The organism is Citrobacter sp. XY323, from assembly GCF_025106035.1.
GTDB classification, from domain to species: Bacteria; Pseudomonadota; Gammaproteobacteria; order Enterobacterales; family Enterobacteriaceae; genus Citrobacter; species Citrobacter braakii.
Genome location: NZ_JANYUK010000016.1, coordinates 57,672 through 115,342 on the forward strand (window position 1 = coordinate 57,672; position 57,671 = coordinate 115,342).

At 53.4% G+C, this 57,671-nt stretch carries 53 protein-coding genes and 1 pseudogene (2 of these 54 cut by a window edge); 24 read left to right on the forward strand and 30 right to left on the reverse strand.

Annotated elements, in window-relative coordinates:
- Positions 1 to 809, forward strand: the 3' portion of a protein-coding gene (locus tag N0B36_RS20660) for an EAL domain-containing protein (protein ID WP_047499546.1). Its footprint begins 778 nt before the window's first position; only the last 809 of its 1,587 coding nucleotides appear in the window; its start codon lies beyond the left edge, outside the window; the stop codon is at positions 807 to 809.
- A gap of 2 nt (positions 810 to 811) precedes the next feature.
- Here N0B36_RS20660 and soxS read toward each other — a convergent pair whose 3' ends face one another.
- Complete coding sequence (soxS, locus tag N0B36_RS20665; RefSeq protein ID WP_016155362.1) at positions 812 to 1,135, reverse strand: superoxide response transcriptional regulator SoxS; 324 nt, start codon at positions 1,133 to 1,135, stop codon at positions 812 to 814.
- A gap of 86 nt (positions 1,136 to 1,221) precedes the next feature.
- Here soxS and soxR point away from each other — a divergent pair, with 86 nt between their 5' ends.
- The 3 genes from soxR (at position 1,222) to N0B36_RS20680 (ending at position 5,438) form a co-directional block, all read left to right on the forward strand.
- The gene (soxR, locus tag N0B36_RS20670; protein ID WP_016155363.1) at positions 1,222 to 1,680 is read left to right on the forward strand and encodes a redox-sensitive transcriptional activator SoxR; all 459 of its coding nucleotides are present in this window, start codon (positions 1,222 to 1,224) and stop codon (positions 1,678 to 1,680) included.
- Between the two features lie 604 nt (positions 1,681 to 2,284).
- On the forward strand, positions 2,285 to 3,634 hold the full coding sequence (ghxP, locus tag N0B36_RS20675; RefSeq protein WP_016155449.1) for a guanine/hypoxanthine transporter GhxP: 1,350 nt from the start codon (positions 2,285 to 2,287) through the stop codon (positions 3,632 to 3,634).
- Between the two features lie 157 nt (positions 3,635 to 3,791).
- A complete protein-coding gene (locus N0B36_RS20680; protein WP_016155450.1) occupies positions 3,792 to 5,438 on the forward strand; it encodes a Na+/H+ antiporter in 1,647 nt (548 codons plus the stop codon).
- A gap of 84 nt (positions 5,439 to 5,522) precedes the next feature.
- Here the strand turns inward: N0B36_RS20680 and N0B36_RS20685 are convergent, their stop codons facing one another.
- A complete protein-coding gene (locus N0B36_RS20685; RefSeq protein ID WP_047357727.1) occupies positions 5,523 to 6,413 on the reverse strand; it encodes a LysR family transcriptional regulator in 891 nt (296 codons plus the stop codon).
- 101 nt (positions 6,414 to 6,514) lie between these two features.
- Here N0B36_RS20685 and N0B36_RS20690 point away from each other — a divergent pair, with 101 nt between their 5' ends.
- Together N0B36_RS20690 and N0B36_RS20695 are read left to right on the forward strand one after the other, a co-directional pair.
- Positions 6,515 to 6,925, forward strand: coding sequence for a CidA/LrgA family protein (locus N0B36_RS20690; protein ID WP_016155367.1), 411 nt, complete (start codon positions 6,515 to 6,517; stop codon positions 6,923 to 6,925).
- Positions 6,918 to 7,607: an LrgB family protein gene (locus N0B36_RS20695; protein WP_151224611.1), complete on the forward strand. Its 690-nt coding sequence runs from the start codon at positions 6,918 to 6,920 to the stop codon at positions 7,605 to 7,607. Before N0B36_RS20690 ends, N0B36_RS20695 begins: the two co-directional genes overlap by 8 nt.
- A 14-nt stretch (positions 7,608 to 7,621) precedes the next feature.
- On the opposite strand, the gene N0B36_RS20700 is transcribed toward N0B36_RS20695, so the two are convergent.
- Positions 7,622 to 8,911 carry a Gfo/Idh/MocA family protein gene (locus N0B36_RS20700; protein WP_047499548.1) on the reverse strand — a complete coding sequence of 430 codons (1,290 nt, stop codon included), beginning with the start codon at positions 8,909 to 8,911 and terminating at the stop codon, positions 7,622 to 7,624.
- Between the two features lie 243 nt (positions 8,912 to 9,154).
- On the opposite strand from N0B36_RS20700, the gene N0B36_RS20705 reads away from it, so the two are divergent.
- On the forward strand, positions 9,155 to 10,102 hold the full coding sequence (locus N0B36_RS20705; protein ID WP_259688920.1) for a DUF4431 domain-containing protein: 948 nt from the start codon (positions 9,155 to 9,157) through the stop codon (positions 10,100 to 10,102).
- A gap of 244 nt (positions 10,103 to 10,346) precedes the next feature.
- Here the strand turns inward: N0B36_RS20705 and actP are convergent, their stop codons facing one another.
- The 3 genes from actP to acs form a co-directional block, all read right to left on the reverse strand.
- On the reverse strand, positions 10,347 to 11,996 hold the full coding sequence (actP, locus tag N0B36_RS20710) for a cation/acetate symporter ActP (protein ID WP_016155369.1): 1,650 nt from the start codon (positions 11,994 to 11,996) through the stop codon (positions 10,347 to 10,349).
- Complete coding sequence (locus tag N0B36_RS20715) at positions 11,993 to 12,307, reverse strand: DUF485 domain-containing protein (protein ID WP_016155370.1); 315 nt, start codon at positions 12,305 to 12,307, stop codon at positions 11,993 to 11,995. Before N0B36_RS20715 ends, actP begins: the two co-directional genes overlap by 4 nt.
- 236 nt (positions 12,308 to 12,543) lie before the next feature.
- Positions 12,544 to 14,502, reverse strand: a complete 1,959-nt coding sequence (acs, locus tag N0B36_RS20720) for an acetate--CoA ligase (RefSeq protein ID WP_016155371.1) — start codon at positions 14,500 to 14,502, stop codon at positions 12,544 to 12,546.
- A 434-nt stretch (positions 14,503 to 14,936) separates the two neighbouring features.
- Here acs and nrfA point away from each other — a divergent pair, with 434 nt between their 5' ends.
- The 7 genes and pseudogenes from nrfA to gltP all read left to right on the forward strand — a co-directional run bounded on the left by nrfA (position 14,937) and on the right by gltP (position 23,100).
- A complete protein-coding gene (gene nrfA, locus N0B36_RS20725; protein ID WP_016155372.1) occupies positions 14,937 to 16,373 on the forward strand; it encodes an ammonia-forming nitrite reductase cytochrome c552 subunit in 1,437 nt (478 codons plus the stop codon).
- Between the two features lie 44 nt (positions 16,374 to 16,417).
- Positions 16,418 to 16,984 (forward strand): cytochrome c nitrite reductase pentaheme subunit, encoded by a 567-nt coding sequence (gene nrfB, locus N0B36_RS20730; RefSeq protein WP_005132587.1) that lies wholly within the window; start codon positions 16,418 to 16,420, stop codon positions 16,982 to 16,984.
- Entirely contained in the window at positions 16,981 to 17,652 is a 672-nt protein-coding gene (nrfC, locus tag N0B36_RS20735) for a cytochrome c nitrite reductase Fe-S protein (RefSeq protein ID WP_016155373.1), read from the forward strand. The genes nrfB and nrfC overlap by 4 nt, the downstream gene beginning before the upstream one ends.
- A complete protein-coding gene (gene nrfD, locus N0B36_RS20740) occupies positions 17,649 to 18,605 on the forward strand; it encodes a cytochrome c nitrite reductase subunit NrfD (protein ID WP_016155452.1) in 957 nt (318 codons plus the stop codon). The genes nrfC and nrfD overlap by 4 nt, the downstream gene beginning before the upstream one ends.
- A gap of 8 nt (positions 18,606 to 18,613) precedes the next feature.
- Positions 18,614 to 20,825, forward strand: a pseudogene (gene nrfF / locus N0B36_RS20745) (heme lyase NrfEFG subunit NrfF).
- A complete protein-coding gene (nrfG, locus tag N0B36_RS20750; RefSeq protein WP_047416048.1) occupies positions 20,822 to 21,442 on the forward strand; it encodes a heme lyase NrfEFG subunit NrfG in 621 nt (206 codons plus the stop codon). The pseudogene nrfF and the gene nrfG overlap by 4 nt, the downstream one beginning before the upstream one ends.
- A gap of 344 nt (positions 21,443 to 21,786) precedes the next feature.
- Positions 21,787 to 23,100 (forward strand): glutamate/aspartate:proton symporter GltP, encoded by a 1,314-nt coding sequence (gene gltP, locus N0B36_RS20755; protein ID WP_016155378.1) that lies wholly within the window; start codon positions 21,787 to 21,789, stop codon positions 23,098 to 23,100.
- Between the two features lie 50 nt (positions 23,101 to 23,150).
- On the opposite strand, the gene yjcO is transcribed toward gltP, so the two are convergent.
- Together yjcO and fdhF are read right to left on the reverse strand one after the other, a co-directional pair.
- On the reverse strand, positions 23,151 to 23,840 hold the full coding sequence (yjcO, locus tag N0B36_RS20760; RefSeq protein ID WP_016155379.1) for a Sel1 family TPR-like repeat protein YjcO: 690 nt from the start codon (positions 23,838 to 23,840) through the stop codon (positions 23,151 to 23,153).
- 103 nt (positions 23,841 to 23,943) lie between these two features.
- Positions 23,944 to 26,091: a formate dehydrogenase subunit alpha gene (gene fdhF / locus N0B36_RS20765; RefSeq protein WP_103928834.1), complete on the reverse strand. Its 2,148-nt coding sequence runs from the start codon at positions 26,089 to 26,091 to the stop codon at positions 23,944 to 23,946.
- Between the two features lie 288 nt (positions 26,092 to 26,379).
- Between fdhF and N0B36_RS20770 the strand changes: the two genes are divergently transcribed.
- Positions 26,380 to 27,111 (forward strand): response regulator, encoded by a 732-nt coding sequence (locus N0B36_RS20770; RefSeq protein ID WP_019077857.1) that lies wholly within the window; start codon positions 26,380 to 26,382, stop codon positions 27,109 to 27,111.
- Between the two features lie 14 nt (positions 27,112 to 27,125).
- On the opposite strand, the gene N0B36_RS20775 is transcribed toward N0B36_RS20770, so the two are convergent.
- From N0B36_RS20775 to N0B36_RS20785, 3 genes are read right to left on the reverse strand one after another with little or no spacing between them, the layout of a single operon-like run.
- Entirely contained in the window at positions 27,126 to 28,130 is a 1,005-nt protein-coding gene (locus N0B36_RS20775; protein ID WP_259688932.1) for a carbohydrate kinase family protein, read from the reverse strand.
- On the reverse strand, positions 28,127 to 28,987 hold the full coding sequence (locus tag N0B36_RS20780; protein ID WP_016155383.1) for a ketose 1,6-bisphosphate aldolase: 861 nt from the start codon (positions 28,985 to 28,987) through the stop codon (positions 28,127 to 28,129). The genes N0B36_RS20775 and N0B36_RS20780 overlap by 4 nt, the downstream gene beginning before the upstream one ends.
- A 14-nt stretch (positions 28,988 to 29,001) precedes the next feature.
- Positions 29,002 to 29,685, reverse strand: a complete 684-nt coding sequence (locus tag N0B36_RS20785; RefSeq protein WP_019077855.1) for a D-lyxose/D-mannose family sugar isomerase — start codon at positions 29,683 to 29,685, stop codon at positions 29,002 to 29,004.
- A gap of 549 nt (positions 29,686 to 30,234) precedes the next feature.
- Here N0B36_RS20785 and N0B36_RS20790 point away from each other — a divergent pair.
- Genes N0B36_RS20790 through N0B36_RS20815 form a run of 6 tightly spaced genes read left to right on the forward strand, consistent with a single transcriptional unit; the run spans position 30,235 to position 38,132 of the window.
- On the forward strand, positions 30,235 to 32,775 hold the full coding sequence (locus N0B36_RS20790; RefSeq protein ID WP_259688921.1) for a type VI secretion system Vgr family protein: 2,541 nt from the start codon (positions 30,235 to 30,237) through the stop codon (positions 32,773 to 32,775).
- On the forward strand, positions 32,768 to 34,864 hold the full coding sequence (locus tag N0B36_RS20795; protein ID WP_259688922.1) for an alpha/beta hydrolase: 2,097 nt from the start codon (positions 32,768 to 32,770) through the stop codon (positions 34,862 to 34,864). The genes N0B36_RS20790 and N0B36_RS20795 overlap by 8 nt, the downstream gene beginning before the upstream one ends.
- A gap of 9 nt (positions 34,865 to 34,873) precedes the next feature.
- Entirely contained in the window at positions 34,874 to 35,650 is a 777-nt protein-coding gene (locus tag N0B36_RS20800) for a hypothetical protein (RefSeq protein WP_259688923.1), read from the forward strand.
- Positions 35,651 to 35,696: 46 nt separating this feature from the next.
- On the forward strand, positions 35,697 to 36,467 hold the full coding sequence (locus N0B36_RS20805; RefSeq protein WP_259688924.1) for a hypothetical protein: 771 nt from the start codon (positions 35,697 to 35,699) through the stop codon (positions 36,465 to 36,467).
- A 1-nt stretch (position 36,468) separates the two neighbouring features.
- Entirely contained in the window at positions 36,469 to 36,729 is a 261-nt protein-coding gene (locus N0B36_RS20810) for a PAAR domain-containing protein (RefSeq protein ID WP_016155465.1), read from the forward strand.
- Entirely contained in the window at positions 36,726 to 38,132 is a 1,407-nt protein-coding gene (locus tag N0B36_RS20815) for a hypothetical protein (protein ID WP_259688925.1), read from the forward strand. Before N0B36_RS20810 ends, N0B36_RS20815 begins: the two co-directional genes overlap by 4 nt.
- A 73-nt stretch (positions 38,133 to 38,205) precedes the next feature.
- On the opposite strand, the gene N0B36_RS20820 is transcribed toward N0B36_RS20815, so the two are convergent.
- From N0B36_RS20820 to N0B36_RS20830, 3 genes are read right to left on the reverse strand one after another with little or no spacing between them, the layout of a single operon-like run.
- Positions 38,206 to 39,147 carry an ABC transporter substrate-binding protein gene (locus N0B36_RS20820; RefSeq protein WP_019077849.1) on the reverse strand — a complete coding sequence of 314 codons (942 nt, stop codon included), beginning with the start codon at positions 39,145 to 39,147 and terminating at the stop codon, positions 38,206 to 38,208.
- A gap of 29 nt (positions 39,148 to 39,176) precedes the next feature.
- Positions 39,177 to 40,172 carry an ABC transporter permease subunit gene (locus N0B36_RS20825; RefSeq protein ID WP_016155386.1) on the reverse strand — a complete coding sequence of 332 codons (996 nt, stop codon included), beginning with the start codon at positions 40,170 to 40,172 and terminating at the stop codon, positions 39,177 to 39,179.
- Positions 40,165 to 41,688, reverse strand: a complete 1,524-nt coding sequence (locus tag N0B36_RS20830) for a sugar ABC transporter ATP-binding protein (RefSeq protein WP_016155468.1) — start codon at positions 41,686 to 41,688, stop codon at positions 40,165 to 40,167. The genes N0B36_RS20825 and N0B36_RS20830 overlap by 8 nt, the downstream gene beginning before the upstream one ends.
- A gap of 114 nt (positions 41,689 to 41,802) precedes the next feature.
- Between N0B36_RS20830 and N0B36_RS20835 the strand changes: the two genes are divergently transcribed.
- Positions 41,803 to 44,067: a hybrid sensor histidine kinase/response regulator gene (locus N0B36_RS20835; protein ID WP_103767214.1), complete on the forward strand. Its 2,265-nt coding sequence runs from the start codon at positions 41,803 to 41,805 to the stop codon at positions 44,065 to 44,067.
- A 69-nt stretch (positions 44,068 to 44,136) separates the two neighbouring features.
- Positions 44,137 to 44,466: a DDRRRQL repeat protein YjdP gene (yjdP, locus tag N0B36_RS20840; protein ID WP_016155470.1), complete on the forward strand. Its 330-nt coding sequence runs from the start codon at positions 44,137 to 44,139 to the stop codon at positions 44,464 to 44,466.
- Positions 44,467 to 44,535: 69 nt separating this feature from the next.
- Here the strand turns inward: yjdP and phnP are convergent, their stop codons facing one another.
- The 16 genes from phnP to N0B36_RS20920 all read right to left on the reverse strand — a co-directional run bounded on the left by phnP (position 44,536) and on the right by N0B36_RS20920 (position 56,483).
- On the reverse strand, positions 44,536 to 45,294 hold the full coding sequence (phnP, locus tag N0B36_RS20845; protein ID WP_016155390.1) for a phosphonate metabolism protein PhnP: 759 nt from the start codon (positions 45,292 to 45,294) through the stop codon (positions 44,536 to 44,538).
- A gap of 8 nt (positions 45,295 to 45,302) precedes the next feature.
- Positions 45,303 to 45,737, reverse strand: coding sequence for an aminoalkylphosphonate N-acetyltransferase (gene phnO, locus N0B36_RS20850; protein WP_259688926.1), 435 nt, complete (start codon positions 45,735 to 45,737; stop codon positions 45,303 to 45,305).
- Positions 45,724 to 46,278 (reverse strand): ribose 1,5-bisphosphokinase, encoded by a 555-nt coding sequence (gene phnN / locus N0B36_RS20855; RefSeq protein WP_016155392.1) that lies wholly within the window; start codon positions 46,276 to 46,278, stop codon positions 45,724 to 45,726. The genes phnO and phnN overlap by 14 nt, the downstream gene beginning before the upstream one ends.
- A 2-nt stretch (positions 46,279 to 46,280) precedes the next feature.
- Entirely contained in the window at positions 46,281 to 47,417 is a 1,137-nt protein-coding gene (gene phnM, locus N0B36_RS20860) for an alpha-D-ribose 1-methylphosphonate 5-triphosphate diphosphatase (RefSeq protein ID WP_016155473.1), read from the reverse strand.
- Positions 47,414 to 48,100: a phosphonate C-P lyase system protein PhnL gene (gene phnL / locus N0B36_RS20865; protein ID WP_047499592.1), complete on the reverse strand. Its 687-nt coding sequence runs from the start codon at positions 48,098 to 48,100 to the stop codon at positions 47,414 to 47,416. Before phnL ends, phnM begins: the two co-directional genes overlap by 4 nt.
- A 116-nt stretch (positions 48,101 to 48,216) precedes the next feature.
- Positions 48,217 to 48,975: a phosphonate C-P lyase system protein PhnK gene (gene phnK / locus N0B36_RS20870; RefSeq protein WP_003844769.1), complete on the reverse strand. Its 759-nt coding sequence runs from the start codon at positions 48,973 to 48,975 to the stop codon at positions 48,217 to 48,219.
- Positions 48,972 to 49,817 carry an alpha-D-ribose 1-methylphosphonate 5-phosphate C-P-lyase PhnJ gene (gene phnJ / locus N0B36_RS20875; RefSeq protein ID WP_200080424.1) on the reverse strand — a complete coding sequence of 282 codons (846 nt, stop codon included), beginning with the start codon at positions 49,815 to 49,817 and terminating at the stop codon, positions 48,972 to 48,974. The genes phnK and phnJ overlap by 4 nt, the downstream gene beginning before the upstream one ends.
- The gene (locus N0B36_RS20880) at positions 49,810 to 50,877 is read right to left on the reverse strand and encodes a carbon-phosphorus lyase complex subunit PhnI (protein ID WP_049282265.1); all 1,068 of its coding nucleotides are present in this window, start codon (positions 50,875 to 50,877) and stop codon (positions 49,810 to 49,812) included. The genes phnJ and N0B36_RS20880 overlap by 8 nt, the downstream gene beginning before the upstream one ends.
- Positions 50,877 to 51,461, reverse strand: a complete 585-nt coding sequence (gene phnH / locus N0B36_RS20885) for a phosphonate C-P lyase system protein PhnH (protein ID WP_003031824.1) — start codon at positions 51,459 to 51,461, stop codon at positions 50,877 to 50,879. Before phnH ends, N0B36_RS20880 begins: the two co-directional genes overlap by 1 nt.
- On the reverse strand, positions 51,458 to 51,910 hold the full coding sequence (phnG, locus tag N0B36_RS20890) for a phosphonate C-P lyase system protein PhnG (protein ID WP_019077841.1): 453 nt from the start codon (positions 51,908 to 51,910) through the stop codon (positions 51,458 to 51,460). Before phnG ends, phnH begins: the two co-directional genes overlap by 4 nt.
- Positions 51,911 to 52,636 carry a phosphonate metabolism transcriptional regulator PhnF gene (phnF, locus tag N0B36_RS20895; protein WP_047499588.1) on the reverse strand — a complete coding sequence of 242 codons (726 nt, stop codon included), beginning with the start codon at positions 52,634 to 52,636 and terminating at the stop codon, positions 51,911 to 51,913. It lies immediately after the preceding gene.
- 20 nt (positions 52,637 to 52,656) lie between these two features.
- Positions 52,657 to 53,436 carry a phosphonate ABC transporter, permease protein PhnE gene (gene phnE / locus N0B36_RS20900; RefSeq protein WP_016155398.1) on the reverse strand — a complete coding sequence of 260 codons (780 nt, stop codon included), beginning with the start codon at positions 53,434 to 53,436 and terminating at the stop codon, positions 52,657 to 52,659.
- A 105-nt stretch (positions 53,437 to 53,541) separates the two neighbouring features.
- Positions 53,542 to 54,558: a phosphonate ABC transporter substrate-binding protein gene (phnD, locus tag N0B36_RS20905; RefSeq protein WP_016155399.1), complete on the reverse strand. Its 1,017-nt coding sequence runs from the start codon at positions 54,556 to 54,558 to the stop codon at positions 53,542 to 53,544.
- An 80-nt stretch (positions 54,559 to 54,638) separates the two neighbouring features.
- Complete coding sequence (phnC, locus tag N0B36_RS20910) at positions 54,639 to 55,427, reverse strand: phosphonate ABC transporter ATP-binding protein (RefSeq protein ID WP_016155400.1); 789 nt, start codon at positions 55,425 to 55,427, stop codon at positions 54,639 to 54,641.
- A gap of 132 nt (positions 55,428 to 55,559) precedes the next feature.
- Positions 55,560 to 56,006, reverse strand: a complete 447-nt coding sequence (gene yjdN, locus N0B36_RS20915; RefSeq protein ID WP_016155401.1) for a VOC family metalloprotein YjdN — start codon at positions 56,004 to 56,006, stop codon at positions 55,560 to 55,562.
- A gap of 141 nt (positions 56,007 to 56,147) precedes the next feature.
- On the reverse strand, positions 56,148 to 56,483 hold the full coding sequence (locus N0B36_RS20920) for a zinc ribbon domain-containing protein YjdM (protein ID WP_003031835.1): 336 nt from the start codon (positions 56,481 to 56,483) through the stop codon (positions 56,148 to 56,150).
- 539 nt (positions 56,484 to 57,022) lie between these two features.
- On the opposite strand from N0B36_RS20920, the gene crfC reads away from it, so the two are divergent.
- Positions 57,023 to 57,671: the beginning of a clamp-binding protein CrfC gene (gene crfC / locus N0B36_RS20925; RefSeq protein ID WP_181546493.1), read on the forward strand. Its footprint extends 1,709 nt past the window's final position; only the first 649 of its 2,358 coding nucleotides appear in the window; its start codon is at positions 57,023 to 57,025; its stop codon lies beyond the right edge, outside the window.

The following is a 57,671-nucleotide window of genomic DNA, read 5'->3' on the forward strand; positions in this document are numbered from 1 at the left end:
TGTGGTGGCGCACGCGTCAGGAATACTTATCTCCCCGCCGCTTGTTAAAACGAGCAATCAAAAAACGTCAACTGTGTCTGCACTACCAGCCGATCATTGATATCGAAAACGGTCAGTGCGTAGGGGCTGAGGCTCTGCTGCGCTGGCCGGGCTGTGATGGTGAAGTAATGAGCCCAACCGAGTTTATTCCGCTGGCTGAAAAAGAGGGAATGATTGAGCGGATCACGGATTACGTGATTGAAGAGGTGTTCAACGATTTAGGATATTTTCTTTCGGCGCATCCTCAGCTTTATATCTCGATAAACCTCTCTGCTTCTGACTTTCATTCATCCCGACTTATTGCCCTGATTACCGACAAAAACCGTGAGTACTCTGTGGCGGCTCAGCAAATTAAAGTCGAGGTGACCGAGCGCGGGTTTATTGATGTAGATAAAATGACCGCGGTAATCCAGGCGTTTCGTCAGGCGGGTTATGAAGTGGCGTTTGATGATTTTGGGACGGGATATTCCAATCTACACAATTTATCCGCGTTGAATATCGATATCCTGAAGATCGACAAATCATTTATTAGTACGTTGTCCACCAACAGCACCAGTCACCTGATTGCCGAACATATCATCGAAATGGCGCAAAGCTTACACCTGAAGATGATTGCGGAAGGGGTAGAGACGGTTGAGCAAATCGAGTGGCTGCGCGAACGTGGCGTACAGTATTGTCAGGGCTGGTATTTTGCGAAGGCGCTGCCGCCACAGGAGTTCATGCACTGGATACAACGGTCGCCCGCCATACTGACGCAGAGCGGGCAATAATCTTACAGGCGGTGGCGGTAATCGCTGGGGGTACGATCAAACTCGCGGCGAAACACGCGTGAGAAGGTTTGTTGTGATACGTAACCAAGATCCATTGCGATATCGAAAATGGGTCGCTCGGTCGTCCGCAGTTCAACAGCAGCCAGCAGGAGTCGACGCTGGCGGATATAGTCACCCAACGTCTGGCGCATCACCGTGCGGAACATTCTCTGTAAATACCACTTCGAGTAACCTGATTTTTTCGCCACCGCCTCAATGTTCAGCGGCTGATCGATATGGTCGTCAATCCATTCAATAAGGGTCTGAATAATCTGCTGATGGGACATAGGGCTGCCTCTTTTTCAGTATTCGATTCGTCGTTTTGTCTGTGGGCGAGTATAATTCCTCAAGTTAACTTGAGGTAAAGCGATTTATGGAAAAGAAATTACCCCGAATAAAAGCGCTGCTCACGCCAGGTGAAGTCGCAAAGCGTAGCGGCGTAGCGGTATCAACCCTGCATTTCTATGAAAGCAAAGGGTTAATCAGCAGTATGCGCAACAGCGGCAATCAGCGCCGATACAGACGTGATGTGTTGCGTTATGTGGCGATTATCAAGATTGCTCAACGCATCGGGATCCCGTTGGCAACGATCGGTGACGCGCTCGGCGTATTACCTGAAGGACATTCGCTCAGTGCTAAAGAGTGGAAGCAGCTCTCTTCGCAATGGCGTGAAGAGCTGGATCGACGCATTCATACTTTAGTGGCGCTACGCGATGAACTGGATGGGTGTATTGGTTGCGGTTGTTTGTCGCGCAGCGATTGCCCGTTGCGTAACCCAGGCGATCAGCTTGGCGAGAAGGGGACCGGGGCGCGTCTGCTGGAAGATGATTGATGTGAAATATCTGATGGATTGACGGATATAAAACTAAAGCGCCACAGAGGGCGCTTTAGTTTGGTTCCGGTCTTTGTCTTTCACTCTATCCCGCTGGTTCACGGGAGGGTTTCCCCCGACATCAACACCCCTCAGTCGAGCACATTAGGTGAGGTTCCGGTCTGTGTTGATAATGTAATTGTAAGCCACCTCTCTCCATTTACCAGTGAAATGGTGATTTTTTAGCCAAAAAATTTTCCGCATCTTCACCGGTTTTCTTGCGCAAGTTTGCGTGAAAAAGGCACACCGATGTTGTAATAACTCCGCAAAATTTGTTGCGAGACTGCGCATTGACGATAACGTTTGCGCATCGACTGATTATTTATTGCGCGTTATAAGAAGAAATGAGTAAAAAGCGGCAAAGTTCAGTTGAAAACCAGCGTATTATCGCTGGATAATCGTTTGCTTTTTTTTACCACCCGTTTTTTATGCGCGGAGCTAAACGTTTGCTTTTTTGCGACACCCCTATTGACGCAAACCTGGCACATGGAGAAAACGTTTAGCAGGCAGTGGATTGTCCAGCACGCATAATGACGAAAAAATAAACTCTCAGGGGATGTTTTCTATGTCTACGCCTTCAGCGCGTACCGGCGGTTCACTCGACGCCTGGTTTAAAATTTCGCTCCGCGGCAGTACCGTTCGTCAGGAAGTCGTTGCCGGATTAACGACGTTCCTGGCCATGGTCTACTCCGTTATCGTGGTTCCGGGGATGCTGGGTAAAGCCGGATTCCCGCCTGCCGCTGTATTTGTGGCAACCTGTCTGGTCGCGGGCGTCGGTTCTATTGTGATGGGCCTGTGGGCAAACCTGCCGCTGGCGATTGGTTGCGCCATTTCTTTGACGGCGTTTACCGCATTCAGCCTGGTACTGGGACAACATATCAGTGTGCCTGTTGCGCTGGGTGCGGTGTTCCTGATGGGTGTCCTGTTTACCATCATTTCCGCGACCGGTATTCGTAGCTGGATCCTGCGCAATCTACCGCAGGGTGTTGCGCACGGTACGGGGATTGGTATCGGCCTGTTCCTGCTGCTGATTGCGGCAAACGGCGTGGGTCTGGTTATTAAAAACCCGCTGGACGGCCTGCCGGTTGCGCTGGGCGATTTCGATACCTTTCCGGTGATTATGTCGCTGGTAGGTCTGGCGGTGATTATTGGCCTCGAAAAACTGAAAGTACCGGGCGGCATCCTGCTGACTATTATCGGTATTTCCGTAGTGGGTCTGATTTTCGACCCGGCCGTACATTTCTCCGGTATTTTTGCCATGCCGTCTCTGAGCGACGAAAACGGTAACTCGCTGATCGGTAGCCTGGATATTATGGGCGCACTAAACCCGATCGTACTGCCGAGCGTGCTGGCGCTGGTCATGACCGCTGTCTTCGATGCGACCGGAACCATCCGTGCGGTAGCCGGACAGGCGAATCTGCTGGATAAAGACGGACAGATTATTGACGGCGGCAAAGCGCTGACCACCGACTCCCTGAGCAGCGTGTTCTCTGGCCTGGTGGGCGCTGCACCGGCGGCGGTTTATATTGAATCCGCAGCGGGTACGGCGGCAGGCGGAAAAACTGGCCTGACGGCGATCACCGTTGGCGTACTGTTCCTGCTGATCCTGTTCCTCTCTCCGCTCTCTTATCTTGTACCAGTATATGCAACGGCACCTGCGCTGATGTATGTGGGCCTGCTGATGTTGAGCAACGTAGCGAAAATCGACTTTGCTGACTTTGTCGACGCTATGGCGGGGCTGGTAACGGCCGTATTTATCGTGCTGACCTGTAACATCGTGACCGGCATTATGATTGGCTTTGCTACTCTGGTGATTGGCCGTATCGTCTCTGGCGAATGGCGCAAACTGAACATCGGCACAGTGGTCATCGCCATCGCGCTGGTGGCCTTCTACGCTGGTGGTTGGGCTATCTAATCCTCATTTGATGAAGATTCTGAAAACGGGTGGCTTTGGCCGCCCGTTTTTATTTTCACAACACTCTCGTTGTCTTTTGCGTTACTCTCAAGTAGATAGAATTGAGGCACGACGCCTCTCATCACTGATCATAAGAAACATCGCAAACAGGGAACGCATGGAAATCTTTTTCACCATACTCATCATGACCCTTGTGGTCTCGCTGTCGGGGGTTTTTACTCGCGTATTGCCATTCCAACTCCCTTTACCCCTTATGCAGATCGCCATCGGCGCCTTGCTGGCGTGGCCGACGTTTGGTTTGCATGTGGAATTCGATCCTGAGCTTTTTCTGGTTCTGTTCATCCCGCCGCTGCTTTTCGCCGATGGCTGGAAGACGCCAACCCGTGAGTTTCTGGAGCACGGGCGAGAGATCTTCGGCCTTGCGCTGGCGCTGGTTCTGGTCACGGTGGTCGGGATTGGCTTTATGATTTACTGGCTGGTGCCGGGGATCCCTCTCATCCCGGCCTTTGCGCTGGCCGCTGTCCTGTCGCCAACCGATGCCGTTGCCCTTTCCGGCATAGTGGGGGAGGGACGCATACCGAAGAAAATCATGGGTATCCTGCAGGGCGAAGCGTTGATGAACGACGCCTCCGGTCTGGTATCACTGAAATTTGCCGTCGCCGTGGCGATGGGCACGATGGTGTTTACGGTTGGTGGCGCAACGCTTGAATTCTTCAAGGTAGCGATTGGCGGTATCCTGGCCGGTTTTGTCGTCAGTTGGCTGTACGGGCGCTCCCTGCGTTTTCTCAGCCGCTGGGGTGGTGATGAACCGGCAACGCAAATCGTTCTGCTGTTCCTGCTGCCGTTTGCGTCTTACCTGATTGCGGAACACATCGGTGTTTCCGGCATCCTCGCGGCGGTCGCAGCCGGGATGACGATTACCCGTTCCGGGGTAATGCGCCGGGCGCCGCTGGCTATGCGTTTACGTGCTAACAGCACCTGGGCGATGCTGGAGTTTGTGTTTAACGGCATGGTTTTCTTGCTGTTAGGACTGCAGTTGCCGGGGATTCTGGAGTCTTCTTTGGCGGCGGCAGAAGCCGATCCGAATGTTGAAATCTGGATGCTGTTTACCGATATCGTGCTGATTTACGTGGCGCTGATGCTGGTACGTTTTGGCTGGCTGTGGACGATGAAGAAGTTTAGCCTGCGCTTCCTGAAGAAAAAGCCGATGGAGTTTGGTTCCTGGACGACGCGTGAAATCATGATCGCCTCCTTTGCGGGCGTGCGTGGGGCCATTACTCTCGCCGGTGTGCTCTCTATTCCGTTGCTGTTACCGGATGGTAGCGGCTTCCCGGCGCGATATGAGCTGATCTTCCTTGCCGCGGGCGTGATTCTGTTCTCGCTGTTTGTTGGCGTGGTGATGCTGCCGCTTCTGCTGCAACACCTGGAAGTGGCAGACCACTCGCAGCAGCAGAAAGAGGAACGAATTGCCCGCGCTGCCACGGCGGAAGTGGCGATTGTCGCCATCCAGAAAATGGAGGAGCGTCTGGCCGCAGACACCGAAGAGAACATCGACAATCAGTTGCTCACCGAGGTGAGTTCACGCGTCATCGGTAACCTGCGTCGACGCGCCGACGGACGAAACGACGTGGAAAGCTCGATGCAGGAAGAAAACCTCGAGCGGCGTTTCCGTCTGGCGGCCCTGCGTTCCGAGCGTGCGGAACTTTATCACCTGCGCGCCACGCGGGAAATCAGCAATGAGACGCTGCAAAAACTGCTGCACGATCTGGATTTGCTGGAAGCGCTGTTGATCGAGAACGAATAAACGGTTGTGCCTGATGGCGCTACGCTTATCAGGCCTACGGAATCCAATTGTAGGTCTGATAAGCGTTAAGCCGCATCCGGCATGTTACGACTCTTGCGTTAGCCAGAACCCTTCACAGCATTTGAGCCACGCCTGGGCGCTGTGCGACAGATACACACCTTCGCGCCAAATCATGCCCAACTGCCAGCGTAAATCACTCTCCAAAGGGATCCAGCGCAGCGTCTGCTTATCCAAGCGCTGGCAAATCGGCTCCGGTAAAATGGCGATCCCGACTCCGGCTTGCACCATCGCCGCCAGAAAATCCCACTGCCCACTGCGTACCGCGATGCGGGGTTTGACATTGTGCTGGTTAAACAGCTCAAGCAACTGACGGCTCAACGCGAAATCTTCGTTATAGATAAGCAGGGGATGCTCCGCTAACGCCTCGGGGGAAATTGATTCACACGTTGTCCATTGACCGGAGCGGGGGACCAGCACACAGAGCGGATGGCTAAAAAGCGGTAAGGTCGCCAGGCCGCTCTCTTCTTCAACCGGCAGCGCGGTCATCGCGACATCCAGCTCGCCATTCATCACCGCCTGCTGGACGGTTAAGCCTCCAAATTCAGATACCTTCAGCTCCACGCCGGGATAGCGCTGGCGAAACAGGCTGATAGGCCCGGCCATCAACATACCGACCATGGGGGGGATGCCGAGGCGCAGCACTCCCTTGTTGAGGTGATTAATGTCGCTGAGTTCTGCTTCGAGCTGGCGAAACTCGGCGAGGATCGCCAGGCCGCGTTCGAAAACAACCTGTCCGGTGTCGGTTAACAGCAGTCGCCGACCGTCGCGGATTAACAGCGTGCAGTTAAGCTCGTCTTCAAGGTTCTTCAACATCTTGCTGATGGTGGGCTGGGTGACAAAAAGCTTCTCCGCTGCGCGGGTAAAGCTCTGCTGACGAACCACCTCAACAAAATAGCGCAGCGTTCTGATATCCATGATTATTCCTTAAGACTATGCCTGCAATGAGTTTAATTCATTTCAGTCCTGGACGGGGGCTCTCTATACTGGCGCTCTCTACTTTTTAAGGACATACCCTCATGGCTGTGGCGATAAGCCGCGTGACACCTGCCGTTATTCATCGACTCCAGATCCCCGTTCAGGTTCTGTTGTACGCAGGTCTATTTGTATTTGCTCAATATCTTGTCTCCTGGCTGCATCTGCCGCTTCCTGCCAACTTGGTTGGGATGGTGCTGATGTTGGCGCTGATTGTCTGCCGGGTTATCCCGCTGAACTGGATTCGTGCAGGCGCTCGCTGGTTACTGGCTGAAATGTTGCTGTTTTTTGTTCCGGCGGTGGTGGCTGTCGTCAACTATACGCAGCTGTTGTTGGTCGATGGTTGGCGCATATTTGCCGTCATTGCGCTAAGTACGTTGATGGTGCTTGGCGCAACGGCGTGGGTCGTGGATAAAGTGTATCGCTATGAAATGAGCAGGCTAAACCGTGAGTAATTTCCAGCTAAGCGTGCTGTGTCTGGTGATTACGCTGGGCATCTATTTTGCCAACAAGCGCCTGTATCGCCGTTTTCGTAAATTACCGCTGATGCCGTTAGTGCTCACTCCGGCGCTGCTGGTCCTGATGCTGGTCTTTGGGCATATCTCCTGGCAAAACTATATTGGTGAATCGCACTGGCTGCTGTGGCTGTTAGGCCCTGCGACCATCGCTTTTGCCGTTCCGGTTTATGACAACCTTGCCGTGATTAAGCGGCACTGGATGTCACTGACGGCGGGCGTGGTGACGGCAACGCTGGTGGCCGTTACCAGTTCCGTGTGGCTGGCGCGTCTGTTTATGTTGCCTGATGAAATCCAGCGTAGTCTGGCGGTGCGCTCCGTCACCACGCCATTTGCGCTGGCGGCAGCAGAGCCGTTGGGTGGGCAACCAGACCTGGTGGCATTGTTCGTGGTAGTGACCGGTGTATTCGGTATGGCGGTTGGCGATGTACTGTTTTTACGGCTTTCTATTCGGGAAGGGATGGCGAAAGGTGCAGGATTTGGCGCAGCCTCGCATGGTGCGGGCACGGCGCGCTCTTATGAGCTCGGCCAGCAGGAGGGCGTGGTCGCCAGCCTGGTGATGATGCTTTCCGGCGTGGTGATGGTGCTGGTAGCGCCGCTGGTCGCGATGGTGATGTTCTGACCAGCGGCTGTGTGCTATTTCAAGCGTGAAATCAGCGCGAACTCTTTAAAATTCACCGGCCGCTGTTGCTGCATTGAAATATTCCCGGCGATACCGGTCAAAATCGACATGGCGCCGGCGCGATGGTCGGCGGCACGCTGCAACGGATCGTGCCGCGGTTCGCCAAACAGATCGGCCAGCATCGCATTATCTCCACCGCCGTGACCGCCTTCGCCGAGGGTAAAATCAGCTTGCCACGGCGCGGCAAACATCGGGAAAACAGTGATGTCACAGGCTTCAAGGCAGCCTTCGTTATCCCGCTCGCCTCCGGCGTTGACGTAGGATTTCTCAACGATTTTCATCTCCAGGCGGCCTTCGCTGCCGTTAAAGACCACGTTCAAGCCTTCCCACGGCAGCCAGGTGTTCAGTGAGTAGGTAAGCTGCACCTGATTCTGATACTTCACCAGCACCGACATGGTGTCTTCAATGGTGATGCCGTCGCTGAATACGCTCTGGTCGCGGAAATAGTTATCTTCATGTTCTGCATCCAGATAGAGCGCTTTAAGCTGAGGGTTTTCGGCCATATGCAGCGCAAACGGATCGTCTTTGGCCTGCGCATAGCCGTGAGCGCGCGGGTAAAATTGCGTCACGCCCCGGCGTTCGGCGTTCTCTTTTCCATAGAAACGCAGGCTGCCTTCGGCATACACCCGCTCGGGATAACTGCCCAGCCAGAAGTTCATTAGATCAAAATGGTGAGTGGATTTATGCACTAATAAGCCGCCGCTATTACGTTTTTCGCGATGCCAGCGACGGAAATAATCGGCACCGTGTTCGGTATTGAGCAACCATTCAAAGTGAACTGAATAAACCTCGCCAATCGTACCGTTCATCAGCAGTTCGCGAACCTTGCTGTGGTGCGGTGCATAGCGATAGTTAAAAGCGACGCGTAACTGACGGCCGGTCTCTTCAATGGCGTCCAGAATCCGCAGGGCGCGTTGCTCATCGATGGTCATCGGTTTTTCGGTGATCACATCGCAGCCTGCGCGTAGCGCACGCACGATATAGTCGTCGTGAGTCCGGTCCATGGTGGTCACAATGATGATATCCGGACGTGTTTCGCGGATCATCTCTTCAAACTGCTGCGCCTTCCATGTAGAGACCGGGGGCGCACCTTCGTTCGCCAAAAGCTGGTTGGCGTAATTCATACGGGTTTGATTGGTGTCGCAAAAGGCGACCAGACGTGCATTTTCTTTCCACTGCCCGCCAATCGCGCTGATGTAAAGTCCCGCGCGCCCGCCAGTTCCTACCAGGGCATATTTCTTCATAACATCCTCATTTCTAAAAAATGAATTAACGTGTTGATGTAATAAAAACAATATTTCAATTTTATTTTTATACAATAACGCTAATGCAGAAGATGGATACAACGCAGAAGGAAAAATGTGATCCCCAGCCAAAATGACCGGAAGAGAGGATGAGATTCTGATTTTCTTAGAGGCTATGTTTAAATTTATGTTTACGCCTTAGAATAATGATAAATGTTACTCGCCATTGTAAGGATGCGCAGCGTGAAATATTTGTGGTTATCTGCTCTTTTGTTTAGTCATGCCGTTTTGGCCTGGTGTCCTGATGAAGACCAACAGGTGACACTTCAGGGAACATTAATACAACAGACATTACCCGGTTCGCCAAATTACGAAAGCATCAAAGATGGCGATGAAGCGGTAACTTATGATTATCTTAAATTGGATCAACCGTTTGAGTGCGATGTTAACGGTGAGCGTGAAAATGTTCCGCTAGTGCAGATTATCTTGATGGGCAAAAATAAGCTTAATTACGCCGATCTTGCTCCTTCTCTGGGAAAAGATGTCATCCTGACCGGGAAAACGATGTATGCCCAAACGGGTCATCACTTTACTTCTGTGCTGCTTATTCTTTATAGCGCCAAAAACGTTACTCCCATCACCACGGCGGAACAAAAGAAAAGCGCGCTGCTGCAGTTTCAACAGTTCCAACAGGCGTTGCGGGAGAAAAACGTTGTCGCGTTGAAAACATATTTTGTCTTTCCTTTGCAGGGGACGCTATTTGACTTTATTGATTATGATGAAAACCGTCAGGAAGATGTACTTACCGAGACTGTGTTTGACCAAAATTCGCAGCAGATTATGGCGCATCTGCAGATGCTTGCCAGCATCGGTGTTGATGCTGAATCCCTGATGATAAACGAGTACAGAATTAACGCGCTTTCGGAACATGAGCAGCAGCGTCGCTATTTTCCTGCGGATGAAGATGGCATGTTTTATTATGAAGAACGCGGTAAACGTCATACCGTTAAAGGAACATGCGATACCATCGCCCAAGGGGAACTTACGGACGGTATTCTTTTTATTTCACAGGGGACCGGTCCTAATACGCAACTTCCCGGCCTTTCAGAGTATTGTGATGGTGCGACGTCATATATGTTCAAGCTGGTTGATGGCAAACTGCGACTGACGGGGAGTTTTACCGCAGGGTAGGGACGTATTACAAAAGGAATGAAATAAAAATAGAAAAGGATGTTAATAAATGCTTAATGATTTATTTCTGGGGTGCCGGGTTGCTGGCTTTTTGGAAGGGCTGGCAGTGGCTAAATCTTGTGTGTGCGATTATTTTCCTGTTGCTTATCGCTGTGCCTGCTCGTCGCTTGATAACGGATGAGAATCCAGGATGATTCGCTGAACGTCTTCCCCGGCCAAAATGACCGGGGAAGAGGAGGAGTGGTTAGTGCGCGCGACCTTGTTCTACGCCGTACCCGGTCTGGGAACGGATGAACTGAGCACGGAACTGCTCGCGTTCGCGATTACCTTCTTCTGAGTTATCGGTAGCAGAGAAGAACCAGATCCCGAGGAACGCTACGCTGATGGAGAACAGCGCCGGATATTCATACGGGAAAATGGCTTTTTCGTGACCAAGGATCTGGACCCAAATCGTCGGGCCAAGCACCATCAGCACCACCGCCGTCAGCAGACCTAACCAGCCGCCCAACATCGCGCCACGCGTGGTCAGTCTTGACCAGTACATGGAGAGCAGAATGATCGGGAAGTTGCAGCTAGCTGCGATAGCAAACGCCAGACCTACCATGAAGGCGATATTCTGGTTCTCAAACAGCACGCCGAGCAGGATGGCAATCACACCCAGCACCAGTACGGTGATTTTCGACACCTTCAGCTCTTCACGTTCGGTTGCGCCTTTACGGAACACGTTGGCATACAGGTCGTGAGAAACGGCCGATGCGCCCGCCAGCGTCAGGCCTGCAACCACCGCCAGGATGGTGGCAAACGCCACAGCTGAGATGAAGCCCAGGAACAGGTTGCCGCCCACTGCATTCGCCAGGTGAACCGCCGCCATGTTGTTACCGCCGATCAGCGCGCCAGCAGCGTCTTTATACGCCGGATTAGCGCCCACCAGCATGATCGCGCCAAAGCCGATGATAAAGGTCAGGATGTAGAAATAACCCATAAAACCGGTGGCATAGAACACGCTCTTACGCGCTTCGCGGGCATCGCTGACCGTGAAGAAGCGCATCAGGATGTGCGGCAAGCCTGCCGTACCAAACATCAGGCCGAGACCTAACGATAGGGCGGAGATCGGATCTTTTACCAGTCCGCCCGGGCTCATAATGGCTGAACCTTTCGGGTGTACCGCCATTGCTTCGGTGAACAGGTTGTTGAAGCTAAAGCCGACGTGCTTCATCACCATAAAGGCCATAAAGCTGGCGCCGAACAGCAGCAGAACGGCTTTGATGATCTGTACCCAGGTGGTCGCCAGCATGCCGCCAAACAGGACGTACATCATCATCAGCACGCCAACCAGTACGACGGCGATGTGATAGTTCAGACCAAACAGCAGCTCAATCAGCTTACCTGCGCCGACCATCTGGGCGATCAGATACAGCGCGACCACCACCAGAGAACCACAGGCCGACAGAATACGGATTGGTCCTTGCTTTAGACGATAAGAAGCAACATCTGCAAAGGTGTAACGACCCAGGTTACGCAGACGCTCAGCAATCAGGAACAGGATAATTGGCCAGCCGACCAGGAAGCCGAGTGAATAGATCAGCCCGTCATAACCGGAGGTAAACACCAGCGCGGAAATCCCGAGGAACGATGCCGCCGACATATAGTCGCCCGCAATCGCCAGCCCGTTCTGGAAACCAGTGATGTTACCGCCGGCGGTGTAGTAGTCATTACGCGAACGTACGCGCTTAGACGCCCAGTAAGTAATACCGAGCGTAAAGATGACGAAAATCAGGAACATGACAATCGCCTGCCAGTTGGTTGGCTGGCGTTGGACTGCACCGCTAATAGCATCCGCCGCGTTTGCGGCGAAGGGCAGCGTGGCGGCAAGCGCCGTCAGGACTCTCTTCATGATGCTTTAACCTCGTGCAGAACCGCATTGTTCAGGCGGTCGAATTCACCGTTTGCCCGCCAGATATAGATCCCGGTCAGGATGAAGGAGATGAGGATCACACCGACCCCAATCGGAATACCCCGGGTGACGCTGGTTCCCGCGTGTAGCGGCGTACCCAGCCAGCCAGGCGCAAAGGCAATCAGTAAAATAAAGCTGATGTAAACTGCCAGCATGATGATGGACAGAATGGTGGCAAACCGTTGCCTTTTTTCAACTAACTCCCTGAAACGCGCACTGTCTTCTATCCGCTGATAAATAGAGTCATTCATCACAGAGTTCTCCAGAGGCCCCCTTCGTCTTTCACGTTGCAAGTGTGTTGGCCGCACTCGCCCACCTCAGTCACATAGTGAACTATGCTCCTGGGGATGCGCTCGCTTGCCGCCTTCCTGCAACGCGAAATCCTTTGGGGTGGGTTATTATATTTTCCCTCCCGGTCAGGGGAGGGGTAGGGGTAGGATTTGTAGGCCCGATAAGCCGCGCACCATCGGGCATTTCACGGTTATGGTTATGATGGCATCGCGATGGCCTGCTTCTCTTCGAGCAGTTTCTCTACCACGCCAGGATCGGCGAGGGTCGAGGTATCGCCCAGATTGCTGGTATCGCCCGCCGCGATTTTACGCAGAATACGGCGCATGATTTTGCCGGAGCGGGTTTTCGGCAGTGAGTCGGTCCAGTGCAGCACGTCTGGCGTTGCCAGCGGACCAATTTCTTTACGTACCCAGTTGCGCACCTCGGCGTACAGCTCCGGTGACGGCTCTTCGCCGTGATTCAGCGTGACGTAGGCGTAGATCGCCTGGCCTTTAATATTATGCGGAATACCCACCACCGCGGCCTCGGCAATCTTCGGATGCGACACCAGCGCCGATTCGATTTCTGCCGTTCCCAGACGGTGGCCAGAGACGTTCAGCACATCGTCCACACGACCGGTGATCCAGTAATAGCCATCTTCGTCACGACGCGCGCCGTCGCCGCTGAAGTACATATTCTTGAAGGTAGAAAAGTAGGTCTGCTCAAAGCGTTCGTGATCGCCAAACAGCGTTCTCGCCTGGCCCGGCCACGAGTCGGTAATCACCAGGTTGCCTTCGGTCGCGCCTTCCAGCGGATTACCCTCGTTATCGACAATCGCAGGCTGTACGCCAAAGAACGGACGGGTTGCGGAACCCGCTTTCAGCTCGGTGGCGCCCGGCAGCGGGGTGATCATGAATCCACCGGTTTCGGTCTGCCACCAGGTATCGACGACCGGGCATTTTTCGTTGCCGATCTTCTTCCAGTACCACTCCCATGCTTCCGGGTTAATCGGCTCGCCAACGGAACCCAGGATACGCAGCGAGGAGCGGTCAGTGCCTTCAATCGCTTTATCACCTTCTGCCATCAGGGCGCGGATGGCGGTCGGCGCGGTATACAGAATATTGACCTGGTGCTTGTCCACAACCTGCGACATACGCGCCGGGGTTGGCCAGTTTGGCACGCCTTCGAACATCAGCGTGGTTGCGCCGCAGGCCAACGGACCATACAGCAGGTAGCTGTGCCCGGTTACCCAACCCACGTCAGCGGTACACCAATAAATATCGCCCTGATGGTAGTCAAACACGTACTTAAAGGTGGTTGCGGCATAGACCAGATATCCGCCGGTGGTATGCAGTACGCCTTTTGGCTTGCCGGTTGAACCGGAGGTATAGAGGATAAACAGCGGATCTTCCGCGTTCATTTCTTCTGGCTGATGTTCCGGGCTGGCTTTCTCGATAAGATCGGACCACCACAGGTCACGGCCTTCCTGCCATTCCGTTTTTCCACCGGTACGTTTGAGGACGACCACATGTTCTACGGTTTTCACGTTCGGGTTTTTCAGCGCATCATCGACGTTCTTTTTCAGCGGGATAGCGCGGCCGGCGCGCACGCCTTCGTCGGCGGTGATCACCAGACGTGAATTGGAGTCGATGATACGTCCGGCGACGGCCTCTGGTGAGAAACCACCGAAGATGACCGAATGCACCGCGCCAATACGGGCGCAAGCCAGCATAGCAACCGCCGCTTCCGGCACCATCGGCATATAAATGGCCACTACGTCGCCTTTTTTAATGCCTAAATCCAGTAGCGTATTGGCGAAACGGCAAACATCGCGATGCAGTTCGCGATAAGTAATGTTTTTGCTTTGGGTGGCGTCATCGCCTTCCCAGATGATGGCGGTGCGATCGCCATTTGCCTGTAAATGACGGTCAAGGCAGTTTGCGGCCAGGTTCAGGGTGCCGTCTTCGTACCATTTAATCGACACGTTGCCTGGTGCGAAGGAGGTGTTCTTCACCTGGCTGTACGGCTTGATCCAATCAAGTATCTTTCCCTGCTCGCCCCAAAATGTGTCGGGTTCGTTAACGGATTGCTGGTATTTCTCTTCGTACTGCTCCGGATTTATCAGGCAACGATCCGCAATGTTTGCGGGAATAGCGTGTTTATGTATTTGGCTCATGGCTTTTGTTCTCCTTGTAGGATGTTAATAATATGTCTCATAAACGTTAAATGTAGGGGCTTTGAGAGTTTTGTTTAGTATTTGCGCGGCAGATCACGCAATAAACGAATTGTGCAAATTAGCGGCAAACTTAATTTTGAAGGGAACTAGCAAAAATTGATTAAATCTCGCGATAACATGTAGTTATCTAAAGGATTATTGAAAAGGTGATCTATCTCTGAATTAGACAAAAGAGTGAGGAGTTAGAGGGGGTTTATAACTCTAAAGTGGTATTTTACATACACTTACAATTGATTAAAAACAACATTTTCAGTGTGGTTTCTTGTTACAAATAGGGTGGAGCAATGTCATGACAGTATTCGTGTGGTTGCTGTTATGGAAAACAATAAAAGAACCGCCATTGCAGATAATGGCGTCATCTGGATGAGACCCCTATGGCAAGGATAAAATCACGCGTACGCCGTTTCTTCAGCCTGTTATTACCTTTATTATTTATTTCTGCTGTTCACGCTGAACAAACTCCTGTACCCGCAAAAACCGTCACCGTTGAAGCGAAGAATGAAACCTTCGCTCCTCAGCATCCCGATCAATATCTCTCCTGGAAAGCCACGTCTGAGCAATCAGCCCGTGAAGATGCGCTGGCAGAAGATCCGCGTCTGGTGATCCTGTGGGCGGGATATCCATTCTCGCGCGATTACAACAAACCGCGTGGACACGCCTATGCCGTGACCGATGTACGTGAAACCTTACGTACCGGCGCACCAAAAACGGCTGAAGACGGCCCGCTGCCGATGGCCTGCTGGAGCTGTAAAAGCCCGGACGTAGCGCGTCTGATCCAGAAAGATGGTGAAGATGGCTACTTCCACGGTAAATGGGCGCGCGGCGGTCCGGAAATTGTTAACAATCTCGGCTGTGCAGATTGCCATAACACTGCGTCACCAGACTTCGCCAAAGGCAAGCCAGAGCTGACGCTGTCGCGTCCTTATGCAGAACGCGCGATGGAAGCAATCGGCAAACCGTTTGAGAAAGCCGGTCGCTTTGATCAGCAATCCATGGTCTGCGGTCAGTGCCACGTGGAATACTACTTCGACGGTAAAAACAAAGCCGTTAAGTTCCCGTGGGACGAGGGCATGAAAGTCGAGAACATGGAGAAATACTACGACACCATCGCCTTCTCTGACTGGACCAACTCCCTGTCGAAAACGCCGATGCTGAAAGCGCAGCACCCGGAATATGAAACCTGGAGCGCGGGCATTCACGGCAAGAACAACGTGACCTGTATCGACTGTCACATGCCGAAAGTGCAAAACGCGGAAGGCAAGATCTACACCGACCATAAGATTGGTAACCCGTTCGATAACTTTGCTCAGACCTGTGCGAACTGCCACACCCAGGATAAAGCGTCCCTGCAAAAAGTGGTCGCCGAGCGTAAACAGGCTATTCATGACCTGAAAATCAAGGTTGAAGATCAGCTGGTTCATGCGCACTTCGAAGCGAAAGCTGCATGGGATGCGGGTGCGACTGAAGCGGAAATGAAGCCGATTCTGGAAGATATCCGTCACGCACAATGGCGCTGGGACCTGTCTATCGCCTCACACGGTATTCACATGCACGCTCCGGAAGAGGGTCTGCGGATGCTGGGTAGCGCCATGGATAAAGCCGCCGATGCGCGTACCAAACTGGTCCGTCTGCTGGCGACTAAAGGCATCACCCATGAAATCCCGTTACCGGATATCTCTACCAAAGAGAAAGCCCAGGCGGCGATTGGTCTGAACATGCAGCAAATCAATGCTGAGAAGCAGGACTTCATCAAAACGGTGATTCCGCAGTGGGAAGATCAGGCGCGTAAAAACGGTCTGTTAAGCCAATAACCCCATTTCGCCCCGTCAGGGGCGGATAACTCAACGGAGTGAATATGAGCGTATTACGTTCGTTATTAACTGCTGGGGTGCTGGCGTCAGGCTTGTTCTGGAGCCTGAGTGGAATCACTGCCACGCCAACGCCGCAGGAGTCGGATCAACGCTGGACGGTTACCCAACAGCGTAATCCGGATGCCGCCTGTCTGGATTGTCACAAGCCAGATACCGAAGGTATGCATGGTAAGCATGCAGAAGTCATCAACCCGAATAACAAACTGCCGGTCACCTGCACCAACTGTCACGGCCAGCCGTCACCGAACCACCGTGAAGGGGTGAAGGATGTGATGCGCTTTAATGAGCCGATGTACAACGTTGAACAGCAGAACAGCGTCTGTATGTCCTGCCACCTGCCTGAGCAGCTACAAAAAGCGTTCTGGCCACACGATGTCCACGTAACCAAAGTGGCGTGTGCCAGCTGTCACTCACTGCATCCGAAGCAAGACACGATGCAGACGCTAAGTGATAAAGGACGGATCAAGATTTGCGTCGATTGCCACAGCGATCAGCGTAACAATCCGAACTTTAACCCGGCGTCGGTTCCGTTGCTTAAGGAGCATCCATGAGTTGCTCTCGTCGCCAGTTTATCACCCGCGTCGGCGCGCTGGTGGCAGTGAGCGGGACGGCGGGACGCGTTGTGGCGAAGACGCTGAACATCAACGGCGTACGTTACGGTATGGTACATGATGAGTCACTATGCATCGGCTGTACGGCCTGCATGGATGCTTGTCGGGAAGTAAACAACGTGCCGGAAGGGGTATCGCGTCTGACGATTATTCGCAGCGAGCCGCAGGGGACGTTTCCTGATGTGAAGTATCGTTTTTTCCGTCATTCGTGCCAGCATTGCGACCATGCCCCCTGCGTTGACGTCTGCCCGACGGGGGCATCGTATCGCGATGCCGCCAGCGGTATTGTGGATGTGAACCCGGACCTTTGCGTTGGCTGCCAGTACTGTATCGCCGCGTGTCCTTATCGCGTGCGCTTTATCCATCCGGTTAGCAAAACGGCGGATAAATGCGATTTCTGTCGGAAAACCAATCTGAAAGCGGGCAAGCAGCCCGCCTGCGTTGAGTCGTGTCCGACGAAGGCGCTGACGTTTGGTAATCTGGACGATCCCAACAGCGATATCTCCCGCTTGTTGCTGCAGAAAACCACCTACCGTTACAAGCTGGCGTTGGGCACAAAACCGAAGGTCTACCGCGTTCCCTTTAAATTTGGGGAGGTGAGCCAATGACATCCGCTTCTGCATTTCATTTTGAATCACTGGTGTGGGACTGGCCCATTGCCATCTATCTGTTCCTGATTGGCATCTCCGCCGGACTGGTCACGCTGGCGATTCTGCTGCGTCGTTTCCATCCGGAGGCGGGCGGTTCTGACAGCACGCTGCTACGCACTACGCTGGTGTTAGGGCCGGGGGCGATTATCTTCGGTCTGCTGATTCTGGTGTTCCACCTGACGCGTCCATGGACCTTCTGGAAACTGATGTTCCACTACAGCTTCACTTCGGTGATGTCGATGGGGGTCATGTTGTTCCAGTTGTATATGGTGGTGTTGGTGCTGTGGCTGGCAAAAATCTTTGAAAAAGAGGTGATTGCTCTGCAACAGCGCTGGTTGCCGCGATTAGGGATCGTACAGAAAATGCTGACGTTGATTGCGCCGTTTCATCGCGCGCTGGAGACGTTAATGCTGGTGCTGGCGGTCCTGCTCGGGGCGTACACCGGTTTTCTGCTATCGGCGCTGAAATCCTACCCGTTCCTGAATAACCCGATCCTGCCGGTGCTGTTCCTGTTCTCCGGGATCTCCTCCGGCGCGGCGGTGGCGCTGATCGCCATGGCGTTACGTCATCGTAGCAATCCGCACAGTACCGAAGCGCACTTTGTGCATCGCATGGAAGTCCCGGTGGTATGGCTGGAGATCTTCCTGCTGGCGGCGTTTTTCGTCGGTCTGGCGCTGGGCGATGACGGCAAAATGCGCGCGCTGGCGGCGGCACTGGGCGGCGGATTCTGGACCTGGTGGTTCTGGCTGGGCGTGGCCGGGCTTGGGCTGATACTGCCGATGCTGCTAAAACCTTGGGCCAACCGCAGTTCGACGTTTCATGGCGTGCTGGCAGTGTGCGGTGCCAGCCTGACCGGCGTACTGCTGCTGCGCTTTTTTATTCTCTATGCGGGTCAGCTAACCGTTGCGTAAGGTGATATCTGGACGTTCTCCTTCCTGAAGCCGGTTTTCTGGCACTGTTGTTAAGCCTCGGGGTCAACGTGTTGACCCCGCTTGCCGTGTTGGTGGGTGTCCGCCAGCGCTGGCAAGGCGTAATGCGCCTGGCAAGCGTGGGCATGTGGACGCAGTTTTCGCTGCTGCTGCTGGCCTTTGCCATTCTGATATTCTGCTTTCTGACCAGCGATTTTTCGGTGGTCTACGTTGCTCAGCATAGCTACAGCCTGCTGCCGTGGGGATTAAAACTGGCGGCGGTGTGGGGCGGGCATGAAGGATCGCTGCTGCTGTGGGTGCTGTTTCTTTCCGGCTGGAGCGCGCTGTTCGCCTTGCGCTATCGGCGTGATTCCGACCTGCTGTTTCCGTTAACGCTCAGCGTCCTCGCTCTGATAACGGCCCTGCTGCTGCTGTTTGTGGTGGTATGGTCCGATCCGTTCGTGCGTATCTTCCCGCCAGCCATTGAAGGGCGCGATCTTAACCCGATGCTGCAACATCTCGGGTTAATCCTCCATCCGCCGCTGCTGTACCTGGGTTACGGTGGCTTGATGGTGGCGGCAGGCGTGGCGCTGGCCTCGCTGCTGCGCGGTGACTTTAATGCGCAGAGCGCCGGGGTGTGCTGGCGCTGGGCGCTGCCTGGCTGGTGTGCGCTGACGCTGGGGATTATCCTCGGCTCCTGGTGGGCTTACTGCGAGCTGGGTTGGGGCGGCTGGTGGTTCTGGGACCCGGTAGAAAATGCCTCCTTATTACCCTGGCTTTCCGCCAGTGCGCTGCTGCATAGTCTGTTCATCACGCGCCAACGTGGGATCTTCCGCCACTGGTCGCTGCTGCTGGCGATCATCACGCTGATTTTATCGCTGCTGGGGACGCTGATTGTGCGTTCCGGCATTCTCGTTTCCGTGCACGCTTTTGCACTGGATAACGTCCGCGCCACGCCGCTGTTTGCGCTGTTTACCGTATTGAGCCTGGCATCGCTCGGGCTGTACGCCTGGCGGGGACAGCAAGTCCGCCAGAATGCGCGTTTTGGCGGCTGGTCGCGCGAGATGCTGATTCTGGTCGCGCTATTACTTTTTTGCGCGGTGCTGCTGATTGTGCTGATTGGCACCCTTTACCCGATGATTTACGGGTTGTTCGGCTGGGGGCGGCTCTCCGTGGGCGCACCGTACTTTAACCGTGCTACGCTGCCCTTTGGCCTGCTGATGCTGCTGGTTATCGTGCTGGCGACGATCAGAAGCCGCAAAGTGTCTGTGCGTTGCCAGCTTCCGGCACTGCTGGCGCATGCCGGGGTGCTGGTGTTTGCGGCGGGGATCGTCTTTTCCAGCGGTAGTCGTCAGGAGATAAGCCTGAATCTGAGCCCCGGGCAGCAGGTGGAACTGGCGGGCTATATTTTTCGTTTTGAGCGTCTCGACCTGGAAGCAAAAGGTAACTACACCAGTGAAAAAGCGCAGATCACGCTGTGGCAAAATGAGAAACGCATTGGCAGCCTGCAGCCTGAAAGACGCTTCTATGCCGCGCGCCGTCAACAGATGATGGAGCCGGGGATCCGCTGGAATCTGATGCATGATTGGTATGCGGTAATCGGCGAAAAAACCGGACCGGACCGTTATGCCATGCGCTTGTACGTGCAGACCGGCGTGCGCTGGATTTGGGGCGGGGGACTGTTAATGGTCTTTGGTGCGCTGCTGAGCGGATGGCGAGGGAGAAAGCGCGATGCATAAACTAATCAACGCGTTGCCGGATGGCGGCGAACGGGGTGTGAAAACGGTAGGTCGGATAAGCGCAGCGCCATCCGGCAGAACATGTTTATTGTTAGCTATCATTTTGTTTTTCATCGCCTTCGCGACACATGCCCAGGTTGTGGACACATGGACTTTTGCCAACCCGCAACAACAGGAAAAAGCGTTGTCTATTGCCAGCCAACTGCGCTGTCCACAGTGTCAAAACCAAAACTTGCTGGAATCTAATGCGCCGGTAGCGGTCAGTATGCGCCACCAGGTTTATAGCATGGTGGCGGAAGGGAAAAGTGAAGCCGAGATAACGACGTGGATGACCGATCGCTACGGTGATTTTGTGCGCTACAACCCGCCGTTGAATGAGCAAACGCTGCTGCTGTGGGCGTTGCCGTGCCTGCTGTTATTACTGGTGGGCGTGGTGGTCTGGCGGGTGAGAAGGCGTCAGCGCGTAGAGGAGGATGTGCAATGAGCCAGTCCAACCATTCCCCTGCGCCGTTACGCCCACTCCCCGTGAAGTGGCTGACCGCTGCGACGGTGCTGATGGTTGTGGCCTGCATCGGAGGTTATCTGTTGACGCCAAAATGGCAGGCGGTGCGTCAGGAACAGACGCGGTTGGCGGACCCATTACATGCGTTCACCGATGAAAATGTTCAGGAAAAACAGCTGCTTTTGCTGCAATCGCAAATTCGTGCTAATCCACAGGACGGTGTGAAATGGGCGCAACTCGGTGAGTACTATCTTTGGCAAAACGCGTATCATAATGCGCTGCTGGCCTACGAGCAGGCGCTGCGTGTAGGGGGTGAAAATGCTGAGATCTATTCAGCGCTGGCAACGGTATTGTATTACCAGGCCGGGCAGCATATGACACCGCCCACTCGCGAGATGATTGATAAGGCTCTGGCGCTGGACCCGACAGAGGTCACTGCGCTGATGCTGTTAGCCTCAGATGCGTTTATGCAGGCAGACTACGCCCAGGCCATTTCAGTGTGGCAAAAAGTTATGGATTTAAACTCGCCGAGGGTGAACCGGGCACAGCTCATTGACTCTATTAATATGGCGAAGTTGTTGCAGAATCGGCAAAAATAAATTTGTTTCTTTTGTGATTTGTATCATTTGGCCTGTTTAAAAAACAGGCGAACGAACAAATGAGCAAAAAAAACTCACGCCATGACTTCTTCATTTTTGAACATATTAAAATTCTTTTATAACAAAAAGTTATTCATCAATACCCCGATAAAATTGCATTTTTATGCATAAATTCAGCCGAAGGCTCTGTTCCTGGAGGGTTGCGCGAGACAGTACGCAAATGATAATGATAATAAGCGTTAAAAAACTCCATAAACGAACGCAACACAATTCATACCCTTTCAGTATGTACTATTACCACACACCGCATGTGGAATAGCGCTCCATCGAGGAAGTCCGTTGTTATGAAAAATTTGAAAGTCAGCCTGGCATGGCAGATTCTGATCGCTATGGTGCTGGGCATTCTGCTGGGGAGTTACCTGCATTACCATAGTGACAGCCGTGAATGGCTGGTTGTAAACCTGCTGTCACCGGCGGGCGATATCTTTATCCATCTGATCAAAATGATCGTGGTGCCCATTGTCATCTCTACGCTGGTTGTCGGTATCGCCGGGGTCGGTGATGCAAAACAGCTGGGCCGTATTGGCGCCAAAACTATTATCTATTTCGAAGTAATCACCACCGTGGCGATTATCCTGGGTATCACGCTGGCGAATGTGTTCCAGCCAGGCACCGGGGTGGATATGTCGCAACTGGCGACCGTGGATATTTCGAAATATCAAAGCACGACCGCAGAAGTACAGAGCCACGCGCATGGCCTGATGGGGACAATTTTGTCACTGGTGCCAACCAACATCGTCGCATCGATGGCAAAAGGCGATATGCTGCCGATTATCTTCTTCTCGGTGCTGTTCGGTTTAGGTCTGTCTTCCCTGCCGGCAACTCACCGCGAGCCGTTGGTTACCGTATTTCGCTCTATTTCCGAAACCATGTTTAAAGTCACTCACATGGTTATGCGCTACGCGCCAGTCGGCGTTTTCGCGCTGATTGCCGTTACCGTCGCGAACTTCGGTTTTGCCTCCTTGTGGCCGCTGGCGAAGCTGGTGCTGTTGGTGCATTTCGCCATTCTGTTCTTCGCGCTGGTGGTGCTGGGGATCGTGGCGCGCATCTGCGGTTTGAGCATCTGGATCCTGATCCGCATTCTGAAAGACGAGCTGATTCTGGCTTACTCTACCGCCAGCTCCGAGAGCGTACTGCCGCGCATTATTGAGAAGATGGAAGCCTATGGCGCGCCAGCTTCAATCACCAGCTTTGTGGTGCCGACCGGCTACTCATTCAACCTTGATGGTTCAACTCTGTACCAGAGTATCGCCGCTATCTTTATCGCGCAGCTGTATGGTATCGACCTGTCGCTGTGGCAGGAAATCGTGCTGGTGCTGACGCTGATGGTGACCTCAAAAGGGATTGCGGGTGTGCCGGGCGTATCATTCGTGGTGCTGCTGGCTACGCTGGGCAGCGTGGGGATCCCACTGGAAGGCCTGGCGTTTATCGCCGGTGTTGACCGTATCCTCGACATGGCGCGTACCGCGCTGAACGTGGTGGGTAATGCGCTGGCGGTACTGGTTATCGCCAAGTGGGAACACAAATTTGACCGCAAGAAAGCGCTGGCCTATGAGCGCGACGTGCTGGGTAGATTTGATAAGACCGCTAATCAGTAATTCATGACAGCTTGCCGGATAAGCGTAGCGCCATCCGGCAATGCAAATCATTACCCGTTTGTTAACTTATCAAACTCTTCGCAGCCGGTATCGAATCCTTCCATACAGCTCAGATTGAGCCAGTGCAGCGCCTTCTGTTTATTCTTCACGATAAAACCCTGTTCACCGTTTAAGAACATCATCCCTGCCCAGTATTCGGAATAACCGGTGCGGGAAATGGCTGAGCTTCGTTTGAAATACCACGTCGCTTTCTCATCGTCAGCGGGAATGCCCACGCCGTTGGCGTAAATCAGGCCGAGCAGCATTTGTGCGTCGACGGCGGAGTCATTTTCCAGGTCTTCGGAGGCGTTTTGCAGCAAGGTAATGGCTTTAGGGTAATCGGTACGTCCAGCCTGGGTGTTGACCAGAATCCGCGCCAGGGTAAGTTCTCCCGCTTTACTGCCTGCTTTGGCTGCTTTTTCCGCCAGCGTTTTAGCCTGGGGGTAATCCAGACTGACCGGATTCGTAATTTTGATTTGCGCCAGTAGCGCGCAGGCGTCGGCATCGCCGTTGTCGGCGGCTTTTTGCGCCCAATACTCGGCTTTGCTCAAATCGCCCGAACTGAACCAGGTATCGGCAAGAAAGTACTGTGCGCGACGATCCCCTGCCTCAGCGGCCTGCAAGTACTGGCTTCCTGGCTCAGTATCACTGGCATGGGCAAAGAATGTCATAAAGAACATCAATGCAATGAGTTGTTTCATTTTGAGTTTTATTTAGGGTACGGAATGAACAGTATAAAGAGATCGTATGGATAAAAAAACAGCCTCCGGGCGGAGGCTGTTGCAGAACAGTTACGTAAACGGACTAACCCATCGCGCTTTCGCGCAGGCTGGCTTTCAGCTTGGTGTACTCATCAATGACATACTGCTCGGCAGCGCGCTGATCGGCAATGCGTTCAACGTTAACGGCACAGTACTTGTACTCCGGCGTTTTGGTAATCGGGCTTAAGTTCTCGGTTACCAGCTCATTACATGCGCCAATCCACCACTGGTAGGTCATGTAAATTGCGCCTTTGTTTGGACGATCGCTGACTGCTGCACGGGTAATGACCCGGCCTTTACGCGAGTTAACCCACACCAGCTCTTCATCCTGGATGCCCAGGCGTGCTGCGTCGGCGGTGTTGATCTGGGCATAGCCCGGCTCATCCGCCAGCGCGGCCAGCGCCGCACAGTTACCGGTCATCGAACGGCAAGAGTAGTGGCCGACTTCACGCACCGTAGACAGCACCATCGGGTACTCCTCAGTGAGTTTGTCGATTGGCGCTACCCAGTCGCAGGTAAAGAACTGCGCCAGACCGTTCGGGGTATCGAACTTCTCTTTGAAGAGATAAGACGTACCCTGGTCGGCTTCTGAGGTGTCGCGGCAAGGCCACTGGATATAGCCCAGTTCGCCCATTTTCTCGTAAGTGGCACCGTAGAAATCCGGGCACAGATGACGCAACTCATCCCAGATTTCCTGGGTGTTGTTGTAGTGCATCGGGTAGCCCATACGGGTGGCGATTTCACTGATAATCTGCCAGTCCGTTTTCAGATCCCACTTCGGCTCAACGGCTTTAAAGAAGCGCTGGAAGCCACGGTCAGCCGCGGAGAAGACGCCTTCATGCTCGCCCCATGACGTAGACGGTAAAATAACGTCTGCGGCAGCGGCAGTTTTGGTCATGAAGATATCCTGCACGATGACCAGTTCCAGATCCTCAAAGCCTTTGCGCACTGCGGAGAGTTCAGCATCAGTCTGTAATGGATCTTCACCCATAATGTACGCCGCGCGGACTTCGCCATGCGCCGCACGGTGCGGCAGTTCACTGATGCGATAGCCGGTATGCGCAGGCAGACTTTCCACGCCCCAGGCTTTAGCGAACTTCTCGCGGTTAGCCGGATCTTTCACATACTGATAGCCCGGATAGGTATCCGGTAGCGCGCCCATGTCGCATGCGCCCTGAACGTTGTTCTGGCCACGAACCGGGTTAACGCCCACGCTTGGCTTACCGAGGTTGCCGGTCAGCATTGCGAGGCTGGTCAGTGAACGCACGGTTTCCACACCCTGATAGAACTGGGTAACACCCATGCCCCACAGGATGGCCGCGCTTTTTGCCGTGGCGTACATACGAGCAGCCTGACGAATATCCTGTGCGCTAACGCCAGTGATATCTTCGACGGACTCCGGCGTGTAGCCTTCGACAATCTTGCTGTACTCTTCGAATCCTTCGGTACGAGAGGCGACGAACGCCTGGTCGTACAGTTTTTCTTCGATGATGACATGACCCATGGCGTTGAGCAGCGCGATGTTCGAGCCGTTTTTCAACGCGATGTGCATATCGGCAATACGCGCGGTTTCAATTTTGCGCGGATCGCAGACGATAATTTTCGCCCCGTTACGTTTAGCGTTAATCACGTGGTTCGCCACGATCGGGTGGGAATCCGCCGGGTTGTACCCGAAGATGAACACTAAATCTGTGTTATCAATTTCATTGATAGCATTACTCATTGCGCCGTTACCGACCGATTGGTGCAGACCTGCAACCGAAGGGCCGTGTCAGACGCGAGCGCAGCAGTCAACGTTATTGGTACCAATAACGGCGCGCGCGAATTTTTGCATTACATAGTTGGTTTCGTTACCCGTACCGCGAGATGAACCGGTCGTCTGAATAGCGTCCGGGCCATACTTCGCTTTGATGGCGCTCAGACGAGTGGCGACGTAATCAAGCGCTTCATCCCAGGAAACGGATTCCAGTTTGCCGCCACGCTGGCGACGGATCATTGGGGTTTTCAGACGAGGGGTCAGGATCTGGGTATCATTGATAAAATCCCAGCCATAGTAGCCCTTCAGACACAAGGTACCCTGGTTGGTTTTCCCCTGCGCCGCTTCAGCCCGGACGATTTTGCCGTTATCGACCACCAGGTTGATTTTGCAACCTGATGCGCAATATGGGCAAACCGTGACGACTTTTTTCATCGGTCTCGCTCCAGTTAATCAAATCACGCATACGCGCTTGTCGCTTGAGTTATGCATCTTTTATGCCATGTTTTTATCAGGGGCATTAGTCGATATTACGGGCGAATTTTGCGCAAAACCCTGACGAAAAACAGGCTGTCGTCATATTTGACGTGACGAATCTCCAATACGTGACGGCCCGGCAGTGTGACCGAGGTTATGTTTCCCACACATCCTTGTGCCTTATCGCTGTCACTCTGTGCAGAATCAATCACACTCATTTAAGTTGGCCAGAAATGGGGAAAAACAATGAAGCCAGCCATACTGGTTGTGGATGATGACATCGCTGTCTGCACGCTTTTACAGGATGTGCTGAGCGAACACGTCTTTGCAGTGACCGCATGTCACACCGGGCAGGAGGCGCTGCGCTGCATTGAGACTCAGCCGGAAATCGCTCTGGTATTGCTGGACATGATGTTGCCTGATATTAACGGTCTGATGGTGCTGCAGCAGGTGCAAAAGATGAGACCCGGACTACCGGTGGTGATGCTGACCGGGCTTGGCAGCGAGTCGGATGTGGTTGTCGGGTTGGAAATGGGCGCTGACGACTACATCGGTAAACCGTTCAATGCGCGGGTGCTGGTGGCGCGGGTAAAGGCGGTACTCAGACGCGTCGGCGTGTTAACGGCAGAAAGCGGCAGCCCGCAAACCACGGGGCTTTCTTTTAACGGTTGGCATCTCGATACCGCCGGTTGCCAGTTACATAATCCTCAGCAACTGAAGGTGGAGTTGACGCAGGGGGAATACAGCCTGCTGCTGGCGCTGGCCCAAAACGCCCGCCGGGTACTTAGCCGAGAACAGTTGCTGGAACTGACGCGGAGCGACAGCGTTGAGGTGTTTGACCGCACCATTGACGTGCTAATCATGCGGTTACGGCGAAAAATAGAGAACAACCCGCATCAGCCGATGCTGATCAAAACCCTGCGCGGGCTGGGCTATGTGTTTGCCGCCGACGTTCAGCATCATGATAAGGCGGCGTAAACGTCTTATCCGGCCTACAAGGACGCTATGTCGGCTTTTAACTCTGCCAACGTTTTCGCGCCGTCTATCGCGTTGGCGCACAGCAAACTGGCTCGTGCGCAGGCGTGTGCCAGCCTGACGCTGTCCGTCAGCGACCAGCGTTCATGACAGCCATACAAAAATCCGGCGCAAAACGCATCTCCCGCCCCGACGCTGCCAACGATCTCCTCCTGCGCCAGATATTGTGACGGGATCCAGACGCCCGGCAGATCCGGCGCTTCACCCCAGGCGCCTTCCGGACAGTGGATAACCACCCGCTGGCGAACGCCCGCATTCAGCAGTTCGCGCGCAGCGGTGGCGATGTGCGCAATATGCAGCTCCCCGTTGGGCTGGCGGATCTCCAGCCCGCTGAATTCCCCGGCTTCCTGCTCGTTAATTACCAGATAGTCGAGATGGCGCAGGGCTGGCATCACTAACGGCTGATAGCGTGGGTCGCCCTTGCGTGAAACCAGATCCAGTGATGTTTCAAAGCCGTTGTCGCGCATTTGCGCCAGCAGCCGTGCGCTACGCGTGCCGTACTCCTCATCCGGCATGTCCAGACTGTCGAGCAGCAGCAGATAGCCAAGATGGAAGATTTTCATCGAGGTATCCAGTTGCTCAAAAGCGGGCAGATCCAGCAGCCGGTTGGCGCCGGGCGAGTGGAAAAAGGTGCGCTGACCGCTGGGATCGGTCATCACCTGTGACATCGACGTGGGGGCGAAAGTCGTGCGCTGCACATGTTGGCGATTAACATGATACTGCTCCAGCATCGCCATGATGTAGTCGCCGTCGCTATCCTGACCTATTAACCCCACCGCCTGCAGCGGCAGTCCGGTGTGCATTTTCGCCAGCGTCAGCAGTACGTTCAGCGGCGCACCGCCCGTCGCGCGTTCGCTACGGATGATTTCCGCCAGCCAGCCGCGTTCCGGCCACTGCACAATTTGATGCACATGATCGACCAGCATGTTGCCTGCGGCGATAACGCCTCTGCGTTCCATCAGACCCGTCCCGCGCTGCCAAAAATACGCATCTGTTCTGAAACGGTATCGGTAATGGCCTCTTCAATGGCGAGCAGCAGTTCGGCGAATTCGTCGTACAGGGGCTGACGATTCGCTATTCTTGTCTCTACCGCTGACAGCGCCGCCTGCGACATGCCGGTATAGAAGTTGATTTTGTGAATGCCGAGTTCAATTGCGCGCTTGAAATCGTCGTTGCTGATGCCGGAACCGCCGTGCAGTACCAGCGGGATCGCCGCCTGCTGGCGAAGGGCGTCCAGACGCGGAAAGTCGAGCACCGGTTCGCCTTTATATTTGCCGTGTGCATTACCAATGGCGACCGCCAGCGCGTCAATCCCGGTTCTGTCGACGAAATCACGCGCCATCATCGGGTCGGTAAATAGCGACTCGTCGGCATGACCATACAACGCACCGCCCTCATCGCCTCCCACCGCGCCCAGTTCGGCTTCCACCGATACGCCGACGGCGTGACACATCTTCACCACTTCGCGGGTTTGACGAATATTTTCTTCATACTCCAGCGTGGAGCCATCAAACATCACTGAACTGAAACCTAAGCGCAGTGCCCGAACCACCGACTCAAAATGCAGGCCGTGGTCAAGGTTCAGCACTACCGGAATGTCATGCCGCGCGGCTTCGAACTTGACCGCTTCGACCAGAGAATCCAACGAGATATATTTAAAATGCACCTCGGCGATGTTGATGATAAACGGCGAACGTTCCTGCTTTGCCGCGGCAAACAGCGCGCGCAGGAAGTGTGAGTCCAGAACGTTAAACGCCCCTAAGGCATAGCGGTGCTCGCGGGCATGGGCAAGGCCATCGGCGAGAGATATCAACGGCATAATGCGCTCCTTGGTTAGCGGAACAGGCGATACTCATTACACAGCACCAGCTGCGCCGGTTCGTCTTCTTCAATGTCGTTATAGCGGGCGATCGGTTGCAGAAAGTGGTTATCGTGGTCGTCGTCATTAACAGAAGAAACCTCGCCGACCAGCACGTCGCCAAAACCTTCTTCCGCCCAGAAGCTGTGATACAGGCCCGGTGGCAGGCAGATGCTTTCACCCGGCGTCAGGCGCAGTTGACTGCCTGCCGCATGGGTTTGCCGACAGCCGTCAATCACCACGCTCACGTCGCTGTCCTCCGTTTGTTCTCGGATCCCCGCATTCCACAGTTCCACAATTAAATTACCGCCGCCGCGATTGATAATGTCTTCGCGTTTACGCCAGTGAAAATGCATCGGCGTGACCTGCGCATCGCGAACATGCATGATTTTCTCGGCGTAGCATTTCTCGTAAGGCATTCCTTTCGGCGAGCCATTACGCAGGGTAAACAGCGTTAACCCTTGCGCGGCGAAATTGTTGCCGCCAAACGCGGTGACATCCCAACCGAGCTTAAGGTCGAAAACTTCTCTCCAGGCGGCGGGATCAAGCTTGCGCCATTGGGTCGGCGGGAAACTGGCGAAAGGGGGGAGATGCACGTCGTGCTGAGAGAAAAACTGGCGCGTGTGGCCAAGGATTTCGTTTATTGCTGAGCGTTTCATTGATTCTCCTGTGGCTGATAAGATGACCTTTATGCGGCCCTCTCTCAAAGAAGAGGGAGAAAATCAAAAGCTTTCCCATGGATAAAATGGACACAATCCGGTTACCTCTCCCTCACAGCAGAATAGGGAATAGTTATATTTTATTGTGTTTTTCTATGTGGTGATGTGATTCATTCAATAAAATGATAAATAAAAAGAGCATTTTCACAAATGTTATTGTAAATCATTATCTTAATATGTTTGTTTTTTTAGTCGAATCTCAGTTTTCTGCAGTCATTGGGATGTGAGCGCTGGCGTGTTGCCTCGCGATTAAAAATGAATAATACAAAATATAAATAATCTTATTAAAATCTGCTGCTATTGAATATAAAATATCGTTAGTTAACCTATCGTTTATATATCATAAGTGTACTACGTACTTTGCTAATAACTATTTGTTTAGTTTTAAAATATTTTTTTAGTAAAAAATAACCTTCTTAGTAGTCTTGTTGGTATGCTGATTAAACTTTATTCTTTATGTATTACTGTCTTTCTGCAAGGGATGCGATAATGAAAAAAGGTTCTGGCTTCTATAATCTTGAAGGTATGATTTCAGATGATGGTATAAATAAATACTTATTAACCATCAGAGGGTCGGTAAATTTAGGTGTACTTGATGTTGAATCAATTGACGGAAAGGAAAGTCTAAGCAAACCATATAGTTATAAAATAACATTCACTTCAAAATGTAAAGATATCCCTCCAGAATCTCTTCTTAATATTGAAGCTATGCTACAAATTAGAGCCCCTAATAATAAATGGAGTAAATATGTTCAGGGTTCTGCAATGTGGATCAATGAGCGGCAAATAGAAGGGGTTATTACATCATGTTCACTTATTAGCACTTCAGCGGATGAATCACTGTACGAAATCAGGCTGGAGCATAAGCTTGCATTACTCTCACGACGCAGGCGATCGGCTATTTACCTGAATATTAACGTTCCGAAACTGGTAACGCAGATCCTCAAAGAGCATTTTTTTGCTGATTATGAAATCGACTTTGATAAGCTTCTTTGTACCTATCCTGACCGGGAAATGATCGTACAGTGGGAGGAATCAGATTTAGCGTTTGTCAGCCGCATCCTGTCAGAAGTTGGGATCTGGTTCAGGATTGAAAATCATCATGCGGTTTCGCACATTATGGTGCTTATCTTTAGTGATTCCCAAAGCCGGTACATCTTCGATCAAAAGATTATGCATGCATCTCATGCGGGTCTGACAGCAAATGATTACGCGATCGATAAGCTGGTATCAAAGCACAACCTTGTCTCCGCAGCCGTTAAAGCAAAGAACTTTGACTACCGGCTTGCCAACTCGCTAATACTCAATGCTGATGCCGATGGGGCTGAACAAACATCGACGACGTATGGAGTGGATTATCGTTATGCGGATATTCACCACCAGCCGGGATCGAAATTTGCAGAGGAACAACCGGGCGAATCCAGCTGGTTCTACGCCAAACTGCATCACGAAATTATTCTTAATAATCAATCTGTTTTAAGCGGGGTGACCACCAGCCCGTCGATCGCGCCAGGTATGGTGCTTGAAATCGACGGTACTATTCCGCAAGCGTTTACTTCAGGATTTGTGGTAACGGCAATGCGGGTGACGGGGAGGCGTGATGCCGCCCTTCAATCCCAACTGATCGGTATTCCTTACAGTGAGCGCGTTTGCTTTCGGTCGCAGCCACTACCCCGACCGCGTATCGTGGGTACGGTTCCCGCAATTGTTTCCTCCCGAATAGACAATGACAAATATGCCCATATCGATGTGCAGGGGCGCTATTGGGTGAAGTTTGATTTTGACCTCGACCAACATAAGCAAGGCTATGAAAGTATGCCCGTCCGTCTGGCACGGATTTATGCCGGTGATACTTATGGTCATCACTTCCCGCTCATTCAGGGGGCGGAAGTTGCCATTGCGTTTGAAGGTGGTGATCCGGAAAGGCCTTTCATTGCCCATGCGCTGCATCATGCTCCAAAGCCTGACCTCGTCACCAGCCGTAACAATACCCGCAACGTAATCCGTACTGCGGGCCACAATAAGCTGCGGATGGAGGACCGACGCGGACAGGAACACGTCAAGTTAAGTACCGAATACGCTAAAACCCAGCTGAACATGGGCCACCTTGTTGATGCTGGTGGTAAGCCGCGCGGTGAAGGCGCAGAACTGCGCACCGATGAGCGGGGGGTGTTGAGAGCCGCAAAGGGAATATTGCTGACGACAGAGGCGCAGCCAAAAGCCCAGGGCAAGCAGCTCGATATGAACGCAGTTGTTCAACAGCTACAGGCTGCGCTTGTACTGGCAACCTCTCTTCAGCAGAGCGCCCTGACGGCGCAAGCGTTAAACGTCGAAATGGGGCAACAGCAGCAGCTTAACGCCGCACTTGAACAGTTGACTCAGCCGGGGCTGGTGGCCTATGCCGATCAAGGTATGGCTCTGCTCACACCAGAAACCATGGCGCTGTCGGCAAACAAAGATCTGTCGCTGAATGCGGCCAATAACGGCAGTTTTAACGTTTTTAAGAAACTCTCCATGGCTGTCGGACAGGGTTTATCGCTTTTCAGCAGAGCGATCGGGATCAAAATTATTGCCGCAAAAGATGATATTTCCGTCCAGGCGCAGCGTGGTGAAATGGGCCTGCTTTCCGATCAGCATTTTCATATTCAAAGTATGAACGGCAATGTGACCATCAGCGCCAAAAAGAATATTCAGTTGCTGTGTGGGGGTGGCGGTATCCGAATAAATGAAGATGGCTCAGTAAAAATATTCTCTCCCGCTAAAGTGCAGTTGAAAGGCACCATTCTTGACTGGAGTGGGCCGGAATCCGTTAAAGATAAATCCCCCGTTTTTCAGGAAGACCAGTTTCACCGCCGCATTAAATTACATGGTTATGGGAATACAGACGATGTTCTGAAAAAGACAAAATTCAGACTGACTAAGGCCTCCGGTGAAATCATTGACGGTGTTACCGACGATGAAGGCATGACGCCGTTACTGGATATGACGGAAATGGATGAAATGAAAATGGAGATTTTGCCAAATGAGTAACAGTCCCTTTAATCCGCGAGTCGTGGCGACGGGGGTACAAGGCGTGCCTAAATCCACCGGTGGAAAAATGGCAGTCTGCGAAGTGGCGGTTAAAAACCCTATGCCCTGTATTGTAATCCTTGTTCATGGTGTTAACGATGTGGGCGAGGCGTATCAAAATCAGGAGCAGGGGATCATTGCCGGCCTGAATGAACGTATGGGCCGTACGGATATGTATCCGCATGAATGGCACCAGTTCAAAATGGATATGGGCGATGGCGAACAGCAGCAGGTGAAAATGCCTGGGCGCAGTCCGGTGATCCCATTTTACTGGGGATATAAACCTGTTGATCATGCAACGTATATCGAGGACCAGCGGCGTTATCGTGATGAGCTGGCTAAATCAGGCAGCGCCGCAAAGCTGCCTTACAATGCCTACCAGGAAGATGACGCCACGAAGCTGGCAAAGTTAGGACACATTCCTCAAACCACGTTGAAATATCAGAATGATAATTTCGGTAATGTTCTCGACGATGTGTATGCCAAAGGCGGTGGTACCTTTGCGAATGCGACAACCTCTATTCCGGATATGTTAGGCCCGGGTTCCGGTGGCCTGACGAATGGCGCTGCAGGATTTGCTTCATTTCATATGAATGGTGGGGATTTTACGCATCCTATTTATGATAACCCTCACCGTATTTATCAGTTTTTTGCCGCGCAGCGGCTGGCCGATTTAATCCTGATGATTCGAAGAGAACCGGCAACCCAATTCGATCCTATCAATATTGTTGCGCACTCCCAGGGAACGATCATTACCATGCTTGCCAATATGCTGGTTAAATCGGCAGGGGCGGACCCCGTTGATTGCGTTATTCTTAATCACTCCCCCTATGCGCTTGAAAATACGTTTGCCGAGAGTGCGACCCCCGGACATCACCAGACGGATCGCGCCCGTCAGCAGACGTTTAAAAATTTCTGTCATTTGATGGCGACAAACGATAAATATGGCAAAGGAGAATACCACACCGGAGCGGAAATTGATGATATAGAAGGCGCAACATGTCTGAGTAAAACCCATTCTCAATGGCGCAAGAATAAGCTCTATACCCGCAATAACTTCGGCAAGGTATATAACTATTTTTGCCCCAATGACAGTGTTGTCTCATTACTTAACGTGCAGGGTTTTGGCTGGCGAGGCATACCTCACGACATTGCGAGTGGTATAGAGAATTTGCGCCAGCGTGTTTTCTGCGAAAATGGCCCCGATATAGGTTGTAGCCCCCAAAGCGTGTGTTTTGAAATGCCGGCGTTAAAAAAGGGAAGTTTTAATCAGGATACGGGTTTTACTAAACAATATACGTTTTCCGATGTTGTGATTAATGGTGAACAACTTCCCGTTACTTTTAAGCATCAACTACAGGGGGTAGAGAGCAAGTATAAATATTCGTTAGAGCCTGATTCCCCCGATCAGGTCATCTCATTTTCTGCAAAAGCCACTACTATTTCCCGTACTGAGACAGATATTAAAAATCTCAGCGGCGCAGGTTTCGATTTTTTACAGCCAGGTCGGGAATTAACACCAGCAGAACTCACAATATTCAGCAATAAATATGGTAAGCGTTATACCAAAGGCGTTGTCCTTGGAGGGGGATACAATAAAACCGTACAGCTGATTTATGAAAAAACGACGGATGAACTGAAAAAAGAATGGATGCACTCAGACCCTGTTGGTTACAGCCAGCATTCCTCTATTGTCATGTCAAAAGATGCCCCAGCGAAAGCAATGGCCTTCGATCTAGCGGTGGGGATATGCAGGGCATTTGATTACGAAAATGGTGAGTTCTGGGTAAAACTACTTCGCCGTGGGGACTGGCGTATGAAGAAAAATGGTTTTTCTGATACTGTTGAATATTATAAATCAGGAGTGCTAAATAATAGGAAGACAAAAATATATATGAATAAACCTGATGAGATACTACCCAAGGGGGCATTTGGTGTAGTGAATGAATACTGTCATTCAACAATAGTTAAACCGGCAAGGCATAATGAAATATACAATACGGAGATTTCTAATCTGCAATGGGATATGCCTAAGCCAATTAACGTATAAGGATAATTTATGAAATTGGAGATTGTTTTAAAGATAATAATTGGTGCGTTCTTGCTATGCGCCGTCTCTGCCTGTACAAAATCACCCTCGCAGATTATTTATCGCTATGATAATAACCGCTATCTGGAATTGAAAGGCTTCAATTGTGATGGCGCACTTTGGTATCATGACAATAAAAGAAGCATACATAAAGAGATCTATGATGGCATATTTGCTTCCTTCAGAATTTTTACAGGTGAATATATTCATCCTTCCGATAAATATATATTTATTCCTGAGTGGGAGCCGGGGGCATACACAATATCCAAAGACTATGGGCAAACATGGGAGGTGGCATCTTATATTTCCCCATTTCAGGGGCAAGAGAGAAATTCAGAGGGGAATATGGTCGACAGACCGGAGGGAAAAGAAATAAAAAGAGTGGTGGTGGTTAATAATCAGGCATTTATTACCACTTCGCAGAATCATTTGTATATGAGTTCATACCCTTTTGAGGATCCGCGTCTAAAACCCGGCGGACCGGGTATTGATTATAAGTTCTTTGATGACACTTATTATCTCTACAGGCCAGGTAAACATAAATCCAAGGGTAAGTATGTAGACGCTCATATGAGACCTGAATCTCCAGGTGCGGCCTGGGGGACGGTCGTTTTTATGAAAGCTGCTTTAGCCCATTTAACGGAGGGTTATAAGGCAAATTATCAAAACCTGCCCGACAAAGAACCGGAGGTGGTGGGCTATAAGGGATGGACCCGGATGCGCTGTGACCTGGATGCGGGAAAATAATCTGCAATGGGATATGCCTGAGTCGCTTAACGTTTAAGGATAAATAATGAAAATGAGAAGTACGTTAAAAATAATAATCGGAGCAATCTCGCTATGCGCCGTCTCTGCCTGTACAAAATCACCCTCACAGATTATTTATCGGTTTGATGATAATCGTTATCTGGAGCTGATCGGATATGATTGTGAAGGATATGTTGTTTATCATGATATAAAAAGAAATATTCATAAGTCAATTTATAGCAACCCGATATACATGGTATTTACGGGAGAATATATTCATCCTTCAGAACAGTATGTTCTGGTGCCTGAATGGGAACCTGGGGCATATAAAATATCTAAAGACTATGGGCAAACATGGCAGGTCGCATCTTATATGTCCCCATTTCAGGGGCAAGAGAGAAATTCAGAGGGGAATATGGTCGACAGACCGGAGGGAAAAGAAATAAAAAGAGTGGTGGTGGTTAATAATCAGGCATTTATTACCACTTCGCAGAATCATTTGTATATGAGTTCATACCCTTTTGAGGATCCGCGTCTAAAACCCGGCGGGCCGGGTATAGATTATAAATACTTTGATGACACGTATTATCTCTATAAACCAGGCAAACATAAATCCAATGGCGAGTATGTGGACGGTCATACCAGTCCTGAGTTTCCTGGACGAGCCTGGGGGACAGTCGTTTTTATGAAAACTGCTTTAGCCCATTTAACGGAGGGTTATAAGGCAAATTATCAAAATCTGCCCGACAAAGAACCAGAGGTGGAGGGCTATAAGGGATGGACCCGGATGCGCTGTGACCTGGATGCGGGGAAATAATATGAAAGGTGTAATCAGGCTAAATGACCCGCTGGAAAACGGTGGGTATGTGAACAAAGCTTCTGGTAGCAAGTTTATGGGAATTCCTGTCGCTTTAATGGGGGATACTGTTCTTTGTGTTGCGCATAAAGGAACCTTTCCCATACTTGATTTTGAACCAACCTGGACAATGGACGGTAGAGGCGTTGTTGTGGATGGGTGTAGGGCTGCATGCGGTTGTGCAATAAAAACCACACTGCCAATGGCGGGGACAAGCAAATGAGTAAATGGAAGATACCAAACAAGAATCCCTATCAAGACCCAGGAAAATTCCCGCTAAATATTATGCTGGTTATTAGCTGTGCTATATTCTTGTTATGTATGATGTACCATATATTAAACTGGCTTCAGGAAAAGAAAGTTGCTGATGATTTGACATGGAATGCAATAGTAATCCCTTCTCTAATAGTGTTAGTAATCTGGTGTGTGGTGATAATCATTCACGGTATAATATCTTTTCCGTTTTATTATGCGGGTTACCTTGAGCAGTATGGTATGTATAAGTGGAAAAACTGGGCAATACAGGCATTGCCTCTTTTAGACTATTCATCAATTCTCCCGGTGCCTGAACTGGCATTAAAAATTCAGAAACTAGAAGGGGAAGCGCCAGCAGATTCTGCAACGCCGTTACGAATTGATATCGAAGTTGATTCAATGGATGACGCCAGAGTTGATAAAGTGCTAAGACGGTTGATAGAACCACTCAAGAATTCTCTTGTCAAAGAGTATCGTCCGTTTAATACCTGGTTGTATGTTAAGGGTGCGGATGACACTATCGGCAATAGTTTCAGGGCGGTACTCGCAAGTCTGGGCATCTCCAGCAATAAGGTCGGAGACGTTAATATTCTTCATGATTGTCCGGATTATTCATTAATCAATGGTTGGGTTGGCCTAAATATTTCTGAAAACAACCTGGTTATTACAGTTGAATTGCACAATAAAAATAATTCTGATTTTTTCGAAAGTGCTAATGCCTTTATTTTTACCAATGCAAAATTGCTTGAAGATAAAGACACGCCTTTATATTTATTGCGTATGATGGACAGTACTCCATATTATCTTGATGAAATCGTAAGTGCATATTTATCTGCTCAACAAGTGGATGTGAGTAAAATTAAAAAGATGTGGTTCAACTCACTGGATAAACAGTCAAAATTCGTAATGTTTAGTGGGGTGGAAAACGCAAAAGTGAACATTTTGGCCGATAGTCGATATGAGCTGGAAGCCGTTACTGGGCAAAGCACAGAGGTTCAGCGTTGGGTTGTATTGGTGTTGGCTGCGGATGCTGCAAAATATGGTCAAGGGCATCAGTTATTCGCCAGTGCATCCGCAGGCACGATTCAAACCGGAATAATAGCTGCTAAATATCCAGGATGTTGGCCTGCACTTGGTAAGCTCGATTTCGGGAATTATTGGAAAATCATAATTGTTTGCGCAATTATTTTATGGGGTATAGGGTTTGTAAGTCTCGTGCCAACGGAAATGTTCAATAATCATCCCTGGTATACGTTTACTCCTTTAGTTATCGGCATTCTGGTTATTTATACGGCGATTATGATTTATTCTTTGATCGTGAGTCAAAAGATAGAGCGGGAAATGGATATTTATTACTCTCAGTTTTTATGAGGAAAGCGCCCTGATGGGCGCTCATACTTCTTTTACTCTCTTTGCGGCAGGAGAGCATCAGTCGGTTAAGGGGTTATTTCACCGTCCACCCCTTATAGCTGCCGACGTTGTTTTTATCGATCATCGTCACCGGGATCAGTACGGGCTCTTTCGGGGCAGGTTTCCCCTGCAATATGTCATAGCCGATTTCGACCGCTTTGGCAGCCATCACCTGCGGATCTTGTGCAGGCGTCGCCACAAATAGTGAGTTTTCCCGCTTCAACGCTTCTTCAGCGTCTGGTGATCCGTCTACGCCGACAATAAAGAATTCGCTACGTTGTGCCTGTTTTGCTGCCAGATCGGCACCGATCGCCGTAGGATCGTTAATGGCGAATACGCCGTCGATCTTCGGATTCGCCGCCAGCAGCGCGGTCATGATCTCCAGTCCGCCTTCGCGACTGCCTTTGGCGTTTTGGTTATACGACAGCACCTTGATATCCGGGTGGCGTTTAAACTCGGTCTGGCAGCCTTCCACGCGGTTCTGGACGGCGGAAACCGGCGGCCCGTTGATAATGACGACGTTGCCTTTCCCTTTCAGACGGTCGGTAATGTATTTACAGGCCATTTCACCCGCCTGGGTGTTATCGGAAGTAATGGTCGCATCTGCGCCTTCCGCCGCTACGTCAACGGCAACCACCACAATCCCTGCGTCTTTCGCGCGTTTTACCGCTGGGCCGATGCCTTTGGAGTCGGCGGCGTTAAGAATAATCATGTCGACCTTGGCGGCAATAAAGTTGTCGATTTGCGACACCTGTTGTCCCAGATCGTAGCCGCTGGAAACCAGCGTCACTTTAACGCTATCACCCGCCAGTTTGCGTGCTTCCAGCTCCGCGCCTTTGGTGATCTGCACGAAGAACGGGTTGGCCAGATCGCCCACCGTAACGCCGATCGATTTCAGTTCTTTTGCCTGCACAAACGGAGCTGCAGCAAGCAGTGCGCCAGCACAGAGCGCGGTGACTAAGGGCTTCAATCTCATGCTGTATTCCTCGAAGTAAGATGTTGTTGTTATGCACTTTGATGGTGTCGGGTACGGTATTTGTCGATCAGTACCGCTATGATGATCACCGCCCCTTTGATCACCAGTTGCCAGAAATAGGAGACGCCCATCAGCGTCATGCCGTTATTGAGCGTGGCGATAATCAACGCCCCTACCAGCGTGCCGGTGATGGTGCCGATCCCCCCAACAAAGCTGGTACCGCCGAGGATCACCGCCGCGATGGCGTCCAGCTCGTAACCCATGCCTAAGTTGCCGTTGGCGCTGTATAGCCGCGAGGCGCTCATCACCCCGCCAAGACCTGAGAGCACACCGCTCATGCCGTAGACGAACAGCAGTACCAGCCACACTTTGATACCGGTTAAACGAGCGGCCTGCATATTGCCGCCGACCGCATAAATATGAACGCCGAGTGTGGTGCGCCTAAGAATGAACCAGCACATCACCACCACCGCCAGCGCAATGACCACTAGCCACGGAACCGGACCAAGATAGTTGTTACCGATCCACTCAAAGCTGATATTGGAATTGATCACCGTCGTGCCGTCGGCCAGCAGGTAGGCCGCGCCGCGCAGCGCCGTATACGTTCCAAGCGTGACGATAAACGGTGGCAGTCCGGCAAAAGCAACCAGCGCGCCGTTAAACAACCCCAGCACCAGACCGAGCATCAGCGCCGCCGGAATCGACAGCATGGCAAACTCAGGGATCAGCGAAACGACCATAGCCGCGACGGCGGTGGTGCCGAGAATCGAGCCAACCGAGAGGTCGATCCCACCGGTCAAAATAATGAAGGTCATGCCAGCCGCCAGCACGATGTTGATCGACGCCTGGCGGGTAATATTCAGCAGGTTGCTTTCGGTAAAAAAGTTTGGCGCGATAAAGCCAAACACCGCCACTATCAAGATGAGAATCGGCAAGATGCCGACCGTTTGCATCAGATCGCTCATCAGCAATTTTTTCGCGGAGGCGGATTTCGCCACCTGCTGGGGAGTGGTTGGATTATTCATGGGACACCGCCTGGTGATGGGAGTCGTTCACGCCGGTTGCCAGCGTCATAATATTTTCTTGGGTAATACTTTGCCCGTTCAGCTCACCGGCAATGCTGCCTTCCCGCATGACGTACACGCGATCGCTCATACCGACAACTTCCGGCAATTCGCTGGAGATCATCAGGATCGCCACGCCTTTGCGCGCCATGTCGTTCATGATCCGGTAGATCTCGCTTTTGGCGCCAACGTCTACGCCGCGCGTGGGTTCATCGAGGATCAAAATGCGTGGGCCGATCGCGACCCAGCGTGAAATCAGCAGCTTTTGCTGATTACCGCCGGACAGCCCGCCCGCGCGTACCTGGGCGTGCGGAACGCGGATGTTGAGCAATTGGATGGCGTCATCGGAAATAGCCTGCGCCTTTTTGCGATCGAGCATGCCCCAGTTGGCGTCACGTTCCAGCGTCGCCATGGTGATGTTCTCTGCTGCCGCCAGCTCTAAAAACAATCCCTGCTCTTTGCGGTTTTCCGTCAGAAAGCCAATGCCGTGGTCAATCGCTTCGCGAGGGGAGTGGATCACCACCGGTTCACCGTCTACTTCAATCATGCCGCCGATGGCTTTACGCACGCCAAAAATCAACTGAGCCAGTTCAGATCGCCCGGCGCCGACTAACCCGGCAAGGCCGACGATCTCCCCGGAGCGCACCAGCAAACTGCACGGCTGGACTTTATGGCCGTCGGTCAGGTGGTGGACGTTGAGGCGCGCTTTACCTAAGGGAATATCGCGCTCTTTGTTGAACAAATCGCTTAACGGTCGGCCCACCATCATGCGCACCAGTTCAGAGGCGTTGAGTTTGTCGCGGGTCAGGCTGCCTACATATTGCCCGTCGCGCAGGACGCTGACGCGGTCCGAGAGTTCATACACCTCCGCCATGCGGTGGCTAATGTAGATAATCGCCATCCCCTCATCGCGCAGGCGCATGATCAGTTCAAACAAGCGGTGGGTTTCACGTGAGGAGAGGGCGGCAGTGGGTTCATCCATCACCAGAATGCGGCTGTTACGGTGCAGGGCGCGGGCGATTTCCACCTGCTGCTGTTCGGCGATGGTCAACGTCATCACGCGATCGCTGGCCTTAAACTGGGCGCCGAGTCGGTCGATGACTTTCTGCGACTGCATCACCATCTCTTTACGCTGGACCAGACCGCCGCGCGACAGCTCGCTGCCAAGAAAGATATTTTCCGCCACCGTCAGGTTCGGCGCGAGCTGCATCTCCTGGTAAATCAGCGTGATGCCTGCGCTGAGCGCGTCTTTTGGCCCGCGAATGTGAAACGGCTGACCGTCGATCAGGATCTCACCGCTGGTGGCGGTATACGCGCCCGCGAGGATCTTCATCAGGGTGCTTTTCCCCGCGCCGTTCTCACCCATCAGGGCATGAATCTCACCCGGCCAGACCGTTAAATCGACCCCTTTCAGCGCGTAAAATTTACCAAACGCTTTGGCAATGTTGCGCATCTCCAGAACCGGTGTCCTGCTCATAGCGGATCTCCTGTGGGGTGGCCGATATCAGCAGTCCATCACAGGAATGTAAATGCAAAATGTCAGAAGCCGTTCATATTTGTCATATTGCGATTTTTCTTCACGGAGCGTGATATGCCGCAACCAGGACGTCACTTTTTCGCCAGTGCGCGCGGACGATTGCTGTTCTTCAATCTGCTGGTGGTGACGGTCACGCTGATGGTAAGCGGTGTGGCGGTGCTGGGGTTTCAGCATGCCAGTCAAATCCAGGAACAGGTGCAGCAGCAAACCGTTGACGACATGACCGGCAGCATGAACCTGGCGCGGGATACGGCGAACGTGGCGACGGCGGCGGTGCGGCTGTCGCAGGTGGTCGGCGCGCTGGAATACAAAGGTGAAGCGGAGCGGCTGCAGGAGACGCAACGGGCGCTGAAGCATTCGCTGGAACAGTTGGCCACCGCGCCGTTGGCGCAGCAGGAGCCGGCGCTGGTCGAGCGTATTATCCAGCGCAGCCAGGAGCTACAAAGCAGCGTGGAAGGTATGCTGCAGCGCGGGCAACGGCGACATCTGGAACGTAACGCCCTGCTCAGTTCGCTGTATCAGAATCAAAGTTATTTACGTCATCTGCAAAAGCTGACCGGCGCGCAGGATGACGTGCTGCTGGGGCAGATAGACCGCTTAATTGTTGCCGCCATTGAAACACCCACGCCGCGTTCGGTGGTGAAACAACTGGACGGCGTGATGCCCGCGCTGCCTGTGCAAAATAGCAATCCGCTGATTACCAACATCCTCACCGACTTCAACCAGGAGTTGCATAAGCTGGAGCCGCTCTCTTCCGCGCTTGAGCAGAGCGATTTGGCGATCAACTGGTATATGTTTCATATCAAAGCGCTGGTGGCGATCCTCAACAGCGATATCAACCGGTATGCTTCGCAGGTGGCGCTGATCTCCGAACAGCGGGTGGCGCAAAGCCATCAGGAACTGCAATCTGGCGCGTTGTTTATTTTGGTGTTTGCGCTGTTGGCGGTGGTGATCACCGGTTTTGCCGGCTGGTATATCTACCGTAACCTCGGTTCTAACCTGACGGCCATTTCGCGGGCGATGACCCGACTGGCGCATGGTGAATCGGACGTTAGCGTCCCGGCCCTGCAGCGGCGCGATGAGCTGGGCGAGCTGGCCCGCGCCTTTAGCGTCTTCGCCCGTAATACGGCATCGCTGGAGCACACCACCCGACTGCTAAAAGAAAAAACCAGCCAGATGGAAATCGACCGCACCGAGCGCCAGGGGCTGGAGGAAGCGCTGTTGCACAGTCAGAAACTGAAGGCGGTAGGGCAACTGACAGGCGGATTAGCGCACGATTTCAATAACCTGCTGGCAGTCATTATTGGCAGCCTGGATCTGGTGAACCCAGACTCTCCCGATGCGCCACGGGTCAATCGGGCGCTAAAAGCCGCCGAGCGCGGGGCGCTCCTTACCCAGCGGCTGCTGGCCTTTTCGCGCAAACAGTCGTTGCATCCCCATGCGGTGGAGCTGAAAACGCTGCTGGAAAATTTGGGCGAACTGATGCGCCACTCTCTTCCGGCTACGTTGACGCTGGAGATTGAAGCCCAGTCTCCCGCCTGGCCCGCGTGGATTGATGTCAGCCAACTGGAGAACGCCATTATTAATCTGGTGATGAATGCCCGTGACGCTATGGACGGGCAGGCGGGCACGATTAAAATCCGTACCTGGAATCAGCGGGTCACGCGCAGCGATGGGCGTAAGCAGGATATGGTGATGCTGGAAGTTGCCGACCAGGGAAGCGGGATGTCGCAGGAGGTGAAAGCTCAGGTCTTCGAGCCGTTTTTCACCACCAAACAGACCGGCAGCGGCAGCGGGCTGGGGCTGTCTATGGTCTACGGTTTTGTGCGCCAGTCCGGTGGCCGCGTGGAGATTGAAAGCGCCCCTGGGCAGGGAACGACGGTCAGATTGCAGCTTCCTCGCGCGGTTGTGCCGGTGCAGACACCGGTGGAGACAATCGCACAGCACACTCCGACTCGCGGTGAAAAACTGGTGCTGGTTCTCGAAGATGAAGCCGATGTGCGCCAGACGTTATGTGAGCAATTACACCTGCTGGGCTACCTGACGTTAGAGGCCGCCAACGGCGAACAGGCTATGCATATGCTGGCGGCTTCATCCGAGATTGATATTTTTATCAGCGACTTAATGCTGCCCGGCGGTTTAAGCGGTGTGGATGTGATTAATCATGCGCTGGCACATTATCCACAACTGAACATCCTGCTGATTAGCGGCCAGGATTTACGTCCGGCGCATAATCCGGCGCTGCCAGATGTGGCGTTATTGCGTAAGCCCTTCACTCGGGGAGAACTGGCGCAGGCGCTGCGGCATTCGCGTAATTGAGATTCCTCCGCTACCCGCGCAAATACGCTTTGATTACCGTGGGGCGAGTTTCTTGATGAGGCTGGTTTTATGCAACGCTCCGCGACATTCTTACTTTTCACTCTGCTGATGATGACCACCGTATCGGCGCAGGCGGATATTATCGATGACGCCATCGGCAATATTCAGCAGGCAATTAACGACGCCTACAAACCGGACAGCGGGCGGGATTATGACGACTCTCGTGATGAAAGCTGGCAGCGACAGATGAGTGACGATCGTCGCAGGCAGTATGATAATCGCCGCCGCCAGTTTGAAGACCGCCGCCGCCAACTGGATGACCGCCAGCGCCAGCTCGATCAGGAACGGCGTCAGTTAGAAGACGAAGAGCGCAGAATGGAAGAAGATTACGATCGTTAGCGCAATTTTTCGCTGGCAAGGTTATAGGGAGCAGAGACCTGTTAACAAGTGTTTTAGTGCGATGTAAACCTACCTCAGCACAATTTCCATTCCGTCATACCCGGCTTCGAGCCCTGTCGGTAGCGGATTCTCCATCATCCACAAATCAAACTGATGACTGATATGCGTCAGGATCACCCGTGGGCAGCGGATAACCTCGTTCAAGGCGATAACGGTATTTACATCGCTGTGATTGCGCGGCGGCTCGGCGCGCGGGGCGTGGCTGCAGTCGATGATAATCACCTGAGGCTGGTTATTGTGGAGAAACTTCAGCGTCTTGTCGGGAAGTCCGGCGGTATCGGAGAGCCACGCCACGCGGCTGTGCGCGGTCTCCAGCAGATAGCCAAACGTCAGCTTTGAATGGTTGAGCGGGAGTGGCGTCACCTGCAACCCTTGCAGGTTAAACACCACGAATGGCGCGACGGTATGGCTAAAATCGAGGATGCCAGGGTGCTTAAACAGATCGTCGCATCCCTGTTCATCCGGCGGACCGTACACCGGGATAGTCGCCCCCACGCCCCAGCGCAGCGGAAACAGCCCCTGCACGTGATCCATATGGTAGTGGGTGAGCAGAAACTGCTGGAAGCTGCCTGCTGGCCAGTCGTCCATCAGATGCGGGATCCCCGCGTCCAGCAGCGTCACCGCATTGTTAAATTTGACCACCCCGCTACAAGGGCGTCGACGGTATTGCGCCTGTAAGCGTGCTCGTTGGCAGGCCGCACAGTCACAGCCAAATGCTGGCACCAGTTGCGCGCCGCCGGTTCCCGTCAGCGTAATGGTCAGACTCATGGCTCCCCCTACAACGGTTTGGTGAAGCGAAAATGGCTCATGGTATAGCCTTCGCGCTGGTAAAAGCGGTGCGCGTCAAGGCGTTGGGTACTGGTAGAAAGCTCGGTTATTTCTGCGCCCGCTTCGCGCGCGGTGGCTTCGGCCCAGGCCAGTAACTGACTACCCACTTTTAGTCCTCGTGCCTGTGGCATCACCACCAGTTCCTGGATCTCGCCAATCCAGTTGGCGTGGTGCAGATGAAACTGGAGGTGCAGACCGATCAAGCCGACGACCTGTCCGTCGAGCAGCGCCAGCTGGTAGTGCATATTGGGATCTTGCAGATTTGCGGCGTAGCCAGCGCTAAAGGCCTGCAGGTTGAATTGGCCCTGTTTCAACTCACAGATAAGCGCGTAAACCGCATCGGTATCGTATAGCGTGGCGCGGCGTAATTCACAGACAGACATGTTTCTTCTCCTTGCGTCCCATCAGGGTGAGCAGTGTATCGACAGACTGTAGCAAACTTCCATCATTGTTCAGGACGTGGCAGTCATACGGCGTGTAGCGTGCCGCGCGTTCAAGGCGGGCAGCGATTTCCGTTTCGCTCTCCCGCCCACGTGCCTGCAGGCGCTGGCGTAGAATGGCCGGGGAAACCTGTAAGCAAATGGGAAGTAAAGAAGCGCCGTAACGGGCCTGCGCCTGGGGCAGATGCGCGCGCGAGCCATTGACCACCACATCAAAACCGGCGTGCAGCCAGAGGTCAATCTCTACGCCGACGCCGTAATAGAAGCCGTTGGCATGCCAGCTCAGCGCCAGCAGGTTCTGCCCGGCGCGGGTAAAAAACTCTGGTTCGCTGAGGGCAATATGGTTTTCATTCCCTGCGTTGGCGGCGCGGGTGATGTAACGGTGCGCCACCAGCAGTTGCGCAGGTTCCTGCTGGCGAAGTTCTGCCAGTAGACTGTCCTTACCGGAGCCGGACGGCCCCATCAGCCAGATCAGTTTCCCCATAGTCAGAATACCCTTTTGCCCTGACGCCAGACGTGGTCGATATGGATGTGATCGCCTTTGCGATGCGCCAGCACCAGATCCGCGCGTTTACCTTCGGCTACAACGCCACGATCGTCGAGATTTAATGCCCGCGCCGGATTGCGGGTCACCAGACGAATGGCCTGCGGCAGCGTAAAGCGGTTGGCGTCATCGTCCGCCACGCGAAATGCCGCATCGAGCAGGCTGGCGGGGTAGTAGTCGGAGGAGAGAATATCCAGCAGCCCCAGCTCAGCCAGCTTATGCGCCGCCACGTTGCCGGAGTGAGAACCGCCGCGCACGATGTTGGGCGCGCCCATCAGCACGTTCATGCCATGCTGGCGCGAGGCCTCTGCGGCGGCAAAGGTAGTAGGAAATTCGGCGATCACGCTGCCAAGTTGATGCGATTCCAGCACATGATCGCAGGTGGCATCGTCATGGCTCGCCAGCGCTATCTGGCGCTCACGACACATCTGAGCAATCGCTGTGCGGTTGGGTTGCGACCAACGTGCAGCCAGAGCTAACTGTTCTTCTTCGTAGCGGGCCATTTGCTCGTCGGTAAGTGAATACTTGCCCTGATAATACTCGCGGTACTTCTCGCGATTGGCGAACTGACGCTGGCCGGGGGAGTGATCCATCAGCGATACCAGCGTCACCGGCTCACGACCGACCAGTTTTTCAAACAGCGGTAGGGTGGTGTGATGCGGCAGCTCGCAGCGCAAATGCAGGCGGTGCTCGGCGCGATTGACCCCGCGCTTTTGCGTCTCTTCCACCGCGTTGATCATCTTCTCCAGATTTTCCAGACGGTCGCCACCGTCGCGCACATCGCCAATCGCCACCGCGTCCAGCACGGTGGTAATGCCGCTGGCGACCATCAGCGCGTCGTGGCTGCTCATCGCCGAGTGGGCGGGCCAGTCTACCTTCGGGCGCGGGGTGAAAAACTTGTCGAGATTGTCGGTATGCAGCTCGATAAGCCCTGGCAGCAGCCAGCCGCCTTCTCCGTCCATCGCTTGGGCCAGTTGGCTCTGACTTTCGGCAAAGGCGCGGATCGTTCCGCCCTCAATTTCCAGCGATCCTTGCACCACTTCATCTTCCAGCACCAGCTTTACATTATTGATAATCATGCTGTTGTTCCCATCAGGTGCAGGCGATCCGCGACGCGGTCGCGCACGGTTTGATCGTGAAAAATGCCGACAATTGCCGCGCCGCGGGCTTTCGCTTCTTCAATCAATGCGACGACGGCGGCGCTGTTTTTGGCGTCCAGCGAGGCGGTGGGCTCATCGAGGAGTAGAATCGGGTAATCGACGATAAACCCTCGGGCGATATTGACGCGCTGCTGTTCGCCCCCGGAAAACGTCGACGGCGCCAGATGCCACAGCCGCTCCGGCACGTTCAGGCGGGTAAGCAGGTTAGCCGCTTTGGCTGCGCACTCCTCGCGTGACACGCCGAGATCCAGCAGCGGCTGCATCACCACATCCAGCGCAGAAATCCTTGGGATCACGCGCAAGAACTGGCTGACCCAGCCGATGGTTGAACGGCGAACTTCCAGCACTTTACGCGCCGGAGCCTGCACCAGATCGACCCATTCGCCGCTGTGGCGGATGTGGATGTGTCCTTCATCCGGCAGGTAGTTGGCGTACAGCGAACGCAGCAACGTGGATTTGCCGCTGCCAGAGTGACCGTGCAGCACCACGCATTCGCCGTTTTTAACTTCCAGCGTGGCGTCTTGCAGCACCGGCAGACGCACGCCGTTTTGCTGATGCAGTACAAAGGTTTTACTGACGTTTTCAACGCGAATCGCGTTCATTTTTAGCCTCTTTAAGCATTTTTGCGTTCGATTGCCTGATGGCGCTTCGCTTATCAGGCCTACAACCGATGCCGATCCGTAGGCCGGGTCGCGAAGCGCCACCCGGCAAGACAAAATCAGTTTTGCAAAACAGATGACACCAGCAACTGGGTATACGGATGATGCGGATCGTCGAGTACGCGGTCGGTTAACCCACTTTCCACCACCTGACCCTGCTTCATCACCAGCAAACGGTCGGCCAGCAGGCGCGCTACGCCCAGATCGTGGGTGACAATAACCACTGCCAGATCCAGTTCCACCACCAGGCCGCGCAGCAGGTCCAGCAGTTTGGCCTGTACGGAAACGTCCAGACCGCCGGTGGGCTCGTCCATAAACACCAGTTTGGGATGGGTGACGAGGTTGCGGGCGATCTGCAGTCGCTGCTGCATGCCGCCGGAAAAGGTGGTTGGCAGGTCGTCGATACGCGAGGCCGGGATCTCCACTTCCTCCAGCCAACGCTGCGCGGTGGCACGAATGTCGCCGTAGTGGCGCGCCCCGGTGGCCATCAGGCGTTCGCCGATATTGCCGCCAGCGGAGACCTGACGGCGCAGGCCATCCAGCGGATGCTGATGCACCACGCCCCATTCGGTACGCAGCAGACGGCGACGGTCGGCCTCGTTCATGCCGTACAGCGAACGGTTCTGATACAAAATCTCACCGCTCTGTGGCGTTAGCCGTGAAGAGATCGATTTCAGCAGCGTGGTTTTGCCGGAACCGGACTCGCCGACGATACCCAGCACTTCGCCAGGCCACAGGTCAAAAGAGACATCGCTGAAGCCCTTGCCCGGCGCGTAGAGATGGGTCAGGTTGTTGACTGAAAGCAGCGGTTGCGTCATTTGCTGAGGGCCTCACTCTGTTGGCGGCAGTAGTCGGTGTCGGAGCAGACAAACATGCGTTTGCCGGTGTCATCGAGCACCACTTCATCGAGATAGCTGTGGGTTGAGCCACAGATGGCGCAAGGCTCATCCCAGCTCTGCACGGTAAACGGGTGATCGTCGAAATCGAGGCTTTCCACGCGGGTGTAAGGTGGAACGGCATAGATGCGTTTTTCGCGGCCTGCGCCAAACAGTTGCAGGGCCGGCATCATGTCCATCTTCGGATTGTCGAATTTTGGAATTGGCGACGGGTCCATGACGTAGCGGTCGTTGACCTTCACCGGATAGGCGTAAGTGGTGGCGATATGGCCGAAGCGGGCGATATCTTCATACAGTTTCACCTGCATGATGCCGTACTCTTCCAGCGCGTGCATGGTGCGGGTTTCCGTTTCGCGCGGCTCGATAAAGCGCAACGGCTCGGGGATCGGGACCTGGAAGATAATGATCTGGTCTTCCACCAGCGGCGTTTCCGGGATGCGGTGACGGGTCTGGATCAGCGTCGCGTCTTCCGTGCGCTCGGTGGTGTTCACCCCGGTCACGCGTTTAAAGAAGTTGCGAATCGACACGGCGTTAGTGGTGTCATCCGCGCCCTGGTCAATTACCTTCAGCACGTCCGGCTCGCCAATCACGCTGGCGGTGAGCTGAATACCGCCGGTTCCCCAGCCGTAGGGCATCGGCATTTCACGTCCGCCAAACGGTACCTGGTAACCGGGGATCGCCACCGCTTTCAGAATCGCGCGGCGAATCATGCGTTTGGTCTGCTCATCAAGATACGCAAAGTTGTAGCCGGAGAGGTTAGTGATCACGGGTGGCCTCCTGTTGCAGGCGTTTGAGCAGTTCCAGCTCGGCCTGGAAATCGACGTAATGGGGAAGTTTGAGGTGCGAAACAAAACCCGCCGCCTCGACGTTATCCGCATGCGCCAGCACGAACTCTTCGTCCTGCGCCGGTCCCGTGACCGCTTCATCGTATTCGGCTGCCTGTAGGGCGCGGTCCACCAGCGCCATCGCCATCGCTTTACGTTCGCTCATGCCGAACACCAGCCCGTAGCCGCGGGTAAAATGGGGGGATTCGTTTTCTGGCGCGACAAAACCGTTGACCATTTCACATTCGGTCATCAGCAATTCACCGACGTTCACCGCAAATCCCAGCTCTTCCGGTACGGTTTCCAGTGCCACATAGCCGCTGCGAATTTCGGCGGCAAACGGGTGATTGCGCCCGTAGCCGCGTTGGGTGGAGTAGGCCAGCGCCAGCAGATATCCCTCATCGCCGCGCATCAGTTGTTGCAGGCGTGAAGCGCGTGAACAGGGGTAAACCGGTGGCGTGCGGGTGATGTCGTCGGGCGTGGCACCATCATCCTCTTCACGCTTTGCCAGTCCCTGGTTGGCCAGCAGGGAAAAGACGTGCGGAGAGGCGTCCTGCGCGTCGTCTGCGCTGCGCAGGGGGGGCGTTTCGCCATTGGCCAGCAGGGTAAAATCCAGCAGGCGATGGGTGTAGTCATAAGTGGGACCTAACAACTGCCCGCCGGGAATATCCTTGTAGACCGCAGAGATTCGGCGCTCAAGGCGCATTTCTGCACTGTTAACCGGTTCGCTGACCGCCACCTTTGCCAGCGTAGTGCGGTAGGCGCGGAGCAAAAAGATGGCTTCGACGTTATCGCCGCTCGCCTGCTTCAGCGCCAGCGCGGCCAGTTCGCGGTCGGCGATGCCGCCTTCGGTCATCACCCGGTCGACGGCCAGGTTCATCTGTTGTTCGATTTGCGCCACGCTCAGTTCAGCAATGGTCTCATCGCCCCGGCGTCGGTTTTCCTGCAGGGCGTGGGCGTTGGCTATCGCCTTTTCGCCCCCTTTGACGGCGACGTACATCAGCACACCTCCACATGGGTAGTTCGCGGAATAGCCAGCAGGCGTTCGCCGCAGGTGAGGATCAGGTCGACCCCCAGCGGGAACGGATGCGGGCGTTCGGTGAGTTCGTGAATCAGGCATTCCGGTAGCTGTGGCGCGATCATGCGCTCTTCAGCGATACCGGCGCCGGTCAGACGCAGCATGCGTCCACCGCTTAAGCCAGAGACTTGCACAATCAGCGTGGCGCTGGTTTCTGGCGCGACGGCGGAACCGGCGGAGAGGGCGTTAAGCTGTTCGCTGCTGATGCGTTCGTCGGCGACGGCAAAGGCCGCCAACTGCGGCTGATCCACCAGCGGCGCGTTGGTGTGAAAACGCAGATTCTGCCGGGCGATATCGTTATCCATCGACGGCGCAAGCCAGACCGGCGTGTCGCCATCGACCAGGGTCAGTAGCACGCTGGTGGTTGCCAGGCCCAGTGGCTGCCAGCCGTGTTTCAGTTGATGCAGGGCGACGATCACGCCCGGCTCACTCATGGCCTTCAGCAGGCGACGAAAGCTCTGCTGAGCATCCTGAACGGGTAAATTAAAAGCGGTTTGTAAGGTCATGCGTTATCTCCGCGTACCAGCGTGAAGAAGTCGACCCGGCTGGCGTTGACTTCGGCACGGCGCGCGCTAATCAGCGCATCGCGTTCCGCTTCCAGCGGGGCAATTAAGGTTTCCATTAGGCTCTGGAAATGCGTTTGTTCCTGCAGCAGCGCGTCAATGACCGCGCACTGCTCGGCGTGTTGTTTGTTGCGTCCCAGCAGGTAGCTGTAGCCCAGTGTGCCGCTCTTCAGGCGTACCACTGCGCGGGTAAGCGTGGTATCACCAGCAAAGAAGCGGTTGCCGGTGCCGCCCATGCGAGCCTGGAGCTGCATCAGTCCGCTTTCCGGTGCGCGGATAAGTTCATAGTCTGGCGTCAGTTTGAGCGCGTGGATGCGGGCGTTCAGGGCATCGGCATTGCTGTAAGCCAGCGCGCGCATCCAGCGCTGGCGGGTAGCGGTATCGAAATGCATTCAGTGCTCCATAGTGAATTCGATCATGTCGGCGCGGGTCAGGCTGACGGAGTATTCCGCCGCGTGTTCTTCGCCTTCACGGTGGTTCAGGGTGCGCACGCACAGCAGCGGCGCCATATTGGGGATTTCCAGCACTTTGCTCTCTTTAGCCTGTGCGCGGCGGGCGCTGATGCGCGTTTGTGTGCGCAGGAGCGTCAGACCGGACTGTTCGCGCAGGTAGTCGTGCAGTGAGCCGTTGTTAAAGCCCTGCAGCAGCGGCCATAGACTGAGGTCGGAAAAATAGTGGTCGATCTGGCACAATGCGATACCGTTTACCCGGCGCAGGGTGCGCAGATGAATCACGTTATCGCCCTCGTTAATGCTGAGCGCATCGGCAATGTGACTGGAGGCCGGGCGCAGCACCGCCAGCAGTTTTTCGCTGGTGGGGTGGCTGCCCTGGTCCAGCAGGTTCTGGCTAAAGCGCGCCTGGGCATTAAGCGGGTAATCGAATGGGCGCATCAGCACCAGTACGCCGACGCCCTGGCGACGCTGGACCCAACCACGCTCAACCAACTGGTCAATAGCGCGGCGCAGGGTGTGGCGGTTTACCTCGTAGCGCGCGGCAAGCTGATGCTCGGCGGGCAGATAGTCACCGCAGCGATAATGATGACGAAGCTCCTGCTCAAGTCTCGCGGCAATTTCCTGATAACGCGTTGGATAACTGGTCGGATGTGTAGACAAGTGCATAGCAATCAATGCCTCGCTAATCAGATAAAGTGCTTACGCAAACGCTGGGAAAGGAAATCCAGCAGGCTGACGGTGACGATGATTAACACCATCAGGGCGCAGGTTTGCTGGAACTGAAAGCCGCGAATCGCCTCCCATAAAGTCACGCCAATACCGCCCGCCCCCACCATTCCGACCACCGTGGCCGAGCGAACGTTGGATTCAAAGCGATACAGCGAGTAGGAGATAAGCAGCGGCATGACCTGTGGCAGAACGCCGTACAGAATCTCTTCAATTTTGTTGGCCCCGGTGGCGCGAATGCCTTCTACCGGACCTGGCTCAATGGCTTCTACCGCTTCCGAAAGCAGCTTGGAGAGCACCCCGGTGGTGTGGATAAACAGTGCCATTACCCCGGCGAACGGACCTAAACCCACGGCGACCACGAACAGCATGGCGAAGACCATTTCATTGATGGCGCGGCAGGCGTCCATCAGGCGACGCATCGGCTGGTAAATCCACCACGGTACGAGGTTATCGGCGCACATCAGGCCAAAGGGAATCGACAGCACAACGGCGAGGGCGGTACCCCAGACGGCAATTTGCAGGGTGACGGCCATTTCACCGAGATAGTCCTGCCACTGACTGAAGTCTGGCGGAAAGAAGTCGGCAGCGAAGGTCGCCATATTGCCGGAATCCTGGATCAGCGTGAGCGGAGCCATTTCGGCACCTTTCCACGAGACCACCAGCACGGCGAGAAGAATGGCCCAGCTCAGCAGTGAGAACCAGCTACGTTTGGGCGGGGCGACGGTGATGGTTTGCATGTTTAGCTCCGTGCGTAGGTTTATCGCCGGATGGCAGCGCTTGCGCCTTATCCGGCCTACAGAACATCGTCTGCCCGGTAAGCGAAACGCTACCGGGCATCAGGTTTACTGCACCGCTTTAGTCACGCTGGTCATGGCGCCCAGGGCGGCGGTCAAACGGTCAAGGTCGTCGAGCTGCGCTTTCAGCGCCGAGGTTTTGCTGGTTTTCTCTTCCTCGTTCAACCCTTTGTTGCCCTTCACGCCCTGCATCTCTTTAAACAGCGCCAGTTGGCGAATCGGTACCAGTTGCAGGTCGCTGGAGGCACGGAACGGTGCCCATCCCAGGCGTTCCAGTACGGTTTTCTGTTCCGGCGTTTTGCCGTAATTCATAAAGAAGTCGTACACCTTGTCCTTGGTGGTTTCGGAGAGGTTTTTGCGCCAGACGATCGGATCGCCCGGGATCAGCGGTGACTTCCAGATAACCTTCAGCTCTTTCAGTTTTTCCGGCGCGGAGGTTTTCAGCTTGTCGAGGTTTTCAGTGTTGTTGGTGGCGACATCGACCTGTTTGTTGGCGACGGCCAGCGCGTTGGTTTCGTGTCCGGCGTTAACGGTGCGTTTGAAGTCGCTGGCGGAGATGTTGTTTTTGGCGAAGACGTAGTAACCGGGGACGAGGAAGCCTGACGTTGAGTTGGGATCGCCGTTGCCGAATGTCAGATCCTTACGTTTGGCGATCAGATCGTTCAGGTTGTTGATCGGACTGTCTTTGTTAACGATCAACACGCTCCAGTATCCCGGGGAGCCGTCGGCAGCGACGGTTTGGGCAAACACTTGTCCGTTAGCGCGATCTACCGCTTCCATTGCCGAGAGGTTGCCGTACCAGGCGATATCAACTTTGTTAAAACGCATTCCCTGAATGATCCCGGCGTAGTCCGGGGCGAAGAAGGCGTTCACTTTCACGCCCAACGATTTTTCCATGTCCTTCAGGAACGGTTCCCACTGTGGCTTCAGGTTTTGCTGTGATTCGGTCGAAATAATGCCAAAGTTCAGCGCTTTTTCTTGCTCTTCGGCCTGCGCCGGGCTGAACAAGGTGCTGATGCTGAACATGCTGGTAAAGGCCAGCGCGGCAACGGTCTTATAGCTCATGTTGTTTCCTTAATTAGTCTTTGTTCCAGGCTATTTCACTTGCCAGCCTGGCTGCGCCAATAACGCCTGGTTTTTTAGAACTATGCAGCCTGCGCGTTCTGTTCGACGCGGTTCATGCTGCGGTAGAGATGGTCAAAACGATCGTTATCAAAATGCTGGCTGCTGCCATCAAAGAAGACGTTGCCCTGACGAAGCGCGACAATGCGTTCGCAGTAGCGCAGGGCGTAATCCACCTGATGCAGCGTGACGACCACGGTGATGCCGTCGGTCTGGTTAATGTCGCGTAGGGTGTCCATCACGATGCGTGCGGATTCCGGGTCCAGCGAGGCTATCGGCTCGTCGGCAAGGATCACTTTGGCTTGCTGCATCAGCGCGCGGGCAATCGCCACGCGCTGCTGTTGCCCGCCCGAAAGCGTGGAAACGCGCTGGTATGCAAAGTGCGCCATGCCAACGCGGGTCAGCGCCTGTAATGCACGCTGTTTCTGTTCCTGGCTAAACCAGCTAAAACAGGTGCGCCAAAACGGCGTGCTGCCGAGTGCGCCAATCAGGACGTTTTCCAGTACCGTCAGGCGGTTAACCAGATTGAACTGCTGGAAGATGTAGCCGGTGTGGGCGCGGCTTTTGCGGATATCGCGCGCCAGGCGGCCTTCATGTTGAACGGTGCGACCCAGCAGTTCGACGTGGCTACCCGGGGATTTATCACCGACGATCAAACCGCTTAAATGACGTAAAAGGGTGGATTTGCCGGAGCCAGACGGCCCAAGCAGAGCCACCATCTCACCGGAACAGATGTTCAGATCAACCGCATTGAGCGCCTGATGTTGATTGAAGGACTTGGAGAGTTTTTCGACGCGAATAATCGTTTGCATGATGCGGCCTCCCTTAAAAAGTGGCCCCATCGTGGCGGATTAATGTGACGTTTTCGTTAAGGGATGGTTACTTGGTGATGAAGAGTTGAGCGATTTTTGATGACAGTACGGGAGGGCTGGCCTCCCGTTGGATTACTCTGTAGGTTGCTGCTGTTTGACGACGTTGATCATCCACGGCACGCCATACCGATCGCTCACTTTACCGAAACCATGAGCCCAGAAGGTTTCCTGCCAGTCCATTTCGATTTTTCCGTTTGCTGCCAGGTTATCAAACCAGCGTTTGCCTTCGTCGACGTTTTGCGTGTCGAGTACCAGCGTAAAGCCAGAGTAGTGGGCATTTCCGTCGGGGGCGCTATCGCTCATCATGATGTCGCTGCCCGCAACGCGCAGGTTGGCGTGGGCAATGGCGGTATCGGGGAATTTCATGCCTGAAGGGCAACCCTCTTCGCTGTTCTGCGCCGGTTTGGGCATTTCACCGAAGTTGATTTTGTAGAGTAGCTCAGCGCCTAATGTTTTTTGGTAGTAGGCGATAGCATCAGCGCAGTTACCTGCGAAGGAGATATAGGGACTTAACGGCATAATCTTTACCTCAGGTAAAAGAAACCAGTTAAGTGTAGTTATCGTCTGCAAAAATAAGCCAGGCGGGAAGTATGAGCTTCCCGCCTGGCAGATGAGCTGGCGTCGGCCTGATTGACGTATAGCGCCATCAGGCAATTTGCATCAGTTCTTTTTCACAAACTCAGATTTCAGCTTCATTGGGCCAAAGCCATCGATTTTGCAATCGATGTTGTGGTCGCCTTCAACCAGACGGATGTTCTTCACTTTGGTCCCGATCTTCAACATGGAAGAGCTACCTTTTACCTTCAGGTCTTTCACTACGGTAACGCTGTCGCCGTCAGCCAGCAGGTTGCCGTTGGCATCTTTAACGATCAGTTCGTCGCTGTCCTGAGCCGGTTCAGCATCGTTCCATTCGTGAGCGCATTCCGGGCAGATGAACATGCCGTTATCTTCGTAAGTGTATTCGGAGTTGCATTGTGGGCAGTGTGGTAATGACATGTGGATTTCCTCAAAAGTCAGCAGGGGCAAATGCGCCCAAAAATGGCAGATTGCCGAAAAAGGCCGCAATTATACATAAAATCCCTGCTTTTGTCGGGACTACTGCGTGATTATGCAAAATGATCTGCTGTAAAGACCCTTTGCTTTTACCTCAATGAAAGTATGGCGGAATATTTTTTAAGGGAAATTGCTACGCTTAGGTATTTAAGATAAGGTGAGGCGAAATATCTGATATTCATAGGTAACGTTGCTTACGGATGCCTAAGCCATTGTGATTGAATATCATTGACCCCCTTAATTTTAGTAGGGGGATTACGCGGGTATTTTTTAAAACTGAACTACGCTGTTTATCTTTCTTACTTATTACATAAGTGAGAGGCATCCGGCCAGCGGTTATACGCCAAATTTATTTTAATAATATCAGTTGGTTGTTTTGATTTTAATTATTTCTACACGTAATTATAAAAGCCAAAAAATCTATAAATAAAACGATTGGGCTAAATAAAAGTAATGCCATTTGCGTTAAGGAAGAATTTTCCATGCACACACAGACAATATATGAATTAAGTCAGGAAGCGGAACGCTTGCTGATGCTCTCGCTTGAACATCTCAGGCAATTGCAAAAATTGCCTATGACGTCGTTGGATGATGTCGCGCTAAAACAAGGAGAGCATAGCAGACAGGTGGTTCAGCCCCTGCATTTCAGCGCGCGTGGCATGGATGTCCAGCAGGCAACGCTCAATAATGAACTGCGTAAGATTACGCGTCTGGAAATGGTGCTGGCGATTGTCGGTACCATGAAAGCGGGAAAATCGACGACGATTAACGCGATTGTGGGGACCGAAGTTTTACCTAATCGTAATCGTCCCATGACGGCGCTACCAACGCTAATTCGCCATACGCCGGGGCAGAAAGAGCCGGTGTTGCATTTTTCACATGTCACGCCTATCGATGCCTTAATGAAGGTTTTACAGCAGCGCGTACGCGATTGCGATCGCCAGCGTCTTACGCAGACTCTGGAAATTGATAAGGATATGAATGTTCTGCTGCAGCATATTGAAAACGGCGTGGCATTTGAGCGGTATTATCTTGGCGCACAGCCTATTTTCCATTGCCTTAAAAGTCTGAATGACCTGGTGCGTTTGTCAAAAGCACTGGAAGTGGATTTTCCTTTTGCCGCCTATGCCG

Coding starts and splice junctions, on each gene's coding strand:
- phnP (WP_016155390.1), bottom strand. CDS start 45,294: ATGAGTCTGACCATTACGCTGACGGGAACCGGCGGCGCGCAACTGGTG.
- soxR (WP_016155363.1), top strand. CDS start 1,222: ATGGAAAAGAAATTACCCCGAATAAAAGCGCTGCTCACGCCAGGTGAA.
- nrfB (WP_005132587.1), top strand. CDS start 16,418: ATGAGCGTATTACGTTCGTTATTAACTGCTGGGGTGCTGGCGTCAGGC.
- N0B36_RS20825 (WP_016155386.1), bottom strand. CDS start 40,172: ATGAATAATCCAACCACTCCCCAGCAGGTGGCGAAATCCGCCTCCGCG.
- N0B36_RS20690 (WP_016155367.1), top strand. CDS start 6,515: ATGGCTGTGGCGATAAGCCGCGTGACACCTGCCGTTATTCATCGACTC.
- phnH (WP_003031824.1), bottom strand. CDS start 51,461: ATGACCTTACAAACCGCTTTTAATTTACCCGTTCAGGATGCTCAGCAG.
- N0B36_RS20830 (WP_016155468.1), bottom strand. CDS start 41,688: ATGAGCAGGACACCGGTTCTGGAGATGCGCAACATTGCCAAAGCGTTT.
- acs (WP_016155371.1), bottom strand. CDS start 14,502: ATGAGCCAAATACATAAACACGCTATTCCCGCAAACATTGCGGATCGT.
- N0B36_RS20835 (WP_103767214.1), top strand. CDS start 41,803: ATGCCGCAACCAGGACGTCACTTTTTCGCCAGTGCGCGCGGACGATTG.
- N0B36_RS20700 (WP_047499548.1), bottom strand. CDS start 8,911: ATGAAGAAATATGCCCTGGTAGGAACTGGCGGGCGCGCGGGACTTTAC.
- nrfD (WP_016155452.1), top strand. CDS start 17,649: ATGACATCCGCTTCTGCATTTCATTTTGAATCACTGGTGTGGGACTGG.
- N0B36_RS20920 (WP_003031835.1), bottom strand. CDS start 56,483: ATGTCATTACCACACTGCCCACAATGCAACTCCGAATACACTTACGAA.
- yjdN (WP_016155401.1), bottom strand. CDS start 56,006: ATGCCGTTAAGTCCCTATATCTCCTTCGCAGGTAACTGCGCTGATGCT.
- phnG (WP_019077841.1), bottom strand. CDS start 51,910: ATGCATTTCGATACCGCTACCCGCCAGCGCTGGATGCGCGCGCTGGCT.
- phnE (WP_016155398.1), bottom strand. CDS start 53,436: ATGCAAACCATCACCGTCGCCCCGCCCAAACGTAGCTGGTTCTCACTG.
- N0B36_RS20800 (WP_259688923.1), top strand. CDS start 34,874: ATGAAATTGGAGATTGTTTTAAAGATAATAATTGGTGCGTTCTTGCTA.
- N0B36_RS20770 (WP_019077857.1), top strand. CDS start 26,380: ATGAAGCCAGCCATACTGGTTGTGGATGATGACATCGCTGTCTGCACG.
- soxS (WP_016155362.1), bottom strand. CDS start 1,135: ATGTCCCATCAGCAGATTATTCAGACCCTTATTGAATGGATTGACGAC.
- phnC (WP_016155400.1), bottom strand. CDS start 55,427: ATGCAAACGATTATTCGCGTCGAAAAACTCTCCAAGTCCTTCAATCAA.
- N0B36_RS20685 (WP_047357727.1), bottom strand. CDS start 6,413: ATGGATATCAGAACGCTGCGCTATTTTGTTGAGGTGGTTCGTCAGCAG.
- N0B36_RS20805 (WP_259688924.1), top strand. CDS start 35,697: ATGAAAATGAGAAGTACGTTAAAAATAATAATCGGAGCAATCTCGCTA.
- N0B36_RS20820 (WP_019077849.1), bottom strand. CDS start 39,147: ATGAGATTGAAGCCCTTAGTCACCGCGCTCTGTGCTGGCGCACTGCTT.
- phnD (WP_016155399.1), bottom strand. CDS start 54,558: ATGAGCTATAAGACCGTTGCCGCGCTGGCCTTTACCAGCATGTTCAGC.
- phnF (WP_047499588.1), bottom strand. CDS start 52,636: ATGCACTTGTCTACACATCCGACCAGTTATCCAACGCGTTATCAGGAA.
- phnL (WP_047499592.1), bottom strand. CDS start 48,100: ATGAACGCGATTCGCGTTGAAAACGTCAGTAAAACCTTTGTACTGCAT.
- phnM (WP_016155473.1), bottom strand. CDS start 47,417: ATGATTATCAATAATGTAAAGCTGGTGCTGGAAGATGAAGTGGTGCAA.
- nrfA (WP_016155372.1), top strand. CDS start 14,937: ATGGCAAGGATAAAATCACGCGTACGCCGTTTCTTCAGCCTGTTATTA.
- N0B36_RS20780 (WP_016155383.1), bottom strand. CDS start 28,987: ATGCCGTTGATATCTCTCGCCGATGGCCTTGCCCATGCCCGCGAGCAC.
- yjdP (WP_016155470.1), top strand. CDS start 44,137: ATGCAACGCTCCGCGACATTCTTACTTTTCACTCTGCTGATGATGACC.
- yjcO (WP_016155379.1), bottom strand. CDS start 23,840: ATGAAACAACTCATTGCATTGATGTTCTTTATGACATTCTTTGCCCAT.
- N0B36_RS20715 (WP_016155370.1), bottom strand. CDS start 12,307: ATGAATGACTCTATTTATCAGCGGATAGAAGACAGTGCGCGTTTCAGG.
- nrfC (WP_016155373.1), top strand. CDS start 16,981: ATGAGTTGCTCTCGTCGCCAGTTTATCACCCGCGTCGGCGCGCTGGTG.
- actP (WP_016155369.1), bottom strand. CDS start 11,996: ATGAAGAGAGTCCTGACGGCGCTTGCCGCCACGCTGCCCTTCGCCGCA.
- phnO (WP_259688926.1), bottom strand. CDS start 45,737: ATGTCTGTCTGTGAATTACGCCGCGCCACGCTATACGATACCGATGCG.
- N0B36_RS20815 (WP_259688925.1), top strand. CDS start 36,726: ATGAGTAAATGGAAGATACCAAACAAGAATCCCTATCAAGACCCAGGA.
- N0B36_RS20680 (WP_016155450.1), top strand. CDS start 3,792: ATGGAAATCTTTTTCACCATACTCATCATGACCCTTGTGGTCTCGCTG.
- phnN (WP_016155392.1), bottom strand. CDS start 46,278: ATGGGGAAACTGATCTGGCTGATGGGGCCGTCCGGCTCCGGTAAGGAC.
- N0B36_RS20785 (WP_019077855.1), bottom strand. CDS start 29,685: ATGAAACGCTCAGCAATAAACGAAATCCTTGGCCACACGCGCCAGTTT.
- ghxP (WP_016155449.1), top strand. CDS start 2,285: ATGTCTACGCCTTCAGCGCGTACCGGCGGTTCACTCGACGCCTGGTTT.
- N0B36_RS20790 (WP_259688921.1), top strand. CDS start 30,235: ATGAAAAAAGGTTCTGGCTTCTATAATCTTGAAGGTATGATTTCAGAT.
- nrfG (WP_047416048.1), top strand. CDS start 20,822: ATGAGCCAGTCCAACCATTCCCCTGCGCCGTTACGCCCACTCCCCGTG.
- phnK (WP_003844769.1), bottom strand. CDS start 48,975: ATGACGCAACCGCTGCTTTCAGTCAACAACCTGACCCATCTCTACGCG.
- N0B36_RS20795 (WP_259688922.1), top strand. CDS start 32,768: ATGAGTAACAGTCCCTTTAATCCGCGAGTCGTGGCGACGGGGGTACAA.
- N0B36_RS20810 (WP_016155465.1), top strand. CDS start 36,469: ATGAAAGGTGTAATCAGGCTAAATGACCCGCTGGAAAACGGTGGGTAT.
- N0B36_RS20880 (WP_049282265.1), bottom strand. CDS start 50,877: ATGTACGTCGCCGTCAAAGGGGGCGAAAAGGCGATAGCCAACGCCCAC.
- gltP (WP_016155378.1), top strand. CDS start 21,787: ATGAAAAATTTGAAAGTCAGCCTGGCATGGCAGATTCTGATCGCTATG.